The sequence below is a fragment of the Niallia sp. M35 genome, from assembly GCF_050971705.1.
GTDB lineage: Bacteria > Bacillota > Bacilli > Bacillales > Cytobacillaceae > Niallia > Niallia circulans_A.
Map to the genome: position 1 here is coordinate 1 of NZ_JBPCEP010000015.1, position 57,671 is coordinate 57,671.

The window sequence follows — 57,671 nt, forward strand, 5'->3', positions numbered from 1 at the left end:
TAAACGAAATGAACTAAACTCCGATTGTGCCTCTTCAACATATAATCCATTATGCGTGGAAAATTCATAAGTTTTAAAACATGAAGTTTCAACTTTAAAGTTCACCTGTTCTACAGTATTTATTAAAGTTTCCATTCTTTTGCCTCCCTTTTTATTTAAAAACCAATGATAAATGCCAACTGATCTCTTTTAGAAAAATGAAATCTGTCCTGAACTGCTTACTTTAAATGTAACCTCACTTTTCTCCCTTGTTTCCTCATTAATTTCAAAAGGTGTTTTTTCGTAGCAACCAAAATGAGCCTTCTTATTGTTAAAACGAGAAACATAAAAATAATCCTTACCATTTTCAAATAAGTAATAACTCATTCCAGGAACTAAGTTAGCACTATCTGCTTTTCCTAAATATTTCCCCTTCATTAATTACATGCCGCTCCTTTCTGTGATAAACACAAAAAAGCCTTTGGTCCTTTTATTAACCTAACAAAAATATTGTTAAGTAAAAATCAAAGGCCCAAAGGCTTCGTGTCTATTAGAATATGCTTATCATAAAGATAGCTAAAAATAAAAATTACAAAAAAATGTATATATAAATTCTAGTTGATTATTTTGAAAAAAGCAATAATTACTGATTATTTACCACTTAATTTCTTATATTGGTGGGAGTTTACACAGAACTCTTTTATTATCTTATCTAGTTGTTCCTTTGTAGCTTCAAACTTTGACCTTATCTTCTTTACGGCAGGCGTTAAATTATCAATTCTTATATTCTTAGGAACGCCTTTTGCTTGGTGAAACAGCAATTTAAGCCCTTGAAGAAAACACTCTTGGTTTTCTGATGGTAATGGTACAACGAAAGCTGCATTGCTGCATGGGTAAGACATCACAAGGGCATGTATATCAACGAATTCTCCGTCTTTTACTGCTTCCATTATTCCGAAATCTACCTGTGCTTCACTAGGAGGGTGTTCTAAACGATCATGGCCTTTATCTTGGTGATCATTATGGCTATTTTCCCAATCAGATACAAAATAGCAAACAGTTCTGTAAGAACCTTGAAATCTATGACTTTGAAGTTCTTCAAAAATTGCTTTCTTCGTATGACGTGACTTTTTCTTTAACTTACTGTCCTCAAAGAGGCAATCGGAAACCATCTCGACCCAGTTACCTTCAGTCATCATTCCTTTCTTCTGCTTTATTTTAGATTGAGGCAATTGTTCATTATCCCCATACTTCTTAGCTGTTCTCCAGTTAATACCAAGTGTTTTTTAGATCTTAGATATAGATAAACCCTTGTTGTTTCTCAAGTTTTTGATACAATGAGTACCAGACATTGCTAGCATCCTTTCATATTCCTCCACTTGTAAATGATTCGACACCATTACAGTAGAGGGACTTGGGGTGACGGGCAAGTCTTTTTTTATGCACTTATAAAATAAAGTGCAGGACCCTGCATTTTACCTATGCAAAGCTCTGCACTTTTATTTTGCAATAAACAAAAAGTTTGTTCAAATTGATCTATGAGAATCAAATTTAATCATTTCTAATTTGTCAGAACTAATGTAAGGACTTTTTAAATTATAGATAATTATATCATTTTTTCTATGCTCATTTTTCTTTATAAATAATTTTAAGAAATTAAAATCATGTGTAGAAACTATGAGTTGCTTTTCTATATTATTTAAAACGTCACACATAGTGTATTGATTAATATCATCCATATTTTGGATTGGATCATCTATACCTACAAAATTTAGTGAATGTATTTGTTGTTCTTTATTAATTGCTAAAAATATAGATATGGCTAATACATTTAATTGCCCTGAACTTAAAATATTTTTAGCATTACTTTTTCCACCAGGCTTATCACGTAATTCTTTATTATACGCTACTTTTATATTTATTTGCTCTTCGCTTCCTTCAAATACTAAATCACAATCACTTGGAATCGGATCTAAATATCTAAAATATCTTTGCACGGTAGAATTGCCTCGATTAAGAAAATCCGAAATCCCATCTCCTATCAAACTTCGTTTTTCTTGCTTATATTTTTCTAATAAACCTATATAAGAATTCAATTTGCCCATTTTAGAGTTTAAATCATTTTTATTTTTTTGGATATTAGAGATTTGTTTTAGAACATTATTATTAATTTCCTGTTTCACTAACAAATCTTTAATAAAATTTATTTCATCAATCTCAATGTCAATTTTTTGTATTGATTCTAAAGCAAAATCAAATATTTCTATAAACCTTTGATTATATTGATTCTCATTCAATAAACTTTGTAGATTGAGAATAATTAAATTTACGCTTGAAATATTATTCTTTATTTCTTTAAGTAAAGAAATATTATTTTTATATTTCGCATTCACAAAATATTTTCTCGCAGTATTCTTATCAACACTTTTTTTCAGGTCTTTAGCAGACTTTATTTTATTAGTAACTTTAGAGGTTTTTTCATAACCTGATATATCACTTGATACTTTTTCTATTTTTAAAATTACTTCAATTGCTTCTTTTCTTTGATTTATTTCTAGTGAATTTTTTGCTAAATGCTCTTCTAGAATAGATTGTTTTTCTGAAAATAACATTTCATCAAATAAATCTGATGATTTATAATTAGCTATTTCATTATCAAAGTTTTTTATTTTAGTTTCATTTTCCTCTTGATTTCTTTTTAGCCTTCTAATTTCTTCTTTTAATTTCTTCTTTCTATTTTCAAGATGTTTTGATAAGCTTATAGATTTCTCATAATAACTACTTTCATCATTAAGTTGATTCAAATAATCATTTAAATTTTGAGCTATATCACTATTTAAATTATTTGTTTGTGAAGAACAAACAGGACAATAATTTAAATCATATTTATTCGTGTATACTTGAACATCTCTAATGCCTGATATTAATTTAGCTAGAACTTGATCTTTATTCTCCTCAATAATTCTCTCTATTTTCTCCGATACACTATTATTTTTTTGAAATCGACTACTTAATCGTTCTAATTTTTCCATTATAAAATCAATAGATTTTTTTGCATTTTCAATCAGAGGAATATTTATACTTTTAAATTTTACAGCTGCTAAATTGTATTCTATCTTTAATTGCTCACTTCTTAGTAATTCAAGCTTTTCATTTAATTCATCGATATTACTTTCTTCAACATTTAACTCTTTCAATAAAATCTGTAGACCATTAAGTTCACCTTTTAATCCGTTAACTTTTTCTAAATTCTCTTCTAAATTTGACAAACTCAGTATTTTATCGCTTAAACGTTCTAATAGAAGTTCTGCTTTTTTCTTTTTACCTAAAAGAAGTTCTTCTCTAGATTCATAATCATTCAAAAGATTCTTCAATTCATTAAGGCTACTATTTCTTTGCCCATCTTCTATTTTACTGTAAAATTCTATGTATTTCTCTAAATGGTTTTTAGTATTTAGTCTTTTAGCTATTTCATTTTCCACATTGATTTTTGTATTGCCATCCGATAATAAAATTCCATACGTACTCGATAATTCGTCTAATTTCTCTCTTTCAAAATAGTGCATTGTTTCTTTCTTGTTTATTATAGCCTTATCTAACTCACTAATTTGGTCAGATAAATTATCTTTATTTTTTTCTAAACCTTTTAATACTCTTTTAAAATTATCAAATTCGAGAAGCATTGATTTTAAACCCATTATATTAGCTAAAGCTTTATACCGTTCTTTCGAATCTTCACTTGTAATAAAATCTGTCACTTGATCTTGAGATAGAATATAAGCTTGCTTTAATAATTGACTAAAACCCCCTCGTTCATATGTAATAGAATTCGCAGTGTGCATTTTTAAGAAATTTTCTATTTGTTCTTGACCAATATGAACATTGTCATCTTTTGATATAATTCTCACTTGCAAATTTCCAACGTTACCATTTGTTACATTAAAGTATCTAATTAAAGTATTCCCATCGAATTCTAAAGTAACTGCTACTTCAAAGCTCTCTTCAATATGAATTCTTTTATTAACAATATCGTATTTCAGCTCATTTTCTGAACCATCAAATCTATTTATTTTTCCTGTTAAACACCATTCAATAGCATCAAAGAAAGAACTTTTACCAAATCCATTGGCACCGTATAGAAGTATAACTTCCTTGGATAAATCAAATACGACCTCTCCCATATAGTTTTTAAAATTCTTTATTATCAACTTTTGAATGTTCATAATCAATTTCCATCCCTTGCATTAAAGTATTTACTATTTCCCCAACTTGATAATCTTTCAATTTAATATTTTCACTATCATATTGTTTTAAAAGAGAAAATAACACTTTCACTTCCTCATTATATTCAGTTTCCCTTAAATTTTCTGAATTACCTCCTTTTTTATCGACTGTATTATCCAAAAATGGAATTCGATTTAAATCATTTTCATCCCTAACAACATACTTTCTTAACGCTATATTATTACGTTCTATCATGAAAAACTGTTCATAGTTTATTTCTTCATCTGTACAAAGGATAAAATAACTATTATAAATATTTTCACTTTGCTCTAATAGCAGTATTCTTATTTGATTGGAATAGATATTTATATTTTCATGTTCTAATTCCATGTGTAATCGCTTAAGAAAAACTCTAATTGTTTCATTTCCATATAGGGAAAAGCCTAGCTTCTCCACTTCTTCATTTTCTAATGCTTTAAAATTCTTTTGAATTAGTCTATTATGTACTAAATTAAAATTATTCAAAGAACACCCTCCTCTAACTCTTCTAACCTTTCCACTAAATACTTTTCTATATCATCTTCTTCCAAAGCATCATAAAAATCAGCTTTCATAATATTTCCGGGTAATAATTTAGCTATGATTGGAACCTCATTTAGTTTTTGGTTATCTTCCAACTCTTCAATATCTATTGATTCCTTAACGTATATCTTGAGAGGTTCAATTTTGTCAAACTTTCTATCATTATAATTTTGTATAATGATATTTAAATCTATTCCCATTAGATAAAGCTGCTCTTTTAAACTTGCATTTTTTATAATACCGTTTAATCTTTCAATAACTTCGGGTTTCTTTTTTGCAACTTCTAATCTTAAAAATGCAAAAATTTCATCTATATCTTCAAATTTTTTCGCTACCAATGATTCGTTTCCATCGAATCTTGTCTTTTTATTTTTACTCACTGTGAGCATTATTATTAGAGTAAATAACTCCAATAAACTATTTTCTTTCATATTAGTGCTTAATCTTGAATAAATTGAGGTTTTATTAGTGCCATCAAATAGACGTTCAAATAATTTTTTTATATCTCCACCCTCATTTAATATCCAACACTCTAAATACTTCTTATATTCATAAATTAAACTATTAACGATTTCTGAATTTCTAAAGTCTTTAACGCTATTTAATAATTCATCTATAACTCTATTAATAATAGTAATGCCTTCATGCTGGTTTACTATTAAACTGGCTTGGGACAGTGCTTTCTTTCTAACGATATCTAATAAATTAACGATCTTTTCCTTTGTAATAATTAATCGTTCTATATTAGTTTTATCAGTACATTCTTCAAATAAATACCCTATAATAAAATTTAAATCTGAAACGGCAATAGATACATTTTCCCCATACCCACTAAAAATAATTCTATTAAGTTTCATACATAAATAATCTTGAAACTTATCTATTTCTTGCAAAGATGATCCCGTATGTAAATAAAAACGTTTTAGTAGTGACTCTATACTTTCTCCACATAAACTTAAATAAGTAAACTCTGTTCCTTTATCGTCAAACACTTTCTCCGATAATACTTTGAGCAAACCATCATCTGAAGAAACCTCTTTATTAAATAACTTATTATCTGTATAATGATCAAAATTATAATTTTTGGTACGAATAAAATGATAACTTGAATATAATTGAAATTCTGTTTCGTATTCTTCAGATTTTTTAGTTAGAGTTGCATTTAATAACAATTTATCTACCCAGGAATTAGCTTGAAGAAATTGTTTCTTGTTTATTTCTTTATTGCTCCTTCTATATAAACTTGAAGCAGGAGACTCCGTGACTTCCAGTTTGATTTTCTGACTAGTTTTTACTTGTACAAAGCGAACTTTATTGCCTTTACCTACTACAATATCATCATGGTATTCCATAATAACAAAATCCCATTTATCCTCTAACATCTCTACAATATATTCAATTGTAACTAAAAATTGATAATAAAATCCCGATAAAGCTGTCAAACCGCCAGTTTCACTAACAGTAGCATTTATTAAATGCTCTGCGATTTCTTCTCCTTTCCTATTTCGAAAATATTGATTAATAATTTCTTCCCTCTCTGGATCAATAGGACCAATATTATCTCTTTTTAATATATATTCATCTACAACATTTCTTACCGTGTTTATCATGCAATCTCCTTCTCTAAACCTTCGTTTTTTAAGTGTATTAATAGCGAAAGATACGACAATTTCTAATTTCAATGTTAGATTTCAATAATTTTATTAATTAACCTCTCCGCTCTATGCTTAATACCCACCTTATCCTTTTGCATTTTAGCAGAAAGTCTAAATTACTTTTTCCTATAAAACGAGTTTATTCAGATAAAAAAGTTTAGTGTTTTTCGTTAACATACTCTAAAAGAATTTCAGAAACCAACTCTTCTAAAGTAAAATTCCCCTCAGAAGCAATCTGTTTCAAAGAATCCTTAACCTGGGTAGGTATTTCTATAGATAGCAACTCATATTCAGAATCTATATAAATTCCTTTAACCGTTGAGATTATAGAACCTTCCACCATATACTTCTTAATAGTTTTAATCGTTTCTTCATCTAAAGTATCGTACGGAAAACAATATGGTTTAATTTCTAACTCGATTGTTTGTTTATTTATGTTCATCTTCATATTTGTTGGAGTGATATATTCATAACATTTATCTATGAAAGAGTATATATTAGTTTTAACCTTATATTCATAAGGGAACACAAACTTAGCAAATTTCCTTTTGGAAATTATAGAACCTCTTTCAATTAAATAAACCGGTTTAAAACCATATTGCTCAATTTTCGTATATGGAATCTTATTTCCACTAGCAGTTAATAAAAAGTAATCTTCATCTTCCCCAACCATCAATCTTCCATGTTCTTCACTTCTTTCATGAATAAACAATTGAAACCAACCATGTTTATTTGGTTTGGAATAAAACTCTTTATTATTTCTACTTCTCATATTTTTATAATTTTTTTGAAAACGTTCAAGCTCCGTTTGTTTAATAAAATATAATTCCCTACCTCTATAAACTTCTTTCTCTGCAGTAAGTTTACCATCCTTTATATAGTTAAATACCGTTACAGTAGATACACCTAATTGTGCAGCAACTTCACCAGTGCTAAGTCCTGGCTTTTTTAATTTGTCTTTTACCTCTTCTACATCATCTATATAAAAGTACTTCGTATTGTCAATTTGCCAACTTTTTTCATTCACTGCAGTTAATATGCCTTGTCTGGAATATGATAAAACTGTATTCTCAGCAACACCTAATAATTCTGCAGCCTGTTTTGTAGTAATTTGCTTTTTCTTATCTTCTTGGCCCATTTTATTCTCCCCAACTAATCATTATTAAAATAGTGTATACATATCATTTAATATTAACTCAATATTATAATCTATTTATATGTTACCATTTACTATAGTCAATATTCAATTGGGGAATAATTCTAATTTATGTATTAATTCTTGCTTTGTTTACAATACTCACTAGCATTCTCTAAAAAATCTGTTATACATTCTTCTACCTTTTTTCTTGTTGGTTTTTCTAATGTAATACTTTTAAAAGTTTTATCAATAACTACCCCTCCTCCCCCTATCAATAATTTAATCTCCACTGTATCTTTTTCTCGACTCAAACTTCCTCTTTTATCTACAAATCTACTAACTTGCACTCTAAGACCATATTTGGATTTTTGTAAGAAATAAGTTTTCACTTGCACTTCATATTTACTTACAAAAAAAGTACTTTCATCTAATGCTCGGTATAAACTTTCGCTAATCAAAAAATCCACCTCTTCCTTTTATCATTAATAAGATTATAATATGTATCTTAATATTAAACAAAGGTTTAATATCTATTTTATATAAAAAAATATAATACCTACTATTTTATATTAAAATGTATTTTAAATATTAATTTTATTTATATGTATATATAGTAGACAAATAAAGTATTTTTCTACTAATATAGAAGTAGATATTAAATATACCTAAATTAAATTAATAACGAGTCACATATAACCATATAATCACTTTGTTTTCAAAAAATGCTAAAAGAGGTGAAAAAATGCTAGAAAAGGAAATTTCATTCCATTCGAACAAAAATTCGTTAGAATTTACTGGAAGTCAGTCGTCCATCGCATCGTTTTCAAAAACTTTAACAGATCCATCGCTATTTCAAAATTTACCTGACGAGTTAATCATTATGGAGGACGTATCTAACAATAAGGAAATAAATGACTTGGAAATGATGTATTTATTTTTACACCAAAAGAAAGATATGGATATACGAAAGAATAAAATGGAGAACACCATCAAAGAGTACAGCAGAGATTTACTTATCATGTATAAACAGATAATAGAAAATGCTTTTTCCATTGGATTAGATTTAAATGCACAGCAAAATCCCTATCAGGTATTTAAACTACTCAATCATGTACATATTAGAAAATTTCAAGAGTGGTTAGCTGCAGCTCCGTTAGGGAAGGGGAAGAAGCCATACGCAGTTTCTACACTGAGTCGTAAAATGGTAGTTCTTAAAGGATTTCTTTCTTTTTTGTATAAAACAAAGTATATAGAAGTTCCGCTGCATGAAAAAATGTTGAGTAGTAATGTGCGGGATATTGATCGGCCAGATAGGGATTTAGGAAAAAATGAGGTAGTGCAGATATTGGACTATTATAAAGACCATCCCATTGTTCATGGTTTACTAGCAACCTTAATTACAACAGGGCTTAGAATAAACGAATTATGTCATAGTAAAATATCGGATATTTCTTATGTGGATGGAGATTACTGGTTATATGTATTAGGAAAAGGGAGACATGAAAGAGAGGTACTCTTACATCCATATATAATAGAAGAAATACGGAAATTTCGACGAACAAGACGGTTAGATTTTATATTAGATGGTAGTGATAATTCGTATATTTTTATGACGAACAAAGGGAAACCATACAATTATAAGTATTTATCTAATTATTTAACAAAAAAAATTAATGAAGCGGATTTACCTTTCATCAAAACAAGGAAAAATCCAATTACACCACATACACTAAGACATGCTTTTGCACAAATTAGTTCTGATCAAGGGGCGAGTTTGGATCAAATTAAAATTGCATTGGGGCACAAATCGATTCAAACAACATCTATTTATCTGCAGAAGAAATCAAGAAGAGAAAACAATGCGGGACATGCTTGGAAAAATTCAAGTATCATTAATTCATTGTGATTTACAGGTGACAATATAAAAAAAAGGGTTGTATATTCGTACAACCCTTTGATAAACAAAAAAAACAGACCTTATTCAGTCCGCCTTGTTGTCTATTGTACCATCACATTTATAACGAGTTTATATTCATTGTCTTCATCTAGTCTTAAGCGTACTCCGCTAAAGCCTCCCTTATGACCTTACCTAAAAAGGATTGTTCAGCGACCAAGACAGCTTCTGTAGCGCTTGTTGCGTTTATTTGGTAACCTCACACATCCGCTACACCTTTTAGCATTGATACGTCCCAAACGTCATTCATAAATACTACTCCTATTAGTAATTTATTAAACCATAATTCATTTTCTCTGACCATCTTTTTTGTCTTTCGTGAATGCGACCCAATCCCCATTAACCTTTTCTATTTTAAATACTTGTCCGATTTCTATATCTTTCGTTATTCTTTTCAGGGTTCTATTAGGGGTAGCGTCAGGAAAATGCGGATTTACAACGTTAAGGAAATCAAAATATAAAAAGTCTAATTTCTCGGTGTTATAAGTGAAAAATTAGGCTTTAGTTACTTCATTAAAGCGCCTGATTGTTGAAGACTAAAGTTTATATTCACCAAGAAAATTGATGTGCTCTTATCCTAACAAATTTTATTTAGGACTTACATGTATGCCTTCACTCTCTCGCCAATCTGCGTAAAGTATACGCTTTACATTATCATATCCATTGGTAGTTAATTGGTTATCTAACCACTGTTGATCAAATCCGAGTTCATGTAAATTATCCCATAAAATTTCCCCATCTATAATTAACGATGTTGGGAGGTCTACTGGACTTTCTGGAAGATTGAGATCTTGCTTGTCTGGTTTTTGATACTTGGATTTTAATAATAAACTTATTTGCCCATTAGCTTCCAATATACCGTATTTGACTTCGCGAACTGAAAAGACATTATTTTGACGGAGTATACTCAATACTTGATTTACATCCAATTTGTTCTTTGTAAGTAACTTCCTGTCCATAACACCATCTCGAATGATGATGTTAGGATTGCCTAATAAGAGAGAACGTGTCGATTTATTTTTTAGAGTCATAAACTCTATTCCAAACATAAGAAACGTCCACAATCCGATGGCATATAAAAAATGAAAAATCCCTACCTTATCTTCATAAATGGTATTTCCTAAAAGATCTCCAAGTACTAACACAAAAACTAAGTGAAACGGGGTTAACTGATAGATGGATGTTCTGCCTGTTATGATAATGATAAAAAATAAAGTGGCAAAACCAACGATGACTTTGATCGTCAGTAAACCAATATTGACTTCTTCCAACGTTTTTTCCTCCAATTTAAATTTTACTTAGTTGTAAGATCTTGAGGTTTAGATAAAGAGGCTAGTTTTAGTATTAAAGCTCGAGTTACAATTCCAACCATGATGTAATATATGAATGAATAACTGTATCTCCACTCATAATAATACACAAGTTCGACCCACTCGGAAAAAGGTTCACCAATAAAGGCGTATGTGAGTACCATAGTGATTTGTGCGATTATAAAAATTTTCCATGTTCTAAAATATTGATATAACAACATGTAAGCTACAGGTATCATTGAAAAATCAAAGGGAAAGGCCCTAGGAATAATAGGTAGAATGCAATTGGATAATCCCAAAACCTATATTGTAAGCCAACTACATCTAATAAGGTTGTTGTTATGATAATTATGGTACCAAATAACAAAATTTCTAAAATAATGTCTCGTTTAACAAGTTTAGCCCATATAACCCAAGGCACAACTAAAAAAACGACTAGTATCCACCATTCCCAAGTTAAAAACTCATTTTTTAGCCAACCATTTAATTCTAAATGATAGAGCTTATCTTCTAATAAACGTATTTCCTTAAGATTTTCAAATATATTATCTATTGATATCACCTCTATATTTAAATGAAAAGGTAACAGATATTTTTGAATTCAAACTCTTTGAGCTGCCTTTTTAGTATTACCGTTTTTTAGTAATGAATTTCCATCGTAAATAAGAAAAAACCCATGTTGGAAGTTCTTATAATACACGGGTTTTCGACTTTTTTTCAAATAAGTCAGAAATATATTAAAAACAAAGTTAAATCTAGATTTAAGATAGAACAATAAAAACAGGATACATCAACTTATAATAATGGAGAAAGCAGACGAGCACCTTGTTCAACAATGCGCTCGGTCAGGGATCGTTGCAACAAGTCTTCAATTCTTAATGGTACAGAATCAGTAAGATCCCCCTCGAACTGCTCTGTGAGTTCTCTTGCCACATCAGCACTGTACACGACTTGACACACCTCATAATTCAGGCGAAAACTTCTCATATCATAGTTTGCTGCGCCTACTTCTGCAATTTCCTCATCAATGATCATCAGTTTCGCATGTAACATTCCTTTATTGTACTGGTAGATTTGGACCCCAGCTTCTATAAGTTCCCCGTAATAGGTACGACTTGCATAGCCCACGCTTTTTTGATCAATGTGGCGAGGAACCAGCAATCTTACGTGCACACCACGAGCTACTGCTGTCTTTAATGCCATGATAATATCCGTTTCTGGTACAAAATAGGGTGTTGTTAAATCAATAGTCTTGGTCGCCTGTGTTATACATATAAAGTAAGCTTGCCGAATGACTGGGGTAGGAATTCCAGGGTTTCCTTCCAACGTATGGATATACGCTTTATGCAATGTCCTAGTTTTTGCGGATATGTCCATTTCTTTATCATCAAGGGTGCTCAACTCTGATCCCAATTCGGCTGACCATTTGGAATGATCTGCTCTGCCGATTGAGTTGATTTTCGTTACCTTTGATTTTGTTTTCAAATTTGTTTTTGATTTTATCCGTTCCGGCACAGCGATTTCCCAATGAACATCAAAGACAGTCAGCAAATCGACTTATGCTTCTCCTATGACTTGCAAATGAGTATCCCGCCAGAAGCCAACGTCAGGCTTCAATCCTGTATATTCATATCCTACGTTCATGCCACCATTAAAAGCTATCTTTCCGTCGATTATGGCCATCTTACAATGATCCCGATAATTCCAATTGGACAAAATCCAGGGAAATCGTAAAGGAAATATTGTCCTGCATTCTATCCCTGCTTCCACCATCTGCGTGATTTTTTCACGCGGGAATTTATAACTCCCCAAGCCATCTCTCATAAAACGAACCTGCACTCCATTTACTGCTTTTTCGATTAGCAGTTCTGTGATGCGATTACCAATTTGGTCATTCCGATATATGAAATATTCCAGATCAATTGTTTTTTGGGCTTTTTTTAGGGATTCAAGGAGTTGTTCATATTTTGCTATTCCATTGTTAAACACTTGGACTTGGCCCATTCGAAGCCCATTCACAGTGAAATGCCGTAAAGCATCGGCAATTACCGATGCTGAATCACCGAATGTCTCAGGTAATTTGTTAGATTCATTTTTAGAAGAGTTCAATCTTTTTCGATGAATAAACTTAGGGTTTGATACGCTAAGATAAAGCAAGAAACCAATGACTGGCAAAAGAAGGACGATTATTATCCAATTCAATGCCTTGGCAGGCCTACGTACTTCCCAAATTGCTATGAATAAGATAAAGAACATATTTAACAGGTATAGATAAAAAATCCACTCCAACTGGAATCCCTCCTTCTGTTTCTCTTAACATGTCCAAACTATGTAGCGAGTATACGTTTGGAATACGAAGGAATTGTTTAGATACCTTTTCTTATGAGACACCCAAAATAATTTTGTAATTAGTTTATTTTGTCACAGGAATTTAAACGTTGGAAATGGATCGAAAAACAAAAATGGAGGTCCGTTTTACATTTATTCCATTTAAACCTAAAATCTTACATAATTCTGCTGTAGCTGACTAAGTATATTTGATGTTAAAAAGACTCCAACAGGGGGCAAGGTACCACTAATTACGGGATATCCGGTAAGAGCTCTATCGGTTGTAGCAATCCATGTTCCGTATTCGCCTGCTTGTAAAGAAGGAGGTTTCATAATAAATCGTCCATTTAAAATAAAATGTCGAATTCTAATTGTAGCATCATCAATGATAGTTAATGTACCGGAGAACATAGCATAAGGTGAATCAAATCTTATCTGTTTAGTATTCTCATCCCAATATCCACTAATAGGAATAGGTGTACCACGAAAATTAACCGTACCAATTACCCTGTTATCTGTAATAGAGTTAATGTTGAGTACGCCCCAAACGATTGGTTTACCAGCTATAGCAGCATGGATACCCCATACTGATGGGAATGGAATACTAACCATTGTTTGCTGTGCAGTTTGCAATACTAATCTCCCCCTAAATTTAAAGTTTATGTTCTGAAGAATAAAGGATTAGATATCTTATTTACTACCCTATATAAAGGACCAATCCAGTATATGCACCACAAGCTGAATATGTTTACTTTTAACGGTTAGAAGCTCATCCTTTCGTTGAAAAATGCAGCTCATTCAAAAAATAGTTGTTAACTTTTAAGAAATCACTCGTGATGGAATCAAAAATCACGTGACAAAAAGTTATTTATTCAACTATATGGCCTTTTCTGGAATATGGGGTAAGGAAGGACTATTTGTTCTCTTCTGATAGCTTTCTATATAATGAAGCTCTAGACACATTTGTAATTTCGCAAATTTGATTTACAGTCATATTTCCTTCTTTATATAGCTTAACTGCATAATTCATTCCTGCGTGATTTTTATGATATTTCTTTAACCGACCTTTAAACTTTCCTTCTTTCTTAGCCAACTCAATCCCTTCACGTTGTCGCATACGAATAAGATCTCGCTCTAATTGGTTAACACCAGCCATTACTGTAATTAAGAATTGGCTGTATGGATTATCATCTGATAAATCTAGCCATGTATCTTTTAGTGATTTTAAGCTTGCTTTTTTTTTCCGTATGTTATCGATTAATTCAAATAGGTCTTGTGTGCTACGAGTAATTCGAGTTAAGTCTGTAACATAAATGATGTCATCTTCCTGTAGATCCTCTAACATTTTTTGAAGTTGCTCGCGATCCTTTGTTGCTCCAGAAACTTTTTCTTCGTATATAATATCCATTCCAATTTCATTTAGCTGCTCAAATTGCCTTGAAGGATTTTGGCTGGTCGAACTAACACGTATATAACCGATTTTCCGCAAAATATCACCTCGTTTTTGAGACAAGTCTTATGAGACGCTCTTAACTATGATTGTCACTTTAGACGTTATTTTGCACCAATTTTAATCGCTATTTTGCATTATAAGTAATAAAAAAGTTATCTTAAAATGATAGCTGATAAGTTAAAATAAAGTTCTTCAACTTAAAATTAAGTGGTTAAAACAACAGTTATGATATTCCATTAAAGGGCCAGATTGTTGAGGAACGTTTTCAAGTAAATAGATTATTCTAGTATGAATATACGCATGAAATGCTCCTTTCCTGCATATACCGTAGTGATATGAAGAGGAGAGGATGAAATGGTACAACCTTTAGATCCTAAAAGGATTCCTAAATTCGTAAATCAACTCGTTATCCCACCGGTATATATGCCTACTATTCTTAGACAGCCAATATCTGGTGAAGTGATCGGGCATGCGTATAAAATTGAAGCAAGTGAATTCCAGCAGCAAATCTTACCGCCTGGATTCGGTACCACGAAAGTTTTTGGTTACAGTGGTATGATACAGGACCCGTACACGGGAAGAGCGGTTTACTATAAAAGTGCTCCAGGTTCCACATTTGAAGCCATTCGAGGAATTCCTGTACATGTTCAATGGATAAACAACATTACTGGTCCCCATTTTCTTCCGGTTGATCCGACACTCGATTGGGCAAATCCAAATTCCATGTCAGTTCCTCTACCACCATTTCCATCATTTCCACCAGGATTTCCCCTAGCACAGCAACCAGTACCTATTGTCCCTCATTTGCACGGAGGAGAGCATCCATCTTATTTTGACGGTTATCCTGATGCTTGGTTTACTGCAGATGGAAGGACCGGTATGGCTTTCATAACTAATACCTATACATTCCCCAATGTACAACAGCCTACAGCTCTTTGGTATCATGACCATACCATGGGAATGACTCGATTGAATAATTACGCCGGGCTTACAGGGTTCTATTTGCTCCGTGATATGAATGACCCCATTGTCCCGTTTCTTCCTAGTAGAGAAAATGAGATTCCACTCAACATTCAGGACCGATCTTTTAATACTGATGGTTCTCTTTTCTATGATCATATGGGGGCTAACCCAAGTATTCATCCTTATGTGGTACCAGAGTTTTTGGAAACACGATAATGGTGAATGGTAAGGTGTGGCCGAACCTTAATGTCAAACCTCAACAATACCGTTTTCGTGTTCTGAATGGTTCAAATGCTCGTTTTTATCGTTTACAGCTTTCCAATAAACAGAAATTTATCCAGATTGGCACCGATGGAGGTTATTTACCTCAAGCTGTAGAACTTTCCTCACTTTTGATTTCACCGGCAGAACGAGCAGATATCCTTATTGATTTCTCTACTTTAGCTCCTGGTACAACCGTTATTTTAACGAATACTGCTAACGCCCCGTTCCCTGATGGAACACCGGCAGACCCACAAACTGTTGGTCAAATTATGCAATTTACAGTCATAAATGAAACTGTCTTACCGCCAAAGAAATTGCCACCTGTTCTTAACAGCATTCCTCAATTAAAGCCAACAAAAACGAGAACTTTGACTTTATTCGAACTGGAGGGTCCTAATGGTCCCTTGAAAGTTACGTTAGATGGCCAACTGTGGGGTAATCCCGTTTCTGAGCTGCCTCAGGCAGGAACGACAGAAGATTGGCAAGTTGTTAACCTTACCGATGACACCCATCCAATCCATCTTCATCTCGTTCAGTTCCTGCTCGTTAGCCGCCAGAAATTCCATTCTGACGCTTATTTGAAAGACTGGATGCAACTAAATCAAACGACGCCTCCTAGCACCCCACCTTATTTTGTTAAGCCTAAGACACCACCAATAGACGCATATTTACAAGGTCAACCTATTGCACCTCCACTCAATGAGAAAGGGTGGAAGGATACCATACAAATGAATGCGGGAGAAGTGACAACGATAAGAGTTCGGTTTACTTCCCAGGATGGCAGTCCCTTTCCATTCGACCCTAGCCTTGGGCCTGGATATGTATGGCATTGCCATATGCTTGAACACGAGGATAATGAAATGATGAGACCGTTAAAGGTATTGCCTTAAAGATCTAAAAAAATAAACATGGTCAAAATAAATTTTGTTCTTTGGCAAAGTAAGGTGAACTCGAAATATAAGTTATTCCGCTAGCTTACCAAAAGTAATTCCTGTAACTATTTAAGTAATAAATACCCAAAAAGGAGATAGAACTAGATTCGATATCCATATTTTATCTCCTTTATTATCCAAGCTAAATACGCTTTTCCATTACAATGTAAACTATATATTCAAAATTACTTACTTTGGCCTAAAGCTGAAATGATGGAACCGATGGCTTGGATCCAACTTCCGACCACATTCAGTTCTTGCCCCTCCCTGTTCCTTAGTTCGTTGATACCTGAAAGTGCTTGTAATGCATTACCAATTGCTTGTAGAAGGTTTCCATATATGCTGTAAAGCTCTTTTACAGTAGGTTCACGGCCTAGAGCATCAGCAAGAGATACTCCACCACCAACTGCTTGAAGTAAATTTCCTTTTATGTTTAATTCCTTTTTTGTTTTTTCGCTAAAATTTATTAATATCCCTACAATGACCGTTGAATTTCCTATTGCCTGAATTTCGTTGCCTATCTTTTCAAGGGTAAAGTTTTTTTCACTATCTGCTACTAATGAATTTCCGGTTGCTTGTAATACATTTCCCCATAGATTTAAATCTCCAAGCAGAGTATCGGAAATATTTTTGGAAGGTGTAGCTCCGATAGCTGAAAGGGTTGTTCCAATCGCTTGGACCCAAGAACCAAACGTTGCTTTCAGTTCATTATCCATAACTTGAACACCTTCTTTTAATTATTGTAAACATTTATAGGTTGCTTTGTTACAGATGTATCCAAAATTAGATAAATGGCAAAAAAAATAGTTTGTTGTAGGGAGAAAAATTTGGGGGTGTTTATGTATAGAAGTTAAGTTATTCAGCAATCGGGCGCTTTTCATGAGTAAAAAAAGCCTAATTTCTCACTTACAACACCGAGAAATTAGGCTTTTTTTATATTTGAATTTCCTTAATGTTGTAAATCCGCATTTCCTGACGCTACTACTATTAAATAGTTTAAGAACCCGTAGATTTCTATTCTGCGAGCTCCTTTTTAATCCTATAAACAGTTGATCGAGTAATGGCATTTTTTTCTGCGATTTGCTTAATTGGGGTTCCGGATTTCAACATTCTTACGACTTCTTGATAGACTAATCGCTTTTGTGGATTCTTTGCATTAGGTGAATAAAGTAACGGACGCCCTTTGTAAACTCCTTTTTCTTTGGCAATTTTTATACCTTGGGCTTGACGACGTTTACTTTCTGTCCGTTCCATTTCTGCAACCATCGCCAAAATCTGAACAATCAAATCTTTCATAAATCGGTCCAACAAGGGGTTTCCAATAGCTTCAGCTAAGATAGGCATACTCGTCACGATCAAACCTGCATTTTTATTTTTTAAAGTAGTAACCGTTTCAATAATCTCATTGTAGTTCCTTCCTAGTCGATCAATTGCTTCAACCATGAAATAATCTCCTTCACGAACAAAATCAAGAGCTTTTTGGAATTGCTCTCGATTATTTACTGCAGCACCAGATTTCTTCTCTGTAAATATTTTTTCTGCGCCAAAACTTTTCAAGTTTTCAATTTACCGTTCCAAATTTTGATCTTCAGTAGAAACTCTAGCATAAGCAACTTTCATTTCGTAATTTTCTCCTTTTACAAATCTATTTAATAGACACCCTAATCATACACTTAAAACCTAATCTTAACAATAATGCTTAAGTGGTTGTTTAAGGTTTACCCTAAATAGACATTGAATAAAAAATATGAAACAATGGACAGGAATCCAAAAAAAGGGAGTGACAAAAGACAATGCAAAAAATAAATTCTTTAACTCAATGTACAGAAATACAACTAGAGGAAGCACACAGAAAATATTTAATTATCTATCCATATTTACAAAAGCCAAAATATTTAGAAAAGATTAGCGTTGAGGAAAACATTTCAATTCGCACTTTGCGTTATTGGATTCAGAAATATCAAGAACTAGGTTTAAGAGGACTGGTTCGAATGAAAAGAACTGATAAGAGCAAAGTGAAAGTTGACCTAGCAATCCAAGACCAAGTAAAAAAATATTCTTGTCCAACAAAGGTATTTCAATTACTTCCATTTACCGAAGAACACTAGCTTGGTGTGAAGATAATGATTTACAATCTCTACGAACTACGCAATTAATTGCTAATTGAAATTCCTTTATTTTTCTATTTTATTCAAGGTAAGTAATATTCAAAGGAAATGTATTACTACAGAACCTAAAGCATAGGTTTAATGTAAACCTTTCTAACAATGTCAGATAAAGGGGGCAATTATATGAATAATACCAATTCAAAGTCAGAACAAAGTGATCAATCGCCAATAAGTTCTAGCCTTAGACTTGCCCTAATAACTGCTATTCTTACTACTATTGAAGAAGGCATTGCAACTATAGAAGCGATAACAGTTATAGATGAGGAAATCATTAATTCAGAAAAAGAAAAACAAGATCAAAAAGAATTAGATGAAAAGTTTGAAAAGATGCAGCAGCAAATTGACAAATTAACAACTGAATTAACAAAAGTAACAAAAAAGGAAATGGGAACAAACAGAAAGCAGTAGGTTTTTATCACAAGATAGCAAGGAGTACTAATAATCAAATTATTAAAGGGGTACGACCGAGATACATGTAAAAAAGGGTCATAGTATGGTATTGTTTACCATTTATAACCCTTTCTTGCTCTTTACTTTCTTATATACTATACAGGAATATCTCCCTCGATTGGTTGTGGAATATTTTCTAAATCGATCATATAGTCTCCGAAACGTTTTATATGCCTAGTCAGATAAGGGCTAAGCATGACAATATCTTCTTTTGAAAATACATAGCCTTCTTTAGAAAGTTCCCACAAAATAAGTGTTATATCACATACATTTTGGAATATTACTGCGTTGGCAACTAAATCATTATATTTAATTCGCTTTTCTTGTTCTTCTGGATCATTTTCTGAAATGATCCCATCGCCACCAAAAAATAGCCATTTGGAAAAGCCGTTATATGCTTCGACTTTGTTTGTACTAGCACCAATTTGCTCTCTTAGTTTTATATCAGAAATATATTTAAGCAAAAATACAGTTCTTACAATCCTTCCTAATTCCCTAAAAGCTTGATATAATCGGTTTTTTCTACTATAGTTACTTAGTTTTCTAAGTAGTGTAGAGGGTAATATTTTACCAGCTTTTATAGAAAGAACCACTTGGAGCAGATCTTGCCAGTGTGTTTCAATTAGGTCCCAGTCAACGGTATCACTAAACAACTGATCAATGTGGTGATATTTTGTGTCCTTATCAGCCCTGTAAAATTTTAAATCCTTCCAATTTCGAATACGAGGCATTAAATTAATCCCCAATAAATGTGCAAGTGCAAAAACAGGCGTTGATTGACCTTGCGTATCAGCATGTAACGTATCGGGCTGAATGTCTGATTTATTTTTCAGCAAACCATCAATAATATAAACTGCTTCCCAAACTCCACATGGAATGAAGTGACTAAAGAGTGCAATATAAGTATCTGAAACATGATGATATGCAATCCCCCCATAACCTCCGTATCGAATGTGGTATTCAGAGATTAAGTTTTCTTCGTAGAGATCAAATTTTGTTCCATCTGCAGCAGCCGTTTTTCCATCACCCCATAGTCTAGGCAAACTAAATTGATTGTATTGATTTAAAATATTACGAATAGCTTCGTCTATTTTAGATGCATTAATATGTCGCCGATTTACAAATGAAATCATGTGTGGGGTTACTGCTTTTTTCATGTGCTTAGAAGTCTGTGTTGGTCCTAAATTACATCCGTATCCAAAAGAAGTAATGATATAACGTTCCATTGCATTTTCAAGCTTAGGATCTGAACCAGATAATGGTCCAAAATGCCGTGTCCAATTTGTCCAATGTTCTACATTACAAAGAATATCTAAGACATTTCGTTCAGGTAAACGTTGAGAAATAACTACCTCTAACGCCTTACTTGTCTGAGGTTGTTCTTTTCTCATTATTTTTCTCAACGTTGGTTCTCCATTTTCATTAATGATTACCTGGCCGTTATCAGGGTAGTTTAAATCTACTTTTTGTGCAGTATCTCCTAGCCAGAGCTTTAATTGTTGAACAAAATCCCCTGAATTTGAAGAAAAGCCAAGTTCCTTACAGTATTCATCTACCATAGGTTTACACTCATCCCAAGAAAGGAGCTGTTCACGGTAATCAGCAAAATTCTCTGATCCTTTTACACAAAGGTCTCCCGTTTTTAAATCGCTTGCAAGATAGGAAAAAATACAGATTTCAAGGTGTTTACGATGGATTAAGTTATTTTCTTTAGGTACATAAATCGTTTTTTTCCACTGTTCACTAGCAAATGAAAGATCCAAATCTATTTGTAGATTTTCAATTTTTCGGTTCTCATTATCACGTAAAAATTGTAAAGCTTCTAAAAGTGATTGATCCTGTGTGGTTGAATTAATTTCAATCATACTAATCAATCTAAAAAGAGTTTTCCTGTGGCTTTTATAGAACTTCCATAAAAGAGGAAGGTAGTTATTGCCATTATATGATGAAATTGATTCACAATCTTCTTTTAATGCGTCGATACCACCTCTTCTCCCTAATAACTCCCTTATTTTCTGACCAGTCAAGGTATCGTTCTCATTTATACTTGTGGCATTTAAGACTTCCGCCAAAACAGATATAAGATTTTCAGTTTTTGATCTATGTTTTTCTCGAAGAAGTTCTAGCTCCTCTTTGCCTTTGTTATGTATAGTTCTGACTCTTTTGAGAAACATCTCTACCAAACTATCTATAGCTGAAATTTTTGAGCGATAAATCATACAAAGTAGCAGCATATATCTTTTAGCTAAATTAAAGTCTTTTAATTCTGATGCATCAAGCGCTTTTGCTTCTAAAGCGAAGTGTTTAATTTTTAAATTTGGAATATCCTCTAGTAAGCTATCAATTTCTTCTATAAAATCAGTTAACAGAAGTAACCTATTTTGTATTTCTTTCATATGCGAAAGTGTTGCGCTTTTTGGAATTTCTTTTAATAAGTTATATTCAGAAGTCCGATTATCATTTTTAGTAACTAGTAATTGATCTAATTTTCGCTCAATTTCAGGAGTCAATTTTGAAAATACTGAATTAAATAACTGGTGATTCACTAATGTTCTTATACGACGAGCCAATCGATCTAATGTACTAAAAGCAGGTAATTCACACCTTTCTTTTATTAATATTTCAATGGATACGTTGATAAGATCGGCTGGATTGTCCATTACCTGTGTAGCCTTATAAATTGAAGTAGTTGCAATATGTAAGGCTTCTTTTCCATAAGGACGTACATTGAGGTAATCTCTAATTGCTTTTTGATGTCGGTAAATTGATTTACTATTGTAATTCGGTTCAACACTAGCAGAGAGATTCAAACAGGTCCGAATATGAATCATGATCTCTACAGGAATATCTTTCGGTAGAGGAAAGTAACCAAGTCGTTGGAAAGACTTTAACATAACTAATAGACTTAGAACTGAAACAGGTCCTCTAGCAACTTTATGCGCAAATTGGTTTTCTTCAGGTGTAGGGGAGTAAACATCACGAAGTTCTTTTGAAGTAGGACGTTTTTTAAATCTTGGATAAGCCGTACGTTCTATAGATGCCAAATTACCAACTCCATTCAAATTAAGTTGGGGGTGGTGACAGAGTAGCTGCCCTAGTCCGTCACATAATTCCCTAAAAATATAAGAGATTTTTAATTTGCTTCTCTAGTTTTCTTTTATTAATCGCTCGATATAATGATCCCTGTGAAAGTCCTGTACCTTCTACAATTTCTTTTACCGAGTATTCTTTACTGTCATACATCCTCAAGGCTATTTCAATTTTCCCTTGATCCACTTTAGGCCTTCCTAGTTTTTTTCCTCTTCTTTTACTCGCTTCTAACCCTTCTTTAACTCTTTCTACAATTAAATTTCTTTCTAACTCTGCGATGACACACATCATTTGAAACATGGCTTTTCCTGTTGATGTTCTTGTATCCATGTTCTCCTTAATAGAAACGAACTTTACACCAGTATCCTCGAATTGCTGAATAATAGAAAGAATATCAAGTGTTTTTCTCCCTAAGCGTGAAATACTTTCTACTACAACGGTATCACCTTTCCTTATTACATCTAGCAATGAGTTAAGTCCATCTCTATCCTTTGTAGTCCCAGTAAATTTCTCTTGAACCATTTTTTCACAGCCGTACTCAGAAAGTAATATAATTTGTCGGTCTAAATTTTGGTCAACTGTCGAAACTCGAGCATAACCGATTATCATAAAGAAGCCTCCTGCACAATTTAATAATCTAATTGTACAAGAGACATCATTTTTGTAAAAGTATTTGGTAAAACTTTTGGTAATTATTTTTGGTAACCTATAAAATTAGTAAAATCAAGCATCAGTATTTCTCATAAATATTGTTACAAAAAATATGGTTTTTGGTAACAATCTTTTTATTAATACAAAACCAATCAGATATAATTATTTTGATAAACGCTCCATGAGAGTAGCTTTTTCTGCTTCAAAACCAGGTTTGTCAAGTAAAGCAAACATATTCTTCTTGTATGCTTCGACTCCAGGCTGGTCAAATGGGTTAACTCCTAATAGATGGCCACTAATCCCACATGCCTTCTCAAAAAAGTAAACCATCTCACCGTAAGTGTATTCATTCATTTCATCCAGTTCAATCACGAGATTAGGTACTTCTCCATCTATATGGGCCATAAGGGTACCCTGAAATGCACTTTTGTTGACTTCATCCATCGTCTTACCTGCCAGGAAGTTTAATCCATCAATATTTTCTGGATCCTCCTGAATAGTCACTTCAATTCGAGGTTTCTTAATCTGTAAAACCGTTTCTAAAAGGTTTCGTCGACCTTCTTGTACATATTGCCCCATGGAATGCAAATCCGTTGAAAAATCAACGGAAGCAGGGAATAGCCCCTTTTGATCTTTTCCTTCACTTTCCCCAAACAGCTGCTTCCACCATTCCGATACGTAGTGAAGGGAGGGCTCATAGTTAACAAGCACTTCAATTGCTTTTCCCTTATTGTAGAGTACATTTCGGACCGCAGCATACTGATAGCTCTCATTTGTCAATAAATCAGGATTGTTGTATTTACGGGCTGCTGCTGCTGCCCCTTCCATCATATGATCAATATCAAGTCCTGCTACGGCAATTGGTAAGAGACCAACTGCTGTTAGCACAGAATACCTTCCACCAACATCATCCGGAATAACGAACGTTTCATATCCTTCTTCGTCCGCAAGCTTTTTTAATGCGCCTTTTTTCTGATCTGTAGTAGCAAAAATACGTTTTCTCGCCTCTTCTTTTCCGTATTTTTTCTCCATATAGTCACGGAAAATACGGAAAGCAAGGGCTGGCTCTGTCGTTGTTCCTGATTTAGAAATGACGTTAACAGAGATATCTTTCCCCTCTAATAGTTCAAATAAATGAGATATATAAGTAGAACTGATATTCTGACCGGCAAAATAAACATGTGTCTTATTGTTCATCTGGTTATGAAAGCTATGGGACAGAGATTCTATAGCCGATCTTGCCCCCAGGTACGAACCACCAATACCAATTACAACCATTGCGTCTGAATGTTTCTTGATTCTTTCAGCAGCTTGTTTAATTCTTTCAAATTCACTCTTATCATAGTTTAGTGGCAAATCGACCCAACCAAGATAATCAGAGCCGGGGCCTGTTTTTTCATGTAGCATTTTATGAGCCACTTTTACAAATTCACTTAGATTATCTACTTCACTCTTTTTCATAAATGCTAATGCATTGGAGTAATCAAACGAAATAGTCATACATTACTTCCCCTTTCAATCAAATTTAGCTTAGCTGCTTCAATCGGAGATCCTTCTCCGTAAAAAAGATCTCTCGGCATAGTAAAACGTTTCATGTTAGTGCATTCTCCTTTTCTACAGTATATAAGGGAAGTTTTTAAAAACACATTTAAACTCCCCCTTTTCAATTTTGAAAAATCCTTAGTGGGACCGTGTAATTATCAATAGCGTACATTAAAAGATAGTTAGTATTAAGAAAACTCAATGGTCCCTCTCTACATCGGCACTTAGTATGTCTTCTGTTTTGATTTCAAGTAATATTTCCAAGAATCTTATCGTTCCTAATACTTTTCGAGTGTCTCCCTCATTTTGAACATTCTCCATTTTCTTTTGTTGGATCAGTTCACTTATTACTTGCTTGAAAGCATTGGTTTTTATAAGCCATTCTCCAACCAGTAGCTTAGTTGAGTCTCTCTCGTGTTCGGTTTTGACAGCAAATAAACTTTCGGTATCTGTCTCTCTTAACGTGATTGAATTAAAATCTTCGCTCATTTGAATCCGAAAATAATTCCTTTCACTATCATAGTATTTTCCGTCCCTTAGAAGAAAATACTCTATCCCTAATACTATTTCATAAAAGGGCTCATTATCTGATGGAGAATGGAGTTCTTTTACTTCGATATTCTTCACCATGTCTAAATAGGTTTCTAAACCATATTGTGTGTTAATGATTTTTGCATCCAATACGTTCATGATGTCACACCTCAATATTGTTTTATTTTTTTGGCTCTGTTAAACTTGTCTGTTGGCTCCAGGTGCTCGCTTTCCGCGGGCGAGCCGGGAGCCTCCTCGGCGCTGTGCGGCTGCGGGGTCTCCCTTGTCCTGTTTTTCCCACAGGACGTTGAATCATCATCCGTGAATAGGCACCGCACGAGAAAATGTGAATGCATTTTCGAGGAGTCTCGCTCCTTCCGCTTCAATCAACATAGTTAGCACTATCAACGACTTAAGTAAATCTACCAATTTTTGGGATATACCAAACTAAAAATCCAATGAATTTCCGGCTCATTTTAACGAAAGACATATACAGCAGATGACTTTATGATTTTTCCACAGCATGTCCGCCAAATTCATTACGAAGGGAAGCTACCACTTTACCTGTAAATGTATCATTGTCTAATGAACGGTAACGCATTAGTAAAGACATAGCGATAACAGGGGTAGCTGTTTGAAGATCCAAAGCGGTTTCAACTGTCCATTTCCCTTCCCCAGAAGAATGCATAATGCCCTTAATTTCATCTAATTTTGCATCTTTAGAAAATGCGCGTTCTGTCAATTCCATGAGCCATGAGCGGATGACAGAACCGTTATTCCACACCCGTGCCACTTTTTCATAGTCAAAATCGAAATCGCTTTTTTCCAGGACTTCGAATCCTTCACCAATGGCGGCCATCATTCCGTATTCTATTCCATTGTGGACCATTTTTAAGAAGTGGCCACTACCAGATTTCCCAGCATATAAATACCCATTATCTACAGCTGTATCTCTAAAAATCGGCTCGACAATGCTCCATGCTTCAGGATCTCCACCAATCATATAACAAGCACCATAGCGAGCACCTTCCATCCCCCCAGAAGTACCGGCATCCATAAAGCTCACTCCAACTTTCTTCAACTGTTCGTAACGACGAATGGATTCCTTATAATGCGAATTACCAGCTTCAATGACGATATCTCCTTCACTTAGAAATGGTGTGATTTCACTAATAACTGAATCAACGACGGAGTGTGGGACCATTATCCAAACAACTCGTGGCTTTTCTAATGATTGAACAAGATCTTGTAAACTGGATGCTCCTTCAACTCCATATTTTTTAATTTCTTCAATAGTATTTGTATTTAGATCAAACGCCATTACACGGTGTTTATTGTCAATTAAGTTTTTTCCTAAGTTCATACCCATTTTCCCTAATCCAATTAATCCTACTTTCACTTGAGTTTCCTCCTTTAAATTACAAAAAATAGCGTGTATTATTATGCTACCCATTTGTTGTTCTTCATGGTCTCCTTATGGAACCATAAGGATTCAACAAATACTTTAAGTTCCTTGGGTAAATCGCGTAACAATTATCTGTCAAATCCAACCTCGGTTTGCTCTCTTCATACCAATAGCCTTCCAGGGAGGTGCGGATTAAACTCCCCCCCTGGTTTCCCACCATTTAAAACCATCCTCCTCCAATAATTGCGAAGCAGCTTGTGGCCCCATCGAACCGGCTTGATATAGGTGGAGTGGAAGGGCATTTTCCTCAAACGCCTCTAAAACGGGCTGTACCCATTTCCAAGATAATTCAACTTCGTCCCAATGAGCAAAGAAGGTAGAGTCCCCACGCAGAGCATCGAATATTAAGAGTTCATAAGCTTCTGGTATGTCTTTTGTACTTGCTGAGAAGTCAACAATTATCGGCTCCAAATTTCCATTTGTTAAATTTTTGCTATTTAATTGCATCGACACACCCTCATTTGGACTTACTTTGATAACTAATAGATTGGGTTCTGCAAATTGATTCTCGTTAGTATACACATTTTTCGTTGGATTCTTGAATTCAATCACAATCCGCGTCGACTTTTCCTTCATTCTTTTTCCTGTCCGGATATAAAATGGCACCCCATCCCAGAATGAACTATCAATCCATAAACGAGCAGCCACAAATGTATCGTTTGTGGAAGAAGCATTCACTCCAGGTTCTTCTAAATATCCGACTACAGGTTTACCCTTTATTTCCCCCGGTCCATATTGACCACGAACAACGTGGATACCTACAGTATCTTTCTGTACAGGCCGAAGAGAGTCCATAACTTTTCTTTTCACTGTACGGATATCGTTCGTGCTCATCTGTTTTGGCTGATGCATGGCCGTCATCATCAACAGCTGCATCATATGATTTTGGACCATATCACGAATAGCCCCTGCTTTTTCATAATAACTAGCTCTCTCTTCTACACCAACCGTTTCACTAGCCGTTATTTGCACATTGGCAATATACCGATTGTTCCATAGTGATTGCAGCACAGGGTTGGCAAATTCTAAAGCTTCAAGGTTTTGAACCATCGGTTTTCCAAGATAATGGTCAATCCTGAAAATTTCGTCTTCTTCAAAAGCTTTGCTTAGTTTTTCATTTAAATCTTGAGCAGATTTTAAATCACGCCCAAATGGTTTTTCGATCATTAATCGTTTCCATCCTTTTGTCGAGCCTAATCCACTCTCCTTGATGTTCAAAGCAATTACATCAAAGAATTCAGGAGCAACAGAAAGATAAAACATTCGATTCTCTTCAATACTCTGGTCTTTTTCATTTTGTTGAACGACTTCAACTAACTTCTTATACCCTTCAGCATTCGTGAAATCTAACTGGCAATAACGAAATGCCTTTACAAACTCTTGTTTTTCGGATTTATCATTTATCAAGTGTCTAGAAAAAGTGTATAGCGAGTCTGTTACATGGTTTTGAAAATCAACATCAGACATTTCGTCTATTCCTACACCAATGATCAAAAAAGAATCTGGTAATTTTTGATTCAAATATAAATTAAACAAGGCAGGGTAGATTTTTCGCTTAGCTAAATCCCCAGTTGCCCCAAATAAGACAAACGTCATAGAATCCACTTTTCATTCCTCCACTTTTTCAAAGCATTTTCAAATAGAAAAATGTCTGATTTTCTTCGTTTTCCCTACAAAACAACAAGGATTTTCGCTATTGCGTTATCCTACTTTTGGATGTAAGTTTCGTTTATTTCTCCCAGCTTGTCCGGTAATAATGATATCTCTTAATTGAGAATGTCCACATTTTGGACAGGTTTCATTATTTATGGTGATGATTAGACATCTTTCACAAACTTTTCGCTGCTTAGTTTTGAACCTTTCCATGCGGATCTCTCCTTTCGTAAAAAGCAACAACATGTATAAATTATTAAATGAAGTTTCACTTCATCTCACCATGCTTGTAGCAGTATTCCCTTAAGGTTTGGTAGTATTCTTTAAGCTCGCTATTACTTGAGCAAAATCAGTATATTACGTATGTTATATTTTTGAAAGTACGCACTTTATTAACATATAGATACATTGGTATAACATAGTGTTAAAAATAATACTATAAACTTGAATCCAATACCAAGAGTGAAAAGCCAAGGACAGCGATTATACAAGATTCGCTGCCCTTGGCTTTTTAGTAACTGATTCTTTTATTAAATGTTGTGTTTAAATGTTGTGTTTTTTCAACCTTTTAAATACGTAGAGATATAAAAAAACACGGACAGCATCTTTATTAAGATAGCTAACCGTGGTTTGTTAGTATATGAACTTTTTTACACTTTTTCGAACCCCTAGGAGAAACACTTTTTTCTACTGAATAGACGATTTGTTTTCTGTTTCTTTTTCCAATACATTCTCAATATAATCTTTACCCCAGTCATACATAGCATCCAGAATAGGCATCAGACTTCTTCCATACTCAGTGAGTGAGTATTCAACTTTTGGTGGAACGACAGGATAGACTTCACGATGAACAATCAAATGGTCTTCAAGTTCGCGCAATTGATTAACAAGCATTCTTTGAGTGATACCCGGCATGAGGGCCTTTAGTTCACCAAAACGTTTGGTTCCTTCTTTTCCTAGATGCCACAATACCAACATTTTCCATTTTCCACCAATAATCGAAAGAGTCAATTCTTTTTCACAATTAAACACTTTTTCCCCAAGATTCGGCATTCATTTCACCTCCAACCCTTATTATGTCCCATAGTATACTTTTTGTTACTATATGATAAAAAAGTGCATACTTTTAATTTAGTAACATACCCAGTATACTGAGTATCATACCGTTAGTAAATAGCTATCAATTGGATACAATAACACTGTGCAAAAGAAAGCTATACGGCACAATATACTATTATATAAGGAGCGAGTAATAAATGAAATTACAATTAGCATTAGATCTTGTAGATATTCCAGGAGCCATTGAATTGGTGAAAGAAGTAGAAAATCATATAGATGTTGTAGAAATCGGCACGCCGGTTGTGATTAATGAAGGCCTTAAAGCAGTAAAGGAAGTGAAAGCTGCCTTCCCTAACTTAACTGTATTAGCTGACCTTAAAATCATGGATGCAGCTGGATATGAAGTTAGCCAAGCATCTGCAGCAGGCGCTGACATCATCACCATTCTTGGTACAGCTGAAGACGAGTCCATTAAAGGTGCTGTAGAAGAAGCAAAAAAACAAGGTAAACAAATCCTTGCTGATATGATCGCAGTTAAAGACATTGAAGGTCGTGCGAAAGAACTGGATGAACTAGGAGTAGATTATATCTGCGTTCACACAGGTTATGACCTTCAAGCTGTAGGAAAAAATTCTTTCGAAGACCTTGCAACCATTAAGAGCGTTGTAAAAAATGCGAAAACTGCTATTGCAGGCGGAATCAAATTAGAAACACTTCCAGATGTGATTAAAGTACAACCAGATCTTGTCATCGTAGGTGGCGGTATCACAAGCAAAGACGATAAAAAAGCAGTTGCAGCTAAAATGCAAGAATTAATTAAACAAGGTTAATTATAACTATGAAAACTACTCAATATTTAGCTGAAGTCGTTCAAGAATTAAGTCGGACAGTCGACTTAATCTCTGACGAAGAAGCAGAGAAGTTGGTTAATAAGATTCTGGAATCCAAAAAAATCTTTGTTGCAGGTGCGGGCAGATCTGGATTTATGGGCAAATCTTTCGTGATGAGAATGATGCACATGGGGATCGATGCTTATGTAGTCGGTGAAACTGTAACAGCAAATTTAGAAAAAGGTGATTTGTTGATCATCGGTTCAGGTTCAGGTGAAACGAAAACCTTGGTTTCAATCGCTGAAAAAGCAAAAAGTTTAGGTGGGACGGTCGCAGCTGTAACGATTTCCCCTGACTCCACGATTGGAAAATTAGCTGATATTATCATTAAATTGCCTGGATCACCGAAAGATCAATCTGAAAGTGAATACAAGACCATACAACCAATGGGGTCACTTTTTGAGCAAACGATGTTATTATTTTATGATGCATTGATCTTGCGTTTTATGGAAAAAAAAGGCTTAGACTCTACTAAAATGTACGGCAAACATGCCAATCTCGAATAGAGTACACTTTAAAAAATATGGAAACATCGTAAAGACCGCATTTATTTCTTTTATGAATTGCGGTCTTTACTGCATATTACAAATAACACAGTCCATACAGGAAAGAAAAAATAGCCTCTGATTCAGTCCCTTCTATGGCCGGATCAGAGATCATTATTGGGTGGGGCACAGCCAAGAATTTAGCCATCACTCACAGTATGAGCCCTATTTGGGTTATCACCAATATTTCACTGGTAGGCCCCATGTCTATATAAGTTTTTTTATGGGAAAATAAAATCCTATTGGCGATGAAAAACGCTTCATAAGTGTAGTAAACAAAACTCTTCGTTTTATAAAACAAAGGAATGAGGTTGAATAAATGGTTCGATTCGGCGTAATCGGTACTAATTGGATTACAGAAAGATTACTTGAAGCAGCAAATGATGTAGAAGATTTTAAACTAACTGCTGTTTATTCTCGCACGATTAGTAGAGCAGAAGAATTTGCAAGTAAATATGGAGTAACAAAAATATTTACAAACCTAAAAGAAATGGCAGTTAGTCAAGAAATTGACGCGGTGTACATTGCTACTCCCAATTCATATCACGCAGAACAAGCTATTTTATTTTTGCAAAATGGCAAACATGTGTTATGTGAAAAGCCACTGGCTGTTAATGCAACCGAAGTAGCGAGGATGATTCAAGCCTCAAAAGATCATAACGCCCTATTAATGGAAGCAATGAAATCAACATTACTTCCAAACTTCAAGGTCATTCAAGATAATTTACATAAAATTGGTCCTATCCGTAGATACTTTGCAAGCTATTGTCAGTATTCATCTCGTTATGATAAATACAAAGAAGGAATTGTCCTTAATGCCTTCAATCCAGAGTTTGCGAACGGTTCATTAATGGACCTTGGTGTCTATTGTTTGTATCCACTTATTACATTATTTGGTGAACCAAAAGAAGTGAAGGCAACTGGCATTATGCTTGATTCGGGTGTGGATGGTGAAGGTAGCGTCATCTTAAAATATGATGATAAAGATGCGATTGTGATGTATTCCAAAATAACGAACTCTTATTTACCAAGCGAAATTCAAGGCGAAAAAGGAAGTATCATGATTGATAAGATTCATACGGCTGAAAAAGTAGAAATTCACTACACTGACGGCACGGTTGAACAATTAACAGTCGACCAATCTCATCCAGCTATGTATTACGAAGTGAAAGAATTTATTGAATTAATCAACCGAGGAAAAACAGAGTCTGATACTAACTCATATAAAAATTCATACACCACGATACAAGTGTTGGATAAAGTGAGAGATGAAATAGGTCTTGTATATCAAAGTGATCATAAGTGAAAAAACACAAAAACCCCTACAGCGACTTGTATTATTCTCTTGAGAAATTACGAATCTGGCCTGTTTGTCGAAGAATAAAAGAAATCGTTTTAGAACTTACCTAAACTATTTTGCATCCATTCTTTTTTATAAGAGCATTATAGCATTTTCTACCCGGCTAACAAATTTTAAAGGACTTTTGCTTATTATGCAAAGGTTCAATGCTCATTTTTTAAGATGTGTTTCTTCTTTAATTTGTGATTTAGTTTAAGTATTCCTTAATAGGAGTAGCAACAATGACACTACCCCTATTAGGATCCTACCAACAACCGCACTTTTCTGACCCCACCCTACCCTACAGAGTAAAAAGGGTTGTAAATGTAAAAAAAATCCATGCTATGACCCTTTTTTACAAGTACCTCGGTCGTACCCCTTAAAGGTGCATTTACACAAGCTTCAGCCGACGAACAAAATTATGCAGTTTGATTTTTATATTTTATGAATGATCATTAATTTTGTAGAAGCCGGCAATCTCGTCGGTTTTTTTACTGAACATTTTGTGTCCGAAGCGCCGCCGATCAGTAGCGCTTCTTGTGTCTACTACGCATTATTTCTTGTTATGTATAATGAAAAATCTATTCAACAAATCGGGCGAAATAGTGGAAGAACTCTTTGTTTTTAAACGACTTTATTGTTATTTATTTTGAGATAAATGGGTACAGGATGAAGAAAGTTAAACAACTATTTTTTAACACCGTTCTACATTTAGAACGGTGTTATCTGTGTTTAAAGTATTAAGATTCAACAACTTGATTGTAAATGAACAGATGTGCAAAATAGCACTTAAAATAAGCGCAAATTACCTCCTAAAGTGACAGCAAGGGCAATGGCTGAAAAGAAACTGTTTAATACTGTTAGTCAATCTCTTACAAATGAACAAAAAGGAAAGCTTGAAGAGATCATTACTTCGCAGCATCCATCCGAATCCAATAAAACGATATTGGGTTGGTTAAAGGAACCGCCGGGTCATCCTTCACCCGAAACATTTCTAAAAGTAATAGAACGACTCGAATACATACGAGGAATGGAATTAGAAACGGTACAAATTAGTCATTTGCATCGCAATCGCCTGTTACAACTATCTCGCTTAGGCTCAAGATATGAGCCATATGCATTCCGTGACTTTCAAGAAAATAAGCGATATTCGATATTAACCGTCTATTTATTACATCTTACTCAAGAGTTAACGGATAAAGCTTTTGAAATTCATGATAGACAAATACTTAGTCTGTTATCAAAAGGCCGTAAGGCTCAAGAGGAAATTCAGAAACAAAACGGTAAAAAGCTGAATGAGAAAGTTATACACTTTACGAACATCGGACAAGCTTTAATCAAAGCAAAAAAGGAAAAATTAGACGTTTTTGAGGTTTTAGAATCCGTTATCGAATGGAATTCTTTTGTCTCTTCGGTCGAAGAAGCTCAGGAGCTTGCACGCCCTGCCGACTATGATTATTTAGACTTACTGCAAAAACGATTTTATTCACTTAGAAAATATACGCCAACGCTATTAAGGGTATTGGAATTTCATTCTACAAAAGCAAATGAACCACTTTTACAAGCTGTTGAGATTATCCGTGGAATGAACGAATCCGGAAAGCGAAAAGTGCCTAATGACTCACCTGTGGATTTTATTTCAAAACGTTGGAAAAAGCATTTATACGAGGATGATGGTACAACAATCAATCGTCATTACTATGAAATGGCTGTTTTAACAGAACTTCGGGAGCATGTTAGGGCAGGAGATGTTTCCATTGTTGGCAGCAGACAATATAGAGACTTTGAAGAATATTTGTTTTCAGAAGATACATGGAATCAAACGAAGGAGAATACAAGATTATCAGTTAGTTTATCATTCGAGGATTATATGACGGAGAGAACCAGCAGCCTAAAGGTTAAAGTGGTTAGCTACCAATTCCAACAAGTTAGACGGGGTTTCTCTTGAAAAAGGAAAGCTGTCAATTGCACGCTTAGAAAAAGATGTTCCAGAAGAAGCAAAAAAATTTAGTGCAAGCCTGTATCAGATGCTACCAAGAATAAAATTAACCGATTTACTGATGGATATTGCTTATATAACAGGATTTCATGAGCAATTTATTCATGCTTCCAATAATCGAAAACCGGATAAAGAAGAAACAATTATTATTATGGCTGCTCTTTTAGGAATGGGAATGAATATTGGTTTAAGCAAAATGGCTGAAGCAACACCCGGACTTACATATAAGCAATTGGCCAATGTATCACAATGGCGCATGTATGAAGATGCAATGAATAAAGCCCAAGCCGTATTAGTAAATTTTCATCACAAATTGCAATTGTCTTCTTATTGGGGAGACGGTACAACATCCTCGTCCGATGGTATGAGAATGCAGATAGGCGTTTCATCGCTACATGCAGATGCAAACCCACATTATGGAACTAGAAAAGGAGCCACCATCTATCGTTTTACAAGTGATCAATTTTCTTCTTATTACACAAAGATTATTCATACTAATTCAATGGATGCGATTCATGTTTTGGATGGTTTGTTACACCATGAGACGGATCTAAATATAGTAGAGCATTATACAGACACGGCTGGTTACACAGACCAAATATTCGGACTGACCCATTTATTAGGATTTAAATTTGCTCCAAGAATACGAGATTTATCAGACTCGAAATTATTTACAATAGATAAGGCAAGTGAGTATCCAAAATTAGAAGTCATTTTACGTGGACAAATAAATACAAAGGTCATTAAAGAGAATTATGAGGATGTTTTGCGATTAGCTCATTCTATAAGGGAAGGAACAGTTTCAGCATCCCTTATTATGGGGAAATTAGGTTCTTATTCAAGACAAAACAGCTTGGCTACAGCCTTACGTGAGATGGGCCGAATAGAAAAAACGATCTTTATTTTGAATTATATTTCGGATGAATCATTAAGAAGAAAAATACAAAAAGGATTGAATAAAGGAGAAGCCATGAATGGACTGGCAAGAGCTATTTTCTTCGGAAAACAAGGCGAGCTTAGGGAACGAACCATACAGCATCAATTGCAAAGGGCCAGTGCCTTAAACATCATTATCAATGCCATCAGTATCTGGAATACTTTACATCTAACAAAGGCAGTTGAATATCAAAAACGGTCAGGTAGTTTTAATGAAGAATTATTGCACCATATGTCACCTCTAGGTTGGGAACATATTAATTTACTTGGAGAATACCATTTTAATTCGGAGAAAATGGTCTCGTTAGATTCTTTAAGACCATTGAAACTTTCTTAACGTTGTTAAAACTGGGGGAATCGTCTTGAAAATGGGCTTAGCGTTGTAAATTCGCATTTTCCTGACGCTACCCCCAAATGAGGATTTATATAAAGAAGTAACGTTCGCTGCATTGTCTTCAATAACAGCTAAAGGAGGCTTTCTCGAGTTAGAATCCCATCTTGGGTCTAAAGAAAGGTCACAGCTTTTTGGATATGAGGTTAAAACTAATGACACTGAGGAGAGCTAATTAGGCTCTCCTTTTTCTGTAATAGGATGCTTTTCTAAAACTGACTCAGCTTATCCCTTAAATGAATAATTACATAGTAAATGGGAAAAATATATTTGTTAAAAATAACTAAGGAGATGATACAAATGGCATTAATACCTTATGATCCATTTAGACAATTAACTAACATTAGGAGAGATTTTGACAGATTATTCAATGATTTCCCTTTTCATTTAGACAATGAAATGAATCAATTGGGGAATATAAGAGTGGATGTTCATGAAACAGATAAAGAGGTAGTAGCAACTTGTGACATTCCAGGCTTACAGAGTAAAGAAGATGTAAACATTGATATTGAAAATAATGTATTGAGAATTAGTGGCTCAATTAACAGAACTAATGAGATTAAAGAAGAGAATATGCATAGGAGAGAAAGATACACAGGTAGCTTTCACAGAGCTATTACACTACCAACTCCTGTTTCTGAGGAAGGTATAAAGGCTTCTTATAAGGATGGTGTACTAGAAGTTATCATGCCTAAACAAACTCAAACAAATAAAAAGAGAATTGATGTGGATTTCCATTAAAAATGAGCAGTTTGCTACCTGTTATGAAAGAGTTTGGCAGGGATTACTTACAGGAAATTGCTGAGGAACAACCTGACCTAGTTGATTTGCTAATTTTAAGCTGCCATTTACCTCAGGCAAAGAAAAAAATTATTTTAAATGAGCTGACTAATAATATTAAAAATTCCTACCAGGGGCTGTCCGAAAAGTCCCTAAAATAAGGCAAGAGGAGAAAAAGGCTCGTTTTTCTCCTCTTGCTTTTCTATTCTGTTGTTTTATTTTTGAAAGTAGCTGGCGGATGCCCGCTACTTTCAATAGGTTGTGGGCCAATGCCACAATCCCAAACTCGGCATGAACCTTATCGAGCCCCCGCAACGAAAACCTGCGGAACGACCGATTGCCCTTAATATGACCAAACGCACTTTCTACTTCGATTTTCCGTCGAGCGTAGATTGCGGTCTTCTCTTCACATTCAAGGGCTGTTTTCGCTTTGGTTTTCATTTCTTCAAAAATCGTATTCCAGTGAATTTGCCGATTTCCCTTGGCTTTTGTGCACTGGGCCTTCAAGGGACAATCTGTACAGTCTTCGCATTCATAGATTTTGAAACTTTGTTCATAACCGTAGCGATTTTTTTTGGTTTGATATTTTTTAAAGAGAACCTTCCTTCCATTTGGGCAAATAAAATAATCGTCTTGTTCCATATAAGTCCAGTTTTTAGCGTTTTTGATATCATTTTTGAATTTACGTGTTTGTTCATGGAGGTAGGAACCATAAGGAATAAGAAAATCAAAACGTAGCTCTTTTTCTTCTCCTACCGCATAAACATAATTTTCTTCGCTTCCGTAACCTGCATCGGCAATGACGGTTTTAGGCATCGGTAATGATGTAGAGGCGAGCTTTTCCATATGTGGAATAAAACAACGTGTGTCAGTTGGGCGTTGATGAATCGAGTAGAATAGGATAAATTGATTTTCTGTCCCCATTTGAACATTGTATCCTGGTTTTAGCTGACCGTTTTTCATAGGATCTTCTTTCATTCGCATAAAGGTGCCATCTTTGTCCGTTTTTGAATAACTGTTTCGTTCGCCAAAGATTTCGTTCTGTTCCTTATATTTGGCAAGTCGCTCGATGAAATCCTGTCGGATTAACTTCACTGACTTCTTTAATGTACTACGTTCTTTTCGCTTTTCTTTACGGATGTGTGTACAAGATTCTATTTCGATTTCCTCTGTTAACGTTTCTACTTTCTCCTCGAGTTTCTCCGCTACACTTTCTAGAGTAGGTATCGTGTGGTCTTCGTTGAGAAGAACTTCTCCTTGGATCATACCAGCTTCCAATTGGGTTAGTTCCTGAATATGTTGAAGGGTTTCTTGAATTTTTTCTTTTAATTTAGCTTCAAATTTCTCGGTTGATTTCTTCCATACAAAAGTATACTTATTGGCATTGGCCTCGATTTTGGTCCCATCCAAAAAGTAGTTTTCCATTGTGATGTAGTTTTCTTCTATTAGTTTTAGAATCATCACTTCAAATAGCTCGTCTATCAAAACATTCAACCGTACTCCTCTAAACTCATTAATGGTACGGAAATCAGGTTGTTGCATCGCAGCTAGCCACATCGCTGGGATGTTTTCTGTAATCAGCTTTTCGATCCCACGGCAAGAATAAATTTTTTGAGAATAGCCAAATAGAATGATTTTAAGCATCATTTTAGGATGATAAGAGCTTCGTCCTCCACCTTTATAATGGGAGAATAGAATTTTGTCCGAAACAGCCTCTACCATTTCATCTATCACACGGGCCACATGATGAGCTGGAATGAAGGATTCTAAATCAAAAATTGCTTGGATTTGACGGTTGTTGTAAGGTTTGAACGTTGGGGATAATTGCCTTTTATTGTTTTTTTTCTCCATCTCATTCCCTTCTAGAACTGGAAGTAATGTCATTTGCGTGTTATAATTTTCAGTAGTAATCATTTGATTGCACAAAAAAATCATCCTTTCTTTTAATGTTGTGTGGTAACTTCATTTTACTAAAAAGGATGTTTTTTTTGTGCATTTTTTTAGAAAAAAGATAAAAAAAGGGGTCCGAAAAATTAGCTTTTACTCACTTTTCGGACAACCCCTTTTCTTTTGTAAGCCCAAACTATAAAAAATAAGCATACCTTAACCGTACGCATCATAAATCACCGTATATCATGATTTTTTTAATCAGATATACGGTGATTTCATTTTATCTGCCACATTCTGCTTGAATCATTTTTGACCAAGGCATATATTGATTTAAAATTTCCGAATGTGGATAGATATCAAGATTCGGAAAATCTGTCAGTAACTTCAAGAGATAACGATAGAAATCCACTCCGTTTGCTTTTGCCATTTCTGCGATACTTAAACAGATGGCGTTGGCTTTTGCACCAACTTCACTGACGGAAAAGAGCCAGTTTTTTCTTTTATGTGTTTAAGTACATAAAAGGAAAAACTGGATTTTTGCAAACACTCCGAAAGGAGCGAAGGCTAGTGCTGTGACTTATAGTATTGTAGAAACAGCCAAAGAAAATGGGCTTAATCCTTATCAATACTTGATGTACATTTTCGAGAAGCTTCCCAATGAGATGCGAGTAATGAGAACGCCATTGATCGGATTTTTAAAGCCTGATTTTCTACTTCTGTCAAAAATGTCTCGTCATATTCAAATTCCTGTACCTCCGATAAATATCTTATATTTTTTGCTGCTTCAATTCCTCGCCTACGCAAGGATTTCGATTTTACCAAATCACAATAATAAATGGTATTCGCTGTAGTTGGTACTGAGCCAGCTAATTGAGTAAGATAGGTTACGCCGCCCACATCCTCCAGTATCCCTTTTTGATTTAGTTGTTCGGAAACAGTGACCACATCAATATCTTTATAGCCACCCTTTATACTCTTTAATTCTGGTTTTAATTCTTCCTCTGGAATAAGTAATGATAAGGTTTTGAATAGTTTGTCATCACCTTTGTTGCTTAACTCTGCTGCTAATTTATTTACATACCAATTAGGTGCTCCTGTCGCAATTAATCATATCGGCACATGTTTCAACAGATTTTTCAAAGCGATAAATAAATACAACTTCAATATATCTTTGTCCATCTTTCGAGTGCGGCTTAATGACTTCTAATTTTTGAAATAGGCCCGAGATTTACTGGTGTTCCATATAATTATAAATTGTTATACACAACTTCCAGTAGCTTGATAATATTGTCTTGACGTTGAAACAGTTCGTCCTGACGTTGAAATAGTTTGTCAAGAGTTTTCGTTATACTTTGAATGGCATTACCTGTGCCATAAAGTTTATTCTTGAACTCTACAAGCCCTTGCTTTATCTTTTCAATTTTATTGTCAATTACATCGGCGTATGCGAGCCATAGTATAAATTCGTACATAAAAGGATTAGATTAGTCATTCCTAGGTCCAGTTTAAAAAATTAGGTATTGCTAGGCCTAGTTTCGTATTGCAAAAAATGTGCTATTGCCGTTTATTATTTTCAGGATAGTATTTAACAACAAGAGTCAAATTGAACAGTTGTTTTTCAGTCTTTTTTCATATCGAGAAACATATACTCAGTAAGAATGACTTTAGAATAGGAGGATCTAAATGACAAACAACAACCTGTTAAGCTTTTATGATCCATATGTTTATCAGACATTAACAACCATTGTTGGTAAAATTGTTACTGTTCAAACCATAAGAGGTAGCGTTCGTGGCTCCTTGAAAAATGTATTGCCAGATCACATTGTTGTCGAATCTAACGGAACTCCCTTTTTTATTCGTACCCAGCAAATTATTTGGGTTTTTCCTGGTTAACAAAAAGGAAGTGGAGGGGAAATAATGTTTAAAAGAATAAATAAATTGGCAATTGAACTTCCTATACCCGCACACGGCGATATGAATGCTGCAGCAGCAGTACAAGAACTCTTGGGTGGCAAGTTTGGGGAGATGTCTACCTTAAATAACTATATGTTTCAGTCTTTTAACTTCAGAAATAAAAAAAAGCTAAAACCATTCTATGAGTTAGTGGCAAGCATTACAGCAGAAGAATTTGGTCATGTAGAACTTGTTTCTAATACGATTAATTTGTTATCGGTAGGTAATACTTTTCCAGGGAATCCGGATATCACTCCACTTCAAAATGGGAAGGATGCGAGAAACACCCACCATTTTATTTCTACAGCTCAAACGGCTATACCAGGTGATTCAATGGGAAGACCTTGGACTGGTGATAATGTTTTTAATAGTGGAAATCTGGTTTTAGATTTAACACATAACTTTTTTCTAGAGATTGGTGCACGTACACATAAAATGAGAGTTTATGAGATGACTGATAACCCAGTTGCTAGAACCATGATTGGGTATTTACTTGTTCGTGGAGGAACACATATCCTCGCCTATGCGAAAGCAATCGAAATTGCTACAGGGGTAGACTTGACGAAAATGCTTCCAGTTCCAAATCTTGATAACTCAAAATTTGATTATGCCAGACCGTTCATAGAAAAAGGCTTAAGCAATGTGCTATTCACATGGAGCGAAACAGAATACAGGGATATCGGAATGATTTGGAAAGGAACAAATCCGGAAAATGGGCAACCACTTGAAGTGAAAATTGGTACTCCTGAAGGCGGACCAATTCCAAACTTAGAGGAGTTACCTGAAGAATTTGCTCCTGGTATTACTAGGGACGATTATGAATTAATCAAAAAACGTCTAATGGAAAATTTATAATAGATTTTTTGTAGGAAAGTTTTTCAACGACCTGGAGGATTTGAAGCAACTATAAGAGGATATTTTTACCAAGAAGCTAGAGAAACAGAAATTAGGTTAGCAAGGAGACTAATTAAAGGAGAACGATTTCATCCAGCGACATACTCATTATGGTTCTTTAAACCAGAAGGTAGTTGCCCTGCACAATGGTATAATCAATGGAATGCTGGGCGCTATAAATCACACTGTTTTTACTCTCCTACAGAATCATCCTGCCCCGATGTTTATCGAACATAATAGGTTAATATATAATCTTTAAATAAATTTACACTTACAAATGAACAAGTTATGTATGGGGGTACCCCTTAATAAAAAAGAAATCCTTAATGCCACAAAAACATTTTATGGAAAACCAAAGCTTTTCTATCATGATGGAGGAATTATTGATATTACCCAAAATATACGGGATGATTATTATGATGTAACGGTCCAAATTACTACGTTTGAAGGAGCACATAATCCACCATATGGATTTGATACAATCACTTTAAGGATTCAAAGTTTCGAAGTGATAAACTATGAACACAAAGATGTATCGAATATCGGAAAGATACCATTGAATACACTAAAAACATCAACCTACTTAACTACACAGCACTTGATTAATGGGGAAAGCAATTTTGGCTTGGAGGTATTGATATTTCCAAGCCCATTTCTTATTTATCAATCTGGCACTCAACTTCTGTTCCATCTAGAAAAGTTACAATCACTTTTTCCTCTTTATACACCGTCATCTTTTCTACTAGTTTTAAGAATAAATTCATATAGAAAAGCAGGGCCTGACCCCCAGTGCGCTAACGCTTTAGTACGATGGGGGTCAGGCCCTTAATTCCCAAAACTATTTTACTTTCTGTATTTCTTTTTCTGTGATGTAATCGTCTACAGGATTGGTAGCTTCATATAGGGGTAGCGTCAGGAAAATGCGGATTTACAACGTTAAGGATATCAAAATATAAAAAGTCTAATTTCTCGGTGTTATAAGTGAAAAATTAGGCTTTAGTTACTTCATTAAAGCGCTTGATTGTTGAAGACTAAAGTTTATATTCATCAAGAAAATTGATGTGCTCTTATCCTAACAAATTTTATTTAGGACTTACATGTATGCCTTCACTCTCTCGCCAATCTGCATAGAGTATACGCTTTACATTATTATATCCATTAGTAGTTAATTGGTTATCTAACCACTGTTGATCAAATCCGAGTTCATGTAAATTATCCCATAAAATTTCCCCATCTATAATTAACGATGTTGGGACGTCTACTGGACTTTCTGGAAGATTGAGATCTTGCTTGTCTGGTTTTTGATACTTGGAATTTAATAATAGTGTTGTGTAAATAACTATTTATAAAGAGTAAAAAATGAACAAACGCCAACACCTTGAACTTAGGGTTTGGCGTTTTCTCTATACGAATTACAAATAGGCCATTGACCCCTCTCTATTTGGGATGGCTAGACTTCCATTTTATAGTCTAATAAAATTTTCCTTAAATCCTGTCTCGGTATTTCCAAATTAATTGTCACCTGTATAAGTTCGTCCTCTTTATCACTTTCCCGATCCGACAATTCGATTTCGCGATCAGATTGAGTGGACAACTCCACACCTTCCCTCACATCGGAATTAACGTCTTCTTTACCACTTATTGATTCTCCATACAACATTTCCCACTGTTCATATAAGTTTTTTGCTGTGTGATATTCATCAAGATCAGCTTCTGTATCTATCTGTAATTTTTCTTTCAACCCACGACATGACTCTTCCCATTCCTCTAAGGTCTTCAAATCAAATAATTTTGAAAACCTTGGTTTCATTCTTTCCCAATGCAAATAAATGTTATCACACCATTCCAGCAACTCTTCACGATATTGTATTTCTTCTACTTCTTCCATTCCTCTTCATCTCCCGACCATAATTTTCATCCATAATATTCAAAAAACAATCGACATGTTTAAAAATACAAATAGGTAAATTTCGTTAATGCTTCTGGTTATGAAAAGGTAAGTGGCCCCCGGTAATTGATAATAGACTTATCAAAAGTAAATTATTCAAAATGACACAAACCTTTTATTAAAGCATCCTTGTTAATGATTTTTACCTATTTGATATTAACAATTTCATCATATGCTCCGCGATTGTCCAATGACTAGACAGTTGCCTAATTGTTATTAATTGGAATTACTTGGTCAATAATCATTGCTTTTAAAATTCCAAGTGCAAAGGCTTGTAGTTATTCCACCAGATGAAATAGTTATAGCCGAAAGAAAGAAAGTTTATGTTGAAACGAATAAACCCCCAAGACAAATAACAAAAACAGCCATAATGAGAATGATGATCCCAACATTAATTTTAATGAATTCAGAAAAGTACTGGGCTAATAAATCTGTTCCACCTGTGCTTGTCTCGAAGCGAAGCATAAGACCAATGCCAAAACCAATGAATACACCACCTGTAAATGAACTAAGAATTGGTGAAAATTTTATAGGAACTTGATTAACGTTATGAAAAAGGTCAATAAAAAATGATGATAAAAGCATACCGTGCAAACTATTAAAAAAATATGAACGATACTTAAACCAAGCTAGAGCAAAAATGGGGATGCTCAATACCATTATCGTGAACCCGGCGTTTGTATTTAATAAATAACTAATAATTAAACCTAGGCCAATAATTCCGCCATCTAAAACTTTGTTTGGTAATAAAAAAGTATTTATTCCCAACGCTATTGACATGCTGCCTACAAGAATAGCAACTGCTTTCAAAAAATATGGCATTTATTAAGAACTCTCCTGTCTAAATGGACGTGTTCTATGTATATGCCCAAAACGTTAGCATTATAGACAACTTTTACTTCACTGAATATAACTTCTGAAGTGCAAGTAGACGCAACATAAGCGCAAAAAAACGATAACTAATAACCCTAGCCCTTGTAGGTCAAGTAACCCTGTTTAAAGGAAAATGTCTATTAATGATACAAAAAACTACCCGAGGTGAGGCAGTTTTTGCAGATAGACATTAAATTTATTCAATTATAATATATGTTTTTTGCAATATAGGTGCATTCCCAGTTTACTCCCCTTTATTTTACACTAGGCGATAACATAAATACGATTTTGATACTTCTGCTCTTTCCCTACTAACGAATAGGTATCACGACTTCCTTCTAGAGTATTTACATCATTTGTAGCAGAATATTTAGTTGAAAAAATTTCCTAGCGTTTTTAAATTTAACGGCTGAAGAAAAACTTTCTATATATACATATACCCGAATCAATTTAAAAAAAATATTTTTCCAAAGATTTTATTTTCAAGATTCGACTTAATGATATTATATAAAAAAATGGTACTACTTTTTTGTTATGTGTCTTAAGATCATCCAAGATAGCGAAATAAACCATTATCCTTTTAAAATAGGCATCATTTTAACAATAGCTTCTTGTAGTTTTTCACTATTTTTACTATACATTTGCTTAGCTTCTTTTGATTCGGTTCCAAGAGCAAATAGTTCTAAGTCTGCTTGACATTTTTTCAAGGTTGAAAGAATTAAGGGTCTTTCTTGTGGGGGTGCGACTTGTAATTTATCGTCAAACAGATCAATCGTTAACTCTCCGTAAGAATTAATCTGTCCGAGAAATACATTTTCAACCGTAACCCCTAATTTTTCTAACTCAGTGTGTAGCCAAGCTCGATTTCGTCCAATTGTAGCTAGCGGTTCGTCAAATAAGACACCATCCATAATGACAGTCTGTGGTTCTTTAATGGAAGGAACAAATAAGTTTAAATCTTTTGCTGTTAATGGTTGGTTCTCTTTTTTCAACATAACGGATAAATCTCCTGTTGCCTCTAGCACTGCAAATTCTACATCAGACACCTGAAAGACATCCTTTCTGCGAAGTAGTTCTAACAGTTCATCTGTTGTATATCTTTCCTTTTTTAAATTATCTTCCATGATTTTACCATCTTTGATAAATACAGTTGATTTCCCTTCTATAAAATTGCGAAAACCTTTACTTCTTAATGAAATTAAACCAGCAAAAAAGGGAATAGCAGCAAAAATGAAGATTCCAATAATTCCATGAAATATACTTCGTTCAAGTCCCATAGCTACTTCTGCACCAATACTTCCAATAGAAATACCAGTGACATATTCAAAGAAAGTTAGTTCAGAAATTTGCTTTTTCCCTAACCATTTTGTGATTAAAAATAAAACAGCAACAAATAATGCTGAGCGTACAGCTATATCTAACCATTCAGGCACCGCTTATACCCCCTGTAAATATAGTTTTCTAGAAACCTTTGTACTGAAATTCCTCTCCTTCTAGTTCTCCTACTCTTTTTTTTAAATCTTTTGTTACTTCGTGTACGACCATCATAACCTCATGCAAAGTTCTTTTCGATTCATCATCAAAAGTCCGTAAGGCTAAACTTGAGAGACTTGCTTCTACTCCCTTTAGACTGGCAAAACACTGTTTAACATCTGATCCTACTGTCATCCTAAGTCTCCTTATCCTTTTGGTTTAAAAAGTAAAGCTCCTATCATGCCGAAAACAATGGCTGCTGAAATACCGGAACTAGTTACTTCAAAAATTCCTGTCAGTACACCAACTAACCCATGTTTTTCTGCTTCCTGCATCGCACCATGAACAAGCGAATTCCCAAAACTTGTAATCGGAACGGTGGCCCCTGCCCCAGCAAAATCAATCAACGGTTCATATAAACCAAACCCATCTAAAATTGCCCCCACTACTACAAGGGTACTTAACGTATGTCCCGGTGTAAGTTTAAAAACATCAAACATTATCTGCCCAATCACACAAATCAAACCACCTACTGTGAATGCCCAAAAATAGGTCATATCATTGTTCACCTCCATATTCAATCGATACCGCATGTGCAATACAAGGAATCGTTTCATTTTGCTGAAAAGAAAGAGGAGATAATAAAGCACCTGTTGCAACGACTAACATTCTTTTGAATTCACCTTTTTTCATCCGGTTTAACAGATGACCATAAACTACCGTTGCTGAGCATCCTGCTCCACTTGCTCCTGCAAGAACCGGTTGCCCCTCCCTATAAATCATAAGGCCACAATCTTGGTATTGCTCTTTACGAATAGGAATTCCATGCTCTTTAAATAGATCCAAAGAAACTTCATGCCCAATTTTCCCAAGGTCTCCTGTAACAATTAAGTCATAATAAGACGGATCGACGTTTCGTTCTTTTAAATGCGCTTCAATGGTATCAACTGCAGCAGGAGCCATAGCCCCTCCCATATTAAAAGGATCGGTTAGACCCATATCAATTACACGACCTATTGTGGCAGAAGTGACACGAGGCCCATCCCCAGAATCACTTAAAAGGGCTACACCGGCGCCAGTAACTGTCCATTGTGCCGTAGGAGGTTTTTGTCCACCATACTCTGTAGGATACCGAAATTGTTTTTCAACAGCTGTATCATGACTGGAAGCTCCTGTTAACAAATATTTAGCCCCTTTTGTATTAACGATATAAGCACCTAGAGCCAATCCTTCCATAGACGTAGAGCAGGCACCGAATAAACCAAAATACGGAGATCCAATTGTTCGACTGGCAAAACTTGTCGGAGTTATCTGGTTGATCAGATCCCCAGCTAGGATAAATTGAACTTGATCTTTTTGGATGCCCCCTTTTTCCATGGCTTTTTGACAGGCTTCTTCAAAAAGGACTTTATGTGCCTTTTCATAGGAATCCTGTCCAAGCCATAAATCAGCATGAAGGAGATCGAAATCTTCTGCGATCGCTCCGTTTGCTTCAAATGGTCCTCCAACTGTTCCAGTAGAAAGTATCACAGGTTTGTGTTCAAAGATCCATGTACGATGACCTGCAAGCATTATAAACCACCCCACTGGATTAAAATGGTCTTGATGAGGGCAATGACAAAAGCAGAAAAAACACCAAATAAAATAACCGCCCCTGCTAATTTAAACATGTTGCCGCCTACGCCCAGTACAAATCCTTCGGAACGATGCTCAATGGCAGGTGATATGACCGCATTGCCAAAACCAGTTACGGGTACAGCTGTTCCAGCCCCTCCAAATTGGGCCATTCGATCATATACACCAAAACCAGTAAGAAGCATCGTAATAAAAATTAACGTACCCACTGTCGGATTTCCGGCCGTTTGCTCAGTAAAATCAAAAAAATAAATGTAAAAGTCAGAAATACACTGACCGATCAGACAGATAAGTCCACCAGTTATAAAGGCCTTTATACAATTTTTAACAACCGGTCTTTTAATCTCTCGTTGTTTTTGCAATTTTTGGTATTCCTGTTGCACAGGAGTGAGTTGTTTCTTTTGATTATTAGACATAACTCGTTCCTTTCTCTTTATGTTTGTTCCTTCATAAGACTTTTCAGTTTATTTAAATCCTTTTTTAAGTTTTTCTCATTCGTATCGTTTTTTTTCAGTCTCTGTTCTATGTTTTCAAGTTCCCAGAACATTTTTTTATCACTCGAAACAAATACTTTATGATCGGGATACATTTTTTTTAAGTCAGATTTAACTGACTTCTCGATATTTTTTAATCGGAAACGGTTGAAATTTCCGACTTTTATCGCTACTAAAAGCTCATTATCTGTATTCACAGCCTTTACATCCGAAATTTCTTCCTTAGTGATAATCTTTTCTTTAGCATGATTGGCAACAGATTGATCAATTGGTTTACTTGTATGTACTTGTGAAATACTCAAATCATTATTATTATCTAACTGATTTTGGTTCCCGTTACACCCTGAACCCATTCCGATAAGGATTAAAATGAAAAATAATATTTTCACTTTCATGAAATCACCTCCATGTTTTACCAGTATAGGGATGCAAAAGGTTGGCCTTTCAACCAACCTTTTCGCCATACTCATTATTGTTGTTTGTATTGAGGTTCTTCTTGTTCGATTTGTTGAACACGTGGTTCAACATTATCAATAACGGATTGGGTTTGTGTAGCAGCATCTTGATAAAGTTTCTTAGCTTGTTGATTATCCGTACTGAGAGCAAATGTTTCAAAGCTAGCTTGAGCGCTTTTTAATCCAGCTAAAGCTGTTTTAACGTCATTTATGACTGTCATGAATAACACCTCCTATGATTTGACAGTAATATGGTGCTAAATAAAATATAAATTTATTCATTTATTTTTAAAATTTAAATATGAAATATTTTAAGGTTTTTGGTAAATCAAGCTTTTTTAAAAAAGTGATTAAAGTTCAGTTGATTTATTCATGGGTTACTGTGAGTTTTAGTCCAAACATAGACATATATGCTTTTTGTTTTGGAAATGGAGTAATAGTTGCAGGTTTGTGTTATTAAATTATTTAACATAAGAAAGTGGAAAATTATCAAAGGAGAATAGGAAGTATGTATAAAGATTATAGTGAAATGGTTTTAGGACCAAAACCACGAGCTAGACAAAAGAATTTTTTTGGAAGTTTAGAGGATAGTTTTAAAAATCCTATTATACATAAGGAAATTCATCGCGATAAAGTTTATGTTCCCTTAGATCTAAGTAGGGTTTGGGACAGGATACATTAAAATAAGCATTTTCATTTGTATAGCAACTTCTAGGCTTAGTGACAGGGTTGCTGCTCTAGACCGCAAAGTAGAGTTTTCACCCTCTATTCAATAGATTACACTCAAAATAGTGATTATTCTAATGTTAGGGGAAGGATATTTATGAAACGAAATTGGAATGAAGATGAGCTGCTAGAACATTTTGTAGTAGTATCAATTGAAAGAAAACTGATTGGTAATAAAACAGGGGCAAGTCGTTTAGGATTTGCAGTATTATTAAAGTACTTTCAACAAGAGGCTAGATTTCCTTCTAAGAAACAAGATATTCCCAAAGTGGTAGTTGAATTTATAGCACAGCAATTGGGGTTATCTTCAGTGCTCTTTGTGGAATATCGTTGGGGCGCAGATGAAAGAAACTTTACTTATTATCGAAAACAAATTCGAGAATTCTTCGGTTTTCGAGAACTTACAGCAAAAGATAACGAACTTTTGACAGAGTGGTTACACGGTCAAGTTCAATTTACTCATGATATCGACTACTTAAAAAATCAGGCATATAGCTTATTTCGTAAGTGGAAAGTCGAACCTCCTTCGATTGGAAGCTTGAATCGGATGATTGATTCTGCCATTGACACTTTTGAAAAGAATTTATATCAATCGACTTATCATCAGCTGTCTCCTAGGACTTGTTCTCGATTAGATGCATTACTGGAATCTCATGCGGATGAGGAATCGGAAGAAGGTTTTGAAGAAGAGTTTCATGAGAAAGTGGAATCTGACATTTTAACTTTTCGGCACCTTTTATCTTCTCCTCGTAAACCAAGTGTAAGCACCATGGAAATGGAAGTTAAAAAACTATTAGCGATCAAGCATCTACACATTCCTCCAGGATTATTTCATCATTTGACTCCGAAATTAGTAAAGAAATATCGACTTCGTGCAGCTACGGAGACCTTAACGGAATTGCGTGCACACCCAGCACCCATTCGTTATACTCTACTTGCCATCTTATTTTCGCATCGTCATGGGGAAGTCATTGATTATTTAGCTGATTTATTGGATGAAATTACGCTTAAGTTCGGAAATAAGGCCAAGAATACAACCCGAAAAGAAGCAGTAAAGGAATTAGAAAGAATCCAAGGGAAAAATAAACATATTGTCAACTTATTAAAAGCGACGGTAGATCATCCAGAAGGCGTTATTCAAGATACTCTATTCCCTATTGTCAGTCCTTCCACGATTCAAGATATTATAAAAGATATGACAAAAAATAATCGGGAATACAAAGAAAAAATCTATACAAAGATGCATGCCTCTTATCGCGGATATTATCGACATGCTTTCTCTAATATTTTAATGAATCTTACCTTTCGGTCCAACAATAAATTTCATCAACCTGTGATTGAAGCCATTCAACTCATTCGAGAATATGGAGAAAGTGGGCAACGTTTTTTCGCTGCTGGAGATGAAGTGCCTATTGAAGGCGTAATTCAGCCCAAATGGAAAGATGTCATTATCGAGATAGACAGCAAAGGCATAGAGAGAGTGAATCGAATCAATTATGAAATTGCAGTGATCCAATCGCTTCGTACTCGTCTTCGTTGTAAAGAAATTTGGATTGAGGGTGCTGATCGATATCGAAACCCAGATGAAGATCTCCCCCAAGATTTTGAAGAGCACAAGGAAGAATATTTTCAAGCACTGAAAGCACCACTTGATGTAGAGCCTTTTATCGAAGATATTATACAGTTGATGAAAGATAAGCTCCAATTACTAAATCAAGGGTTAGAGGTTCAAAGTAACGAACAAGTCGCGATTACTACTAGAAATAACAAGGGGTGGATTCGAGTCACTCCACTTGAAAAGCAAATTGAACCCCCACATGTGATGAGGATTAAACAGGAGATTAAGAATCGTTGGTCTGATATCAACCTATTGGATTTATTAAAAGAAACAGATTTTCATACGGAGTTTACCCAGCATTTTAAGACCACTGCTGATAGCGAGATTTTAGATCGAGAAACCATCCAACGACGGCTTCTTCTCAGTTTATTTGGATTAGGAACGAATACAGGTTTGAAAGCTGTTTCTGCTGGAAACCACCTAGATGGTTATCGGGAGCTTCGGTATATCCGTCAAAAATTTATTCATAAAGATCATTTACGAAAAGCCAATGCAGAGGTTACCAATCATATTATCTACCATCGGCAGAAAGAAGTATGGGGAGAAGCTACTACTGCATGTGCTTCCGATTCAAAACATTTTGGATCTTGGGATCAGAACCTCCTTTCCGAATGGCATCCTCGTTATAAGAGGCAGGGGGTTATGATTTATTGGCATACGGATCGAAAATCGGCATGTATTTATTCTCAGCTTAAGTCCTGTCTCTCTTCCGAAGTGGCCGCGATGATAGAAGGGGTCCTTCGTCACTGCACAGATATGAAAATCGATCGAAATTATGTCGATACACACGGACAAAGTGTGGTTGCTTTTGCTTTTTGTCATCTGCTTGGTTTTAAGCTGATGCCACGTTTCAAAAATATAGGTTCTCAAAAGTTATATCGTCCAGAAGCTGGCATGAATGATGAATATCCTCACCTGCAACCGGTTTTAAGTAGACCAATTAACTGGGATCTTATTGGACAACAGTATGAACAAATCATTAAGTATGCAACTGCTCTACGTTTGGGTACTGCTTCTGCCGAATCCATATTAAAGCGATTTACTAGGGATACAAAACATCCAACATATCTAGCTTTATGTGAATTAGGGAAAGCGATTAAAACGATCTTTTTATGTGATTATTTACACTATGAAGAGATTCGCAGGGAGATCCATGAAGGATTAAATACAGTGGAACAATGGAACTCGGTGAACACCTATATTTTTTATGGAAAAAATAGTGAAATTCGTTCCAATTCTATAGAAGATCATGAGGTGTCTGCCTTATCACTTCAATTGCTGCAAAATTGCTTAGTCTATATGAATACCTTAATGGTACAAGAAGTACTTTATGACAACAACCAATATTGGTTGGAGAAAATGACTCCAGAAGATTTTAGGGGATTAACACCTTTATTTTATCATCATGTCAATCCATACGGAACTTTTGAACTCAATATGAATCAGCGAATACCTATTAAGTTGAAAGTGTCGTAGTTTTGATCATTTTGATCGGTGACAAAAACCAGCTAATATCCCGTCAAGATATTAGCTGGTCTTTTGTAATGAACACTTAGATGCGGAAAGAGCGCAATCCTTACTCCAGAAAAGCGCCCGTTGAAGACTAAAGTTTATATTCACCAAGAAAATTGATATGCTCTTATCCTAACAAATTTTATTTAGGACTTACATGTATGCCTTCACTCTCTCGCCAATCTGCGTAGAGTATACGCTTTACATTATCATATCCATTGGTAGTTAATTGGTTATCTAACCACTGTTGATCAAATCCGAGTTCATGTAAATTATCCCATAAAATTTCCCCATCTATAATTAACGATGTTGGGAGGTCTACTGGACTTTCTGGAAGATTGAGATCTTGCTTGTCTGGTTTTTGATACTTGGATTTTAGTAATAAACTTAATTGCCCATTAGCTTCCAATATACCGTATTTGACTTCGCGAACTGAAAAGACATTATTTTGACGGAGTATACTCAATACTTGATTTACATCCAATTTGTTCTTTGTAAGTAACTTTCTGTCCATAACACCATCTCGAATGATTATGTTAGGATTGCCTAATAAGAGAGAACGTGTCGATTTATTTTTTAGAGTCATAAACTCTATTCCCAACATAAGAAACGTCCACAATCCGATGGCGTTATTTATGATACGGTTCACCGTAACAGGGCTAAATGAGGTTTTTTCCCCTGTCCATTTTAGATAGCTGGCTGAAGGATCACCCAATCTCTCTTACTCCAACAGCTCTTCCGGAAGCAGCTTAAATCCTTCAATCATCGAGTCTTCTTCCACCTTGATCAATAGACAGCGTTTGCCATTTTAATTGACCTGTTTGACATATCTCAAGTCTTGAGGGCTGATTGCAACATTCGCTACTTTTGTGCTGATCTTAATGGACTTGGACGCGTAACTCGGAACGATATGGCTTGCTTTCATTTCATACGTTTTGTCTTCAACCACCTGCTGAAATGCCCTTTCCACTTTTTCCGTATTCATATCTTTTACGCCGCTCGCCTTCAGCACACGTTCAATCTCTTTAGTATCCAAAGTAGGAGTACTCTCTTCTTCCACCACTATTTTCAGTAAATCGTTATCCAACTTAAATTGTTTTCGAATCTCTGCTATATCTTTGTTATTCATCTCTAAATTTTAACTCCCTGGCTAGTAAGATTCGTGTTTTGAACAAAAAAGAGCATCCAAAGCTACAGTTAGCTTTTGACACTTCTTTATTATAACAATCTTTAAGATGAAGAAGGCCTATCTATTATGGATTGCCTTTGTTCCTCTTGGGTCGTTATGCACCTCTACGTGTTTTGTATATTTTAAAATTAAATTGGTAACAATGTGTATGAATATGAAATTTTTAAGTACGACTAGAAATGTTTTTTCTCAATAAGAGGGGTGGGATGTACATGTTTTGGAAAAAAAAACAAATTGAAAGTAAGTTTGTTGCTCAATCAATAGCTGAATCAGAATTATCGATAGAAGCTCTGAAAAAAAGCCTCGTTCAAATGGATGATGCAGAATTTGTGGAAATTGACATTTCCGTTATTCGAAAAATTCATCTTGTTTACATACGAACTCTCATTGACCAAGAAAAATTAAATGAAAGCATTATAAAACCTTTAACTAAATGTTCCAAACCGTCTATTCAAGATTGTATTACGAATTCCTCCATTATTCACATTCCTAATTTTATAGAGGCAAAAAAACAGTTGTTTTCAGGTTCCATTTTGTTATTTGATTCTTCGCAAAACCTTTGGTTAGCTGTGCCATTAAAAAATCCTATTGGACGTGCCATTGAAACTTCCGAAACAGAAACCATTCTGTTCGGAGCAAAGGACAGCTTTAGTGAACAAGTAGAACAAAATATTACGCTTATTCGAAGACGACTCCCCATACATGAACTGAAAGCAGAGAAGTTTACTGTCGGTTCTATGAGTGAGACAAGTGTTGTTTTAATGTACATAGAGGGGCTGACTAATCCAGATTTTGTTTCAACAGTCAAAGAGAAGATTTCTGAAATTAATTTTGATCTCTTCTTTGACTCCTCTCAAGTTGCGGCATTCATGGAGGAACATCAAAACAGTATTTTTCCTCAGTTTCAGCAAACTGACCGGCCTGATGTAGTTGCTTATTCTCTGGGATTAGGAAAGATCACCCTTCTGGTAGACAATACACCATTTGCTCTTGTTGCACCCATTACTTTTTTCCATTTGTTCCAATCACCCGAGGACTATATTAATCGATGGGTAGTTGCCAGTTTTTTGCGCATCATCCGATATGCCAGTTTTGTTCTGTCAATCACATTGATTCCTTTCTATGTGGCATTGACAACTCATCACTATCAAATGATTCCTATGCAAACACTTCTGGTCTTGGTCGAATCAAGGAGCATGCTTCCTTTTACTCCTTTTTGGGAAGCATTTATCATGTTAATTTTTATTGAAATCATAAAAGAAGCAAGTTTAAGAATGCCTACAAAAACTGGTCAAACACTTGGGGTTATTGGTGGTATTGTGATTGGTCAAGCAGCTGTTGAGGCTGGATTCGCTACCAAAGTATTAATTGTCATGGTTGGGATCTCGACGATAGCTTCCTTTCTTATTCCCAACTACCTTATGACAAAAGCAAATTCATTAATTCAATTGATGCTTCTTGTTTTTTCTTCTTTACTTGGGATAATTGGGATTGCACTAGGAAGCATTGCTATTTTGGCTCATCTTAATAGCTTGTCTTCAATCAAGCAACCCTATTTTTCACCAGTTTCCCCTTTTTTCGGTAAGGATTGGATTGACTTATTCATTCGAGGGCCATTAGTCAAAATGTTGGAGCGTCCAGAGCATCTTAAACCTCTAAAACAGAAGAGAGATAAAACTAGGAGATGACTTGATGATGGAAACCCACCAATTATTTAAAAAGAATGAAACCTATAATGGGTTCTATGCCATGTTGTTGGTAAATCGCCTCCAAATGCTATACTTCTTTCTGATTATGCCAAATATCTTGATCAATCCATATATGATTTGGGTGCTTATAGCTGTCGGGATATTATCCCAACTAAACCTTCTTCTTTTATCGAAGTGGCTTTTAACCCGTTTATCTAGCAATGGATATAATGGATTTGTCCAATTGTTTGGGAAAAAATTGGTACGTTTTCTCTCTTTCATCGGGTTGTTCTTTATTCTACTTAAACTTTCCGTCATAACGTTAGGATTCATCGAAATTGTTCAAACATTTATACTTCCATCAACAGATACAAATTTTCTTGTCTTTTTTATTTTGTTGTTATGTTTTTATGTCGCAGGTAGGGGCGTTGAACATACCATTCGTTTTGTGTTGATTTCTTTTTTCTGTACATTTTGGATGTTCACATTTTTCGTTTTTTTCGTCTTCCCTCCAATAGCTCAACTCAGTGATTTGTATCCACTTATTCCAATGGAGTGGAAAGTAGAAAATTGGAAAGCCGTTTTTTTAATTTTGTCTTCCTATTCTGGTCCGGAATTTCTGGTATTTTTGGGACCATGGCTTAAAACAAACAATAAAACCTTTCGCTATTTGTCTTACGGAAACGCTCTCACCGTTGTAGAGTATGTATTCCTATTTATAGCATCCCTATTTTTTTTCGGTTCCAATTATTTAAGTAAAACTCAATATCCAATTATTAATATGTCCCGTTATTTTCAAAACCCAGTGTTTGAACGAATTGATATGATCATGCTTTCCTTTGAATTATTTAACCTAGTTTTTGCAGTTTCTCTATTTCTACTATTGTTTTATGGAGCATCTAGAATAGCTTTTGGTAAATTGAGCAAGCCAACCAGTGGAAAAGGTTTGTTATTCAGTGTATTCCTTATTTTTATCGGAATGATTCTTGTGAATGAATTATTTTGGAAGCCTTGGGAGAAGCAGAATTTTTTACTTAATCTTCAAATTATAGCTGGAAGCATAAGCTATTTTCTTGTTCCACTTGTTATTGTTTTAGCAATGAAAAAAAGGGGAGTTAAAAAAAGTGCGTCTACATAAAAAGATATGTAATAGATTAATACTTCTTTTTATGACTATTTGTTTATCTGGCTGTGCCCCTTTTACCGAAAATAACCTTATTGAAGAAATTTCTCCCGTTACCTTTTTGGCAATTAGTAAGGGGGATACAGGGAAATTAAAAGTCAGTACAATTTTGCCTCCTCTAAGTAAAGAAAAGAAGTTTGTTATGTCGCAAGAAGTCAGCTTATTAAAGGAGGGAGTACAGAAGTACAACCTCAACTTCTACCAGGAAATGAAATCTGGACAAATGCGGATGCTGGTAATTAGTGATGAACTTGGAAGAGACGGCATTATGTCCATTATAAATGTATTATTGACTGATCCGGATATTTCTCCGAGAATCTATTTAGTAATCGTAAAAGGAAATTTTGATGAATACTTGGAAAGTCAATTGGACAAAGATGAAAACTTTGATTACTCGTTTTACCGTATGCTGAAGCATTATGAGGAAAAAAACCAAGGAGAATTAACTGTCGTTAATCTTCATCAATTTAAAAATTTGCTCTATACTCCTTATTCAGATCCTTTTTTGCCTGTATTCAAAATAGAAGAGGATGGGGTCAACTATGAAGGTACAGCCTTGTTTAAAGATGACAAGCTAGTTGAAACTATTTCATCTTTAGATGATCGTATCTTCCAGCTGATAAACAACGATCACTACTTAGTTGTTTTACCGATTCAAAAATTTGAAATTGTACTGGGTCATGTTAGATCTAAAGTAATAGTAGATTTCGATAGCAGCTATTCTACAATGACCTATACCGTGAATATGGACACTAGAATTGAGGAATACCGGGGAGAGAAACAATTATTTGACCCAAAGGAATTAGAAAATATGAAAAAAGATATCGAAACCCATCTTGAAAAACAAACACATGAACTGTTTAAAAAGATGCAAGAATTGAAAGTGGATCCATTACAGATTGGCATACAAACAAAAAGACCATTCTCAAAACCAATGGAAGAAAAAAAATGGATTGAATTGTTTGAGAAGATGGACATTAAAATACAATACAATATTAATATCGATCCTTTGACGGATGCAAATTCAAAAAGGCAAAACTTTTAATTTTTCTTATCGAATAACTCATAACGTATGTGATTTAATGCTTGATAAATATGCTTCGTATGCAAATCTTCCTTGTGCCATTCAGCCACAAACCCACCCACGTTCTTCCGCTGTTAATTCTGCAGGTTTTTGTGCTAAGCAGCGGTCAATAAAACGTGATTTATGGTGTTTCTTTACTTCACCTAAATACCGTCTACATCTTTGTTGGGCATCCGTGAAAAATTGGACGAGATGAAAGCGATCCAACACATGAATGGCAGATGGAAATCCGTTTGGTTCATCGTCGGTTGGCAAAGAAATTGTAAAAAAAGATGGTAACGGTAAAATCAATTTGATAAACTGGTTATACAAGGCGAAAACTCCTATCGTGGTTTGTCTAAGCAACAATTACGATACGTGAGTTTTCGCTTTTCTTCTATACTTAAATGTCACACGTGTTGATTAGCCAAAATCACGTAACACTTTTTTGATACATCATCCGAGCTGACGACAGAATTTCTTCGACGTATATTCGCCATTTTAATGGAAGTGCATGCCAAAGAAACAGGCGTGTAAAACCTGCAAATGACAAGGCTTCTACATCTGATTTTACCTGGATGCGCTTGTGTAAAAACTTTAATTAAACGGCTGACAATCCGTTCAAAAATGCGTTTCACGATGAGATAATTCAGTTCACCTAAACGTTTTGAAAGTGTCGAATAATCCACTGATTTCAAGCCTTGTGCTGGTGCAACATCCGCAGCGTGGTGCATACTTTTCCATTCAAATGTAGCGGCACCCACCAAGTAGTTTAAAAGTGTTGATACATCACATTTACGAGCCGT

The 57,671-nt window shown here is 34.8% G+C and carries 51 protein-coding genes and 6 pseudogenes; 20 read left to right on the top strand and 37 right to left on the bottom strand.

Features of this window, described 5'->3' with window-relative positions; genetic code table 11:
- Nucleotides 1–189 precede the first annotated feature (189 nt).
- The 7 genes from NiCM35_RS19865 to NiCM35_RS19895 form a co-directional block, all read right to left on the bottom strand.
- On the bottom strand, nt 190–417 hold the full coding sequence (locus NiCM35_RS19865; protein ID WP_047944800.1) for a hypothetical protein: 228 nt from the start codon (nt 415–417) through the stop codon (nt 190–192).
- A 212-nt stretch (nt 418–629) separates the two neighbouring features.
- A complete protein-coding gene (locus NiCM35_RS19870; protein WP_226793373.1) occupies nt 630–1,211 on the bottom strand; it encodes a hypothetical protein in 582 nt (193 codons plus the stop codon).
- A 294-nt stretch (nt 1,212–1,505) separates the two neighbouring features.
- The gene (locus NiCM35_RS19875; protein WP_152112337.1) at nt 1,506–4,202 is read right to left on the bottom strand and encodes an AAA family ATPase; all 2,697 of its coding nucleotides are present in this window, start codon (nt 4,200–4,202) and stop codon (nt 1,506–1,508) included.
- Entirely contained in the window at nt 4,168–4,728 is a 561-nt protein-coding gene (locus NiCM35_RS19880) for an ABC-three component system middle component 1 (protein ID WP_152112336.1), read from the bottom strand. Before NiCM35_RS19880 ends, NiCM35_RS19875 begins: the two co-directional genes overlap by 35 nt.
- A complete protein-coding gene (locus NiCM35_RS19885; protein WP_152112335.1) occupies nt 4,725–6,395 on the bottom strand; it encodes a dsDNA nuclease domain-containing protein in 1,671 nt (556 codons plus the stop codon). The genes NiCM35_RS19880 and NiCM35_RS19885 overlap by 4 nt, the downstream gene beginning before the upstream one ends.
- 202 nt (nt 6,396–6,597) lie before the next feature.
- Nucleotides 6,598–7,578, bottom strand: coding sequence for a helix-turn-helix domain-containing protein (locus NiCM35_RS19890; RefSeq protein ID WP_152112334.1), 981 nt, complete (start codon nt 7,576–7,578; stop codon nt 6,598–6,600).
- 134 nt (nt 7,579–7,712) lie between these two features.
- Nucleotides 7,713–8,036 (bottom strand): hypothetical protein, encoded by a 324-nt coding sequence (locus NiCM35_RS19895; protein ID WP_144545643.1) that lies wholly within the window; start codon nt 8,034–8,036, stop codon nt 7,713–7,715.
- 284 nt (nt 8,037–8,320) lie between these two features.
- On the opposite strand from NiCM35_RS19895, the gene NiCM35_RS19900 reads away from it, so the two are divergent.
- Nucleotides 8,321–9,484 carry a tyrosine-type recombinase/integrase gene (locus NiCM35_RS19900; RefSeq protein ID WP_047944793.1) on the top strand — a complete coding sequence of 388 codons (1,164 nt, stop codon included), beginning with the start codon at nt 8,321–8,323 and terminating at the stop codon, nt 9,482–9,484.
- Between the two features lie 635 nt (nt 9,485–10,119).
- On the opposite strand, the gene NiCM35_RS19905 is transcribed toward NiCM35_RS19900, so the two are convergent.
- From NiCM35_RS19905 to NiCM35_RS19920, 4 genes and pseudogenes are all read right to left on the bottom strand, one after another.
- The gene (locus NiCM35_RS19905) at nt 10,120–10,803 is read right to left on the bottom strand and encodes a DUF421 domain-containing protein (RefSeq protein WP_047945101.1); all 684 of its coding nucleotides are present in this window, start codon (nt 10,801–10,803) and stop codon (nt 10,120–10,122) included.
- A gap of 834 nt (nt 10,804–11,637) precedes the next feature.
- A pseudogene (locus NiCM35_RS19910) lies at nt 11,638–13,131 on the bottom strand (phospholipase D-like domain-containing protein).
- Between the two features lie 207 nt (nt 13,132–13,338).
- Nucleotides 13,339–13,803, bottom strand: coding sequence for a hypothetical protein (locus NiCM35_RS19915; RefSeq protein WP_109768765.1), 465 nt, complete (start codon nt 13,801–13,803; stop codon nt 13,339–13,341).
- A 280-nt stretch (nt 13,804–14,083) separates the two neighbouring features.
- Entirely contained in the window at nt 14,084–14,659 is a 576-nt protein-coding gene (locus NiCM35_RS19920) for a recombinase family protein (RefSeq protein WP_026677826.1), read from the bottom strand.
- Between the two features lie 318 nt (nt 14,660–14,977).
- On the opposite strand from NiCM35_RS19920, the gene NiCM35_RS19925 reads away from it, so the two are divergent.
- Nucleotides 14,978–15,802: a cupredoxin domain-containing protein gene (locus NiCM35_RS19925; RefSeq protein ID WP_201781405.1), complete on the top strand. Its 825-nt coding sequence runs from the start codon at nt 14,978–14,980 to the stop codon at nt 15,800–15,802.
- Nucleotides 15,802–16,740: a multicopper oxidase family protein gene (locus tag NiCM35_RS19930; protein ID WP_051640978.1), complete on the top strand. Its 939-nt coding sequence runs from the start codon at nt 15,802–15,804 to the stop codon at nt 16,738–16,740. The genes NiCM35_RS19925 and NiCM35_RS19930 overlap by 1 nt, the downstream gene beginning before the upstream one ends.
- A 227-nt stretch (nt 16,741–16,967) precedes the next feature.
- Here NiCM35_RS19930 and NiCM35_RS19935 read toward each other — a convergent pair whose 3' ends face one another.
- Together NiCM35_RS19935 and NiCM35_RS19940 are read right to left on the bottom strand one after the other, a co-directional pair.
- Nucleotides 16,968–17,498 (bottom strand): DUF6944 family repetitive protein, encoded by a 531-nt coding sequence (locus NiCM35_RS19935; protein ID WP_031538325.1) that lies wholly within the window; start codon nt 17,496–17,498, stop codon nt 16,968–16,970.
- 298 nt (nt 17,499–17,796) lie between these two features.
- Complete coding sequence (locus tag NiCM35_RS19940) at nt 17,797–18,348, bottom strand: recombinase family protein (protein ID WP_433780706.1); 552 nt, start codon at nt 18,346–18,348, stop codon at nt 17,797–17,799.
- A 227-nt stretch (nt 18,349–18,575) separates the two neighbouring features.
- On the opposite strand from NiCM35_RS19940, the gene NiCM35_RS19945 reads away from it, so the two are divergent.
- Both NiCM35_RS19945 and NiCM35_RS19950 read left to right on the top strand, forming a co-directional pair.
- On the top strand, nt 18,576–18,890 hold the full coding sequence (locus tag NiCM35_RS19945) for a helix-turn-helix domain-containing protein (protein WP_031538327.1): 315 nt from the start codon (nt 18,576–18,578) through the stop codon (nt 18,888–18,890).
- Between the two features lie 183 nt (nt 18,891–19,073).
- On the top strand, nt 19,074–19,358 hold the full coding sequence (locus tag NiCM35_RS19950; RefSeq protein ID WP_031538328.1) for a hypothetical protein: 285 nt from the start codon (nt 19,074–19,076) through the stop codon (nt 19,356–19,358).
- Nucleotides 19,359–19,495: 137 nt separating this feature from the next.
- Here NiCM35_RS19950 and NiCM35_RS19955 read toward each other — a convergent pair whose 3' ends face one another.
- The 8 genes from NiCM35_RS19955 to NiCM35_RS19990 all read right to left on the bottom strand — a co-directional run bounded on the left by NiCM35_RS19955 (nt 19,496) and on the right by NiCM35_RS19990 (nt 29,385).
- Entirely contained in the window at nt 19,496–22,444 is a 2,949-nt protein-coding gene (locus tag NiCM35_RS19955; protein ID WP_031538329.1) for a Tn3 family transposase, read from the bottom strand.
- Between the two features lie 70 nt (nt 22,445–22,514).
- Entirely contained in the window at nt 22,515–23,099 is a 585-nt protein-coding gene (locus NiCM35_RS19960; RefSeq protein WP_031538330.1) for a recombinase family protein, read from the bottom strand.
- 204 nt (nt 23,100–23,303) lie between these two features.
- Entirely contained in the window at nt 23,304–24,641 is a 1,338-nt protein-coding gene (locus NiCM35_RS19965; protein WP_031538331.1) for a glucose-6-phosphate isomerase, read from the bottom strand.
- A gap of 240 nt (nt 24,642–24,881) precedes the next feature.
- The gene (locus tag NiCM35_RS19970) at nt 24,882–25,373 is read right to left on the bottom strand and encodes a hypothetical protein (RefSeq protein ID WP_031538332.1); all 492 of its coding nucleotides are present in this window, start codon (nt 25,371–25,373) and stop codon (nt 24,882–24,884) included.
- A 346-nt stretch (nt 25,374–25,719) separates the two neighbouring features.
- The gene (gene gnd, locus NiCM35_RS19975; protein WP_031538333.1) at nt 25,720–26,613 is read right to left on the bottom strand and encodes a phosphogluconate dehydrogenase (NAD(+)-dependent, decarboxylating); all 894 of its coding nucleotides are present in this window, start codon (nt 26,611–26,613) and stop codon (nt 25,720–25,722) included.
- A gap of 198 nt (nt 26,614–26,811) precedes the next feature.
- A complete protein-coding gene (gene zwf / locus NiCM35_RS19980; protein WP_031538334.1) occupies nt 26,812–28,284 on the bottom strand; it encodes a glucose-6-phosphate dehydrogenase in 1,473 nt (490 codons plus the stop codon).
- A gap of 96 nt (nt 28,285–28,380) precedes the next feature.
- A complete protein-coding gene (locus NiCM35_RS19985) occupies nt 28,381–28,545 on the bottom strand; it encodes a hypothetical protein (RefSeq protein WP_155986760.1) in 165 nt (54 codons plus the stop codon).
- A gap of 474 nt (nt 28,546–29,019) precedes the next feature.
- Nucleotides 29,020–29,385 carry a winged helix-turn-helix transcriptional regulator gene (locus tag NiCM35_RS19990; protein ID WP_031538335.1) on the bottom strand — a complete coding sequence of 122 codons (366 nt, stop codon included), beginning with the start codon at nt 29,383–29,385 and terminating at the stop codon, nt 29,020–29,022.
- A 203-nt stretch (nt 29,386–29,588) separates the two neighbouring features.
- Between NiCM35_RS19990 and hxlA the strand changes: the two genes are divergently transcribed.
- The 5 genes and pseudogenes from hxlA to NiCM35_RS20015 all read left to right on the top strand — a co-directional run bounded on the left by hxlA (nt 29,589) and on the right by NiCM35_RS20015 (nt 36,232).
- A complete protein-coding gene (gene hxlA / locus NiCM35_RS19995; RefSeq protein ID WP_031538336.1) occupies nt 29,589–30,221 on the top strand; it encodes a 3-hexulose-6-phosphate synthase in 633 nt (210 codons plus the stop codon).
- Between the two features lie 8 nt (nt 30,222–30,229).
- The gene (hxlB, locus tag NiCM35_RS20000) at nt 30,230–30,787 is read left to right on the top strand and encodes a 6-phospho-3-hexuloisomerase (protein WP_031538337.1); all 558 of its coding nucleotides are present in this window, start codon (nt 30,230–30,232) and stop codon (nt 30,785–30,787) included.
- A 358-nt stretch (nt 30,788–31,145) separates the two neighbouring features.
- A complete protein-coding gene (locus NiCM35_RS20005) occupies nt 31,146–32,132 on the top strand; it encodes a Gfo/Idh/MocA family protein (protein ID WP_031538338.1) in 987 nt (328 codons plus the stop codon).
- An 856-nt stretch (nt 32,133–32,988) separates the two neighbouring features.
- A pseudogene (locus NiCM35_RS20010) lies at nt 32,989–35,437 on the top strand (Tn3 family transposase); the annotation flags it as partial.
- A 354-nt stretch (nt 35,438–35,791) separates the two neighbouring features.
- On the top strand, nt 35,792–36,232 hold the full coding sequence (locus tag NiCM35_RS20015) for an Hsp20/alpha crystallin family protein (protein ID WP_031538339.1): 441 nt from the start codon (nt 35,792–35,794) through the stop codon (nt 36,230–36,232).
- 156 nt (nt 36,233–36,388) lie between these two features.
- On the opposite strand, the gene NiCM35_RS20020 is transcribed toward NiCM35_RS20015, so the two are convergent.
- Together NiCM35_RS20020 and NiCM35_RS20025 are read right to left on the bottom strand one after the other, a co-directional pair.
- The gene (locus NiCM35_RS20020) at nt 36,389–38,122 is read right to left on the bottom strand and encodes an IS1182 family transposase (RefSeq protein ID WP_236691830.1); all 1,734 of its coding nucleotides are present in this window, start codon (nt 38,120–38,122) and stop codon (nt 36,389–36,391) included.
- Nucleotides 38,123–38,441: 319 nt separating this feature from the next.
- Nucleotides 38,442–38,660 (bottom strand): annotated as a pseudogene (locus NiCM35_RS20025) (IS66 family transposase); the annotation flags it as partial.
- Between the two features lie 22 nt (nt 38,661–38,682).
- On the opposite strand from NiCM35_RS20025, the pseudogene NiCM35_RS20030 reads away from it, so the two are divergent.
- A pseudogene (locus tag NiCM35_RS20030) lies at nt 38,683–38,817 on the top strand (transposase domain-containing protein); the annotation flags it as partial.
- Here NiCM35_RS20030 and NiCM35_RS20035 read toward each other — a convergent pair.
- Nucleotides 38,774–39,106 carry a DnaB-like helicase N-terminal domain-containing protein gene (locus NiCM35_RS20035; protein WP_031538341.1) on the bottom strand — a complete coding sequence of 111 codons (333 nt, stop codon included), beginning with the start codon at nt 39,104–39,106 and terminating at the stop codon, nt 38,774–38,776. The pseudogene NiCM35_RS20030 and the gene NiCM35_RS20035 sit on opposite strands and share 44 nt — an antisense overlap.
- A 738-nt stretch (nt 39,107–39,844) precedes the next feature.
- On the opposite strand from NiCM35_RS20035, the gene NiCM35_RS20040 reads away from it, so the two are divergent.
- The 4 genes and pseudogenes from NiCM35_RS20040 to NiCM35_RS20055 all read left to right on the top strand — a co-directional run bounded on the left by NiCM35_RS20040 (nt 39,845) and on the right by NiCM35_RS20055 (nt 41,837).
- Nucleotides 39,845–40,054 (top strand): YuzF family protein, encoded by a 210-nt coding sequence (locus tag NiCM35_RS20040; RefSeq protein ID WP_031538343.1) that lies wholly within the window; start codon nt 39,845–39,847, stop codon nt 40,052–40,054.
- 24 nt (nt 40,055–40,078) lie between these two features.
- Nucleotides 40,079–40,969, top strand: a complete 891-nt coding sequence (locus NiCM35_RS20045) for a manganese catalase family protein (RefSeq protein ID WP_031538344.1) — start codon at nt 40,079–40,081, stop codon at nt 40,967–40,969.
- A gap of 18 nt (nt 40,970–40,987) precedes the next feature.
- A pseudogene (locus NiCM35_RS20050) lies at nt 40,988–41,245 on the top strand (cell wall hydrolase); the annotation flags it as partial.
- A 55-nt stretch (nt 41,246–41,300) separates the two neighbouring features.
- The gene (locus tag NiCM35_RS20055; RefSeq protein ID WP_031538345.1) at nt 41,301–41,837 is read left to right on the top strand and encodes a DUF3888 domain-containing protein; all 537 of its coding nucleotides are present in this window, start codon (nt 41,301–41,303) and stop codon (nt 41,835–41,837) included.
- Nucleotides 41,838–42,090: 253 nt separating this feature from the next.
- Here the strand turns inward: NiCM35_RS20055 and NiCM35_RS20060 are convergent, their stop codons facing one another.
- From NiCM35_RS20060 to NiCM35_RS20105, 10 genes are all read right to left on the bottom strand, one after another.
- On the bottom strand, nt 42,091–42,351 hold the full coding sequence (locus tag NiCM35_RS20060) for a YetF domain-containing protein (RefSeq protein ID WP_317616488.1): 261 nt from the start codon (nt 42,349–42,351) through the stop codon (nt 42,091–42,093).
- Nucleotides 42,352–42,458: 107 nt separating this feature from the next.
- Nucleotides 42,459–42,896 carry a hypothetical protein gene (locus NiCM35_RS20065; RefSeq protein WP_031538346.1) on the bottom strand — a complete coding sequence of 146 codons (438 nt, stop codon included), beginning with the start codon at nt 42,894–42,896 and terminating at the stop codon, nt 42,459–42,461.
- A gap of 381 nt (nt 42,897–43,277) precedes the next feature.
- Nucleotides 43,278–43,778, bottom strand: coding sequence for a YitT family protein (locus NiCM35_RS20070; RefSeq protein WP_319020785.1), 501 nt, complete (start codon nt 43,776–43,778; stop codon nt 43,278–43,280).
- 623 nt (nt 43,779–44,401) lie between these two features.
- Nucleotides 44,402–45,262 (bottom strand): DUF421 domain-containing protein, encoded by an 861-nt coding sequence (locus NiCM35_RS20075; RefSeq protein WP_031538347.1) that lies wholly within the window; start codon nt 45,260–45,262, stop codon nt 44,402–44,404.
- Between the two features lie 28 nt (nt 45,263–45,290).
- Nucleotides 45,291–45,497 (bottom strand): DUF1657 domain-containing protein, encoded by a 207-nt coding sequence (locus NiCM35_RS20080; protein WP_031538348.1) that lies wholly within the window; start codon nt 45,495–45,497, stop codon nt 45,291–45,293.
- 11 nt (nt 45,498–45,508) lie between these two features.
- The gene (gene spoVAE / locus NiCM35_RS20085; RefSeq protein ID WP_031538349.1) at nt 45,509–45,859 is read right to left on the bottom strand and encodes a stage V sporulation protein AE; all 351 of its coding nucleotides are present in this window, start codon (nt 45,857–45,859) and stop codon (nt 45,509–45,511) included.
- 1 nt (nt 45,860) lies between these two features.
- Nucleotides 45,861–46,874, bottom strand: coding sequence for a stage V sporulation protein AD (gene spoVAD / locus NiCM35_RS20090; RefSeq protein ID WP_031538350.1), 1,014 nt, complete (start codon nt 46,872–46,874; stop codon nt 45,861–45,863).
- Complete coding sequence (spoVAC, locus tag NiCM35_RS20095) at nt 46,874–47,353, bottom strand: stage V sporulation protein AC (RefSeq protein ID WP_017695333.1); 480 nt, start codon at nt 47,351–47,353, stop codon at nt 46,874–46,876. The genes spoVAD and spoVAC overlap by 1 nt, the downstream gene beginning before the upstream one ends.
- A gap of 17 nt (nt 47,354–47,370) precedes the next feature.
- Entirely contained in the window at nt 47,371–47,826 is a 456-nt protein-coding gene (locus NiCM35_RS20100) for a YhcN/YlaJ family sporulation lipoprotein (protein ID WP_031538351.1), read from the bottom strand.
- A gap of 74 nt (nt 47,827–47,900) precedes the next feature.
- Nucleotides 47,901–48,107 (bottom strand): DUF1657 domain-containing protein, encoded by a 207-nt coding sequence (locus NiCM35_RS20105; protein ID WP_017695330.1) that lies wholly within the window; start codon nt 48,105–48,107, stop codon nt 47,901–47,903.
- A 287-nt stretch (nt 48,108–48,394) separates the two neighbouring features.
- On the opposite strand from NiCM35_RS20105, the gene NiCM35_RS20110 reads away from it, so the two are divergent.
- Nucleotides 48,395–48,568, top strand: a complete 174-nt coding sequence (locus tag NiCM35_RS20110) for a hypothetical protein (protein ID WP_162837599.1) — start codon at nt 48,395–48,397, stop codon at nt 48,566–48,568.
- Nucleotides 48,569–48,709: 141 nt separating this feature from the next.
- Entirely contained in the window at nt 48,710–51,706 is a 2,997-nt protein-coding gene (locus NiCM35_RS20115; RefSeq protein WP_031538352.1) for a Tn3 family transposase, read from the top strand.
- A gap of 178 nt (nt 51,707–51,884) precedes the next feature.
- Here NiCM35_RS20115 and NiCM35_RS20120 read toward each other — a convergent pair whose 3' ends face one another.
- Nucleotides 51,885–52,391 (bottom strand): DUF421 domain-containing protein, encoded by a 507-nt coding sequence (locus NiCM35_RS20120; RefSeq protein WP_433780708.1) that lies wholly within the window; start codon nt 52,389–52,391, stop codon nt 51,885–51,887.
- A gap of 72 nt (nt 52,392–52,463) precedes the next feature.
- A pseudogene (locus tag NiCM35_RS20125) lies at nt 52,464–52,799 on the bottom strand (DUF4317 family protein); the annotation flags it as partial.
- 344 nt (nt 52,800–53,143) lie between these two features.
- Here NiCM35_RS20125 and NiCM35_RS20130 point away from each other — a divergent pair.
- Genes NiCM35_RS20130 through NiCM35_RS20140 form a run of 3 tightly spaced genes read left to right on the top strand, consistent with a single transcriptional unit; the run spans nt 53,144 to nt 56,847 of the window.
- Nucleotides 53,144–54,619 carry a spore germination protein gene (locus NiCM35_RS20130; protein WP_031537010.1) on the top strand — a complete coding sequence of 492 codons (1,476 nt, stop codon included), beginning with the start codon at nt 53,144–53,146 and terminating at the stop codon, nt 54,617–54,619.
- A gap of 4 nt (nt 54,620–54,623) precedes the next feature.
- Nucleotides 54,624–55,757: a GerAB/ArcD/ProY family transporter gene (locus NiCM35_RS20135; protein WP_081836610.1), complete on the top strand. Its 1,134-nt coding sequence runs from the start codon at nt 54,624–54,626 to the stop codon at nt 55,755–55,757.
- Nucleotides 55,744–56,847: a Ger(x)C family spore germination protein gene (locus tag NiCM35_RS20140; protein ID WP_031537012.1), complete on the top strand. Its 1,104-nt coding sequence runs from the start codon at nt 55,744–55,746 to the stop codon at nt 56,845–56,847. The genes NiCM35_RS20135 and NiCM35_RS20140 overlap by 14 nt, the downstream gene beginning before the upstream one ends.
- A gap of 81 nt (nt 56,848–56,928) precedes the next feature.
- On the opposite strand, the gene NiCM35_RS20145 is transcribed toward NiCM35_RS20140, so the two are convergent.
- On the bottom strand, nt 56,929–57,198 hold the full coding sequence (locus NiCM35_RS20145) for a transposase (protein WP_031537013.1): 270 nt from the start codon (nt 57,196–57,198) through the stop codon (nt 56,929–56,931).
- Between the last annotated feature and the right edge of the window lie 473 nt (nt 57,199–57,671).

What these genes read in the sequence shown, in the direction of transcription:
- NiCM35_RS19865 (WP_047944800.1), bottom strand. Translation starts at nt 417, where the DNA reads ATGAAGGGGAAATATTTAGGAAAAGCAGATAGTGCTAACTTAGTTCCT.
- NiCM35_RS19875 (WP_152112337.1), bottom strand. Translation starts at nt 4,202, where the DNA reads ATGAACATTCAAAAGTTGATAATAAAGAATTTTAAAAACTATATGGGA.
- NiCM35_RS19885 (WP_152112335.1), bottom strand. Translation starts at nt 6,395, where the DNA reads ATGATAAACACGGTAAGAAATGTTGTAGATGAATATATATTAAAAAGA.
- NiCM35_RS19890 (WP_152112334.1), bottom strand. Translation starts at nt 7,578, where the DNA reads ATGGGCCAAGAAGATAAGAAAAAGCAAATTACTACAAAACAGGCTGCA.
- NiCM35_RS19900 (WP_047944793.1), top strand. Translation starts at nt 8,321, where the DNA reads ATGCTAGAAAAGGAAATTTCATTCCATTCGAACAAAAATTCGTTAGAA.
- NiCM35_RS19925 (WP_201781405.1), top strand. Translation starts at nt 14,978, where the DNA reads ATGGTACAACCTTTAGATCCTAAAAGGATTCCTAAATTCGTAAATCAA.
- NiCM35_RS19930 (WP_051640978.1), top strand. Translation starts at nt 15,802, where the DNA reads ATGGTGAATGGTAAGGTGTGGCCGAACCTTAATGTCAAACCTCAACAA.
- NiCM35_RS19935 (WP_031538325.1), bottom strand. Translation starts at nt 17,498, where the DNA reads ATGGATAATGAACTGAAAGCAACGTTTGGTTCTTGGGTCCAAGCGATT.
- NiCM35_RS19945 (WP_031538327.1), top strand. Translation starts at nt 18,576, where the DNA reads ATGCAAAAAATAAATTCTTTAACTCAATGTACAGAAATACAACTAGAG.
- NiCM35_RS19950 (WP_031538328.1), top strand. Translation starts at nt 19,074, where the DNA reads ATGAATAATACCAATTCAAAGTCAGAACAAAGTGATCAATCGCCAATA.
- NiCM35_RS19960 (WP_031538330.1), bottom strand. Translation starts at nt 23,099, where the DNA reads ATGATAATCGGTTATGCTCGAGTTTCGACAGTTGACCAAAATTTAGAC.
- NiCM35_RS19965 (WP_031538331.1), bottom strand. Translation starts at nt 24,641, where the DNA reads ATGACTATTTCGTTTGATTACTCCAATGCATTAGCATTTATGAAAAAG.
- NiCM35_RS19970 (WP_031538332.1), bottom strand. Translation starts at nt 25,373, where the DNA reads ATGAACGTATTGGATGCAAAAATCATTAACACACAATATGGTTTAGAA.
- NiCM35_RS19985 (WP_155986760.1), bottom strand. Translation starts at nt 28,545, where the DNA reads ATGGAAAGGTTCAAAACTAAGCAGCGAAAAGTTTGTGAAAGATGTCTA.
- NiCM35_RS19990 (WP_031538335.1), bottom strand. Translation starts at nt 29,385, where the DNA reads ATGCCGAATCTTGGGGAAAAAGTGTTTAATTGTGAAAAAGAATTGACT.
- hxlA (WP_031538336.1), top strand. Translation starts at nt 29,589, where the DNA reads ATGAAATTACAATTAGCATTAGATCTTGTAGATATTCCAGGAGCCATT.
- hxlB (WP_031538337.1), top strand. Translation starts at nt 30,230, where the DNA reads ATGAAAACTACTCAATATTTAGCTGAAGTCGTTCAAGAATTAAGTCGG.
- NiCM35_RS20005 (WP_031538338.1), top strand. Translation starts at nt 31,146, where the DNA reads ATGGTTCGATTCGGCGTAATCGGTACTAATTGGATTACAGAAAGATTA.
- NiCM35_RS20015 (WP_031538339.1), top strand. Translation starts at nt 35,792, where the DNA reads ATGGCATTAATACCTTATGATCCATTTAGACAATTAACTAACATTAGG.
- NiCM35_RS20020 (WP_236691830.1), bottom strand. Translation starts at nt 38,122, where the DNA reads ATGGAGAAAAAAAACAATAAAAGGCAATTATCCCCAACGTTCAAACCT.
- NiCM35_RS20040 (WP_031538343.1), top strand. Translation starts at nt 39,845, where the DNA reads ATGACAAACAACAACCTGTTAAGCTTTTATGATCCATATGTTTATCAG.
- NiCM35_RS20045 (WP_031538344.1), top strand. Translation starts at nt 40,079, where the DNA reads ATGTTTAAAAGAATAAATAAATTGGCAATTGAACTTCCTATACCCGCA.
- NiCM35_RS20055 (WP_031538345.1), top strand. Translation starts at nt 41,301, where the DNA reads ATGGGGGTACCCCTTAATAAAAAAGAAATCCTTAATGCCACAAAAACA.
- NiCM35_RS20065 (WP_031538346.1), bottom strand. Translation starts at nt 42,896, where the DNA reads ATGGAAGAAGTAGAAGAAATACAATATCGTGAAGAGTTGCTGGAATGG.
- NiCM35_RS20070 (WP_319020785.1), bottom strand. Translation starts at nt 43,778, where the DNA reads ATGCCATATTTTTTGAAAGCAGTTGCTATTCTTGTAGGCAGCATGTCA.
- NiCM35_RS20080 (WP_031538348.1), bottom strand. Translation starts at nt 45,497, where the DNA reads ATGACAGTAGGATCAGATGTTAAACAGTGTTTTGCCAGTCTAAAGGGA.
- spoVAE (WP_031538349.1), bottom strand. Translation starts at nt 45,859, where the DNA reads ATGACCTATTTTTGGGCATTCACAGTAGGTGGTTTGATTTGTGTGATT.
- spoVAD (WP_031538350.1), bottom strand. Translation starts at nt 46,874, where the DNA reads ATGCTTGCAGGTCATCGTACATGGATCTTTGAACACAAACCTGTGATA.
- spoVAC (WP_017695333.1), bottom strand. Translation starts at nt 47,353, where the DNA reads ATGTCTAATAATCAAAAGAAACAACTCACTCCTGTGCAACAGGAATAC.
- NiCM35_RS20100 (WP_031538351.1), bottom strand. Translation starts at nt 47,826, where the DNA reads ATGAAAGTGAAAATATTATTTTTCATTTTAATCCTTATCGGAATGGGT.
- NiCM35_RS20105 (WP_017695330.1), bottom strand. Translation starts at nt 48,107, where the DNA reads ATGACAGTCATAAATGACGTTAAAACAGCTTTAGCTGGATTAAAAAGC.
- NiCM35_RS20110 (WP_162837599.1), top strand. Translation starts at nt 48,395, where the DNA reads ATGTATAAAGATTATAGTGAAATGGTTTTAGGACCAAAACCACGAGCT.
- NiCM35_RS20115 (WP_031538352.1), top strand. Translation starts at nt 48,710, where the DNA reads ATGAAACGAAATTGGAATGAAGATGAGCTGCTAGAACATTTTGTAGTA.
- NiCM35_RS20130 (WP_031537010.1), top strand. Translation starts at nt 53,144, where the DNA reads ATGTTTTGGAAAAAAAAACAAATTGAAAGTAAGTTTGTTGCTCAATCA.
- NiCM35_RS20135 (WP_081836610.1), top strand. Translation starts at nt 54,624, where the DNA reads ATGATGGAAACCCACCAATTATTTAAAAAGAATGAAACCTATAATGGG.